The organism is Pectobacterium polaris, from assembly GCF_002307355.1.
In the GTDB taxonomy this organism is placed as follows: domain Bacteria; phylum Pseudomonadota; class Gammaproteobacteria; order Enterobacterales; family Enterobacteriaceae; genus Pectobacterium; species Pectobacterium polare.
The window spans coordinates 2,650,852-2,708,522 of record NZ_CP017481.1 but is presented as its reverse complement, the minus strand read 5'-3'; the positions used below and the strand labels follow the sequence as shown (position 1 = coordinate 2,708,522).

The 57,671-nt window shown below is 46.4% G+C and carries 42 protein-coding genes, 1 tRNA gene and 2 pseudogenes (2 of these 45 only partly in view); 9 read left to right on the top strand and 36 right to left on the bottom strand.

The window, feature by feature from the left end:
• The 28 genes and pseudogenes from BJJ97_RS12205 to wecA all read right to left on the bottom strand — a co-directional run.
• Positions 1 to 2,873 carry the 5' end (the start) of an Ig-like domain-containing protein gene (locus BJJ97_RS12205; protein ID WP_095994090.1) on the bottom strand. The gene continues 4,840 nt to the left of window position 1, outside the view, so only the first 2,873 of its 7,713 coding nucleotides appear in the window; the start codon lies at positions 2,871 to 2,873; its stop codon lies off the left edge, out of view.
• A 531-nt stretch (positions 2,874 to 3,404) separates the two neighbouring features.
• Entirely contained in the window at positions 3,405 to 4,466 is a 1,062-nt protein-coding gene (locus tag BJJ97_RS12200; protein ID WP_095994089.1) for a diguanylate cyclase, read from the bottom strand.
• Between the two features lie 233 nt (positions 4,467 to 4,699).
• Positions 4,700 to 5,536, bottom strand: coding sequence for a BglG family transcription antiterminator LicT (gene licT / locus BJJ97_RS12195; protein WP_095994088.1), 837 nt, complete (start codon positions 5,534 to 5,536; stop codon positions 4,700 to 4,702).
• Between the two features lie 94 nt (positions 5,537 to 5,630).
• Positions 5,631 to 7,055: a glycoside hydrolase family 1 protein gene (locus BJJ97_RS12190; protein ID WP_095994087.1), complete on the bottom strand. Its 1,425-nt coding sequence runs from the start codon at positions 7,053 to 7,055 to the stop codon at positions 5,631 to 5,633.
• A 280-nt stretch (positions 7,056 to 7,335) separates the two neighbouring features.
• Positions 7,336 to 8,963: pseudogene (locus BJJ97_RS12185) on the bottom strand (S53 family peptidase).
• 18 nt (positions 8,964 to 8,981) lie between these two features.
• Positions 8,982 to 9,539: a chorismate mutase gene (locus BJJ97_RS12180; protein WP_095994086.1), complete on the bottom strand. Its 558-nt coding sequence runs from the start codon at positions 9,537 to 9,539 to the stop codon at positions 8,982 to 8,984.
• Between the two features lie 389 nt (positions 9,540 to 9,928).
• The gene (locus tag BJJ97_RS12175) at positions 9,929 to 12,070 is read right to left on the bottom strand and encodes a YjbH domain-containing protein (protein WP_095994085.1); all 2,142 of its coding nucleotides are present in this window, start codon (positions 12,068 to 12,070) and stop codon (positions 9,929 to 9,931) included.
• Positions 12,067 to 12,849, bottom strand: a complete 783-nt coding sequence (locus BJJ97_RS12170) for a capsule biosynthesis GfcC family protein (RefSeq protein WP_095994084.1) — start codon at positions 12,847 to 12,849, stop codon at positions 12,067 to 12,069. The genes BJJ97_RS12175 and BJJ97_RS12170 overlap by 4 nt, the downstream gene beginning before the upstream one ends.
• Positions 12,850 to 12,858: 9 nt before the next feature.
• On the bottom strand, positions 12,859 to 13,536 hold the full coding sequence (locus BJJ97_RS12165) for a YjbF family lipoprotein (protein ID WP_095994083.1): 678 nt from the start codon (positions 13,534 to 13,536) through the stop codon (positions 12,859 to 12,861).
• Between the two features lie 75 nt (positions 13,537 to 13,611).
• A complete protein-coding gene (locus BJJ97_RS12160; RefSeq protein WP_095698942.1) occupies positions 13,612 to 13,920 on the bottom strand; it encodes a hypothetical protein in 309 nt (102 codons plus the stop codon).
• Positions 13,921 to 14,368: 448 nt separating this feature from the next.
• Positions 14,369 to 15,775, bottom strand: coding sequence for an NADP-dependent phosphogluconate dehydrogenase (gene gndA, locus BJJ97_RS12155; protein WP_039492568.1), 1,407 nt, complete (start codon positions 15,773 to 15,775; stop codon positions 14,369 to 14,371).
• 230 nt (positions 15,776 to 16,005) lie between these two features.
• Positions 16,006 to 16,902: a sugar phosphate nucleotidyltransferase gene (locus BJJ97_RS12150; protein ID WP_039558357.1), complete on the bottom strand. Its 897-nt coding sequence runs from the start codon at positions 16,900 to 16,902 to the stop codon at positions 16,006 to 16,008.
• 324 nt (positions 16,903 to 17,226) lie between these two features.
• Entirely contained in the window at positions 17,227 to 18,366 is a 1,140-nt protein-coding gene (locus BJJ97_RS12145) for an NAD-dependent epimerase/dehydratase family protein (RefSeq protein WP_095994082.1), read from the bottom strand.
• Positions 18,367 to 18,424: 58 nt separating this feature from the next.
• On the bottom strand, positions 18,425 to 19,444 hold the full coding sequence (locus BJJ97_RS12140) for a hypothetical protein (protein ID WP_095994081.1): 1,020 nt from the start codon (positions 19,442 to 19,444) through the stop codon (positions 18,425 to 18,427).
• Between the two features lie 18 nt (positions 19,445 to 19,462).
• The gene (locus BJJ97_RS12135; RefSeq protein ID WP_095994080.1) at positions 19,463 to 20,017 is read right to left on the bottom strand and encodes a DapH/DapD/GlmU-related protein; all 555 of its coding nucleotides are present in this window, start codon (positions 20,015 to 20,017) and stop codon (positions 19,463 to 19,465) included.
• A 1-nt stretch (position 20,018) separates the two neighbouring features.
• Positions 20,019 to 20,822, bottom strand: coding sequence for a glycosyltransferase family 2 protein (locus BJJ97_RS12130; protein ID WP_095994079.1), 804 nt, complete (start codon positions 20,820 to 20,822; stop codon positions 20,019 to 20,021).
• The gene (locus tag BJJ97_RS12125; protein WP_095994078.1) at positions 20,819 to 21,904 is read right to left on the bottom strand and encodes a glycosyltransferase; all 1,086 of its coding nucleotides are present in this window, start codon (positions 21,902 to 21,904) and stop codon (positions 20,819 to 20,821) included. The genes BJJ97_RS12130 and BJJ97_RS12125 overlap by 4 nt, the downstream gene beginning before the upstream one ends.
• A 662-nt stretch (positions 21,905 to 22,566) precedes the next feature.
• Positions 22,567 to 23,574, bottom strand: coding sequence for an EpsG family protein (locus BJJ97_RS12120; RefSeq protein ID WP_095994077.1), 1,008 nt, complete (start codon positions 23,572 to 23,574; stop codon positions 22,567 to 22,569).
• Positions 23,571 to 24,485, bottom strand: coding sequence for a glycosyltransferase family 2 protein (locus BJJ97_RS12115; protein ID WP_095994076.1), 915 nt, complete (start codon positions 24,483 to 24,485; stop codon positions 23,571 to 23,573). Before BJJ97_RS12115 ends, BJJ97_RS12120 begins: the two co-directional genes overlap by 4 nt.
• A 1-nt stretch (position 24,486) precedes the next feature.
• A complete protein-coding gene (locus BJJ97_RS12110; RefSeq protein ID WP_095994075.1) occupies positions 24,487 to 25,722 on the bottom strand; it encodes an oligosaccharide flippase family protein in 1,236 nt (411 codons plus the stop codon).
• A 321-nt stretch (positions 25,723 to 26,043) separates the two neighbouring features.
• Entirely contained in the window at positions 26,044 to 27,141 is a 1,098-nt protein-coding gene (locus tag BJJ97_RS12105) for a glycosyltransferase family 4 protein (protein ID WP_095994074.1), read from the bottom strand.
• Positions 27,142 to 27,147: 6 nt separating this feature from the next.
• A complete protein-coding gene (rfbC, locus tag BJJ97_RS12100; protein WP_095994073.1) occupies positions 27,148 to 27,708 on the bottom strand; it encodes a dTDP-4-dehydrorhamnose 3,5-epimerase in 561 nt (186 codons plus the stop codon).
• A gap of 9 nt (positions 27,709 to 27,717) precedes the next feature.
• The gene (rfbD, locus tag BJJ97_RS12095; RefSeq protein ID WP_095994072.1) at positions 27,718 to 28,590 is read right to left on the bottom strand and encodes a dTDP-4-dehydrorhamnose reductase; all 873 of its coding nucleotides are present in this window, start codon (positions 28,588 to 28,590) and stop codon (positions 27,718 to 27,720) included.
• Between the two features lie 12 nt (positions 28,591 to 28,602).
• Entirely contained in the window at positions 28,603 to 29,475 is an 873-nt protein-coding gene (gene rfbA / locus BJJ97_RS12090; protein ID WP_095994071.1) for a glucose-1-phosphate thymidylyltransferase RfbA, read from the bottom strand.
• Between the two features lie 109 nt (positions 29,476 to 29,584).
• Positions 29,585 to 31,750 (bottom strand): tyrosine-protein kinase Wzc, encoded by a 2,166-nt coding sequence (wzc, locus tag BJJ97_RS12085; RefSeq protein ID WP_095994070.1) that lies wholly within the window; start codon positions 31,748 to 31,750, stop codon positions 29,585 to 29,587.
• A gap of 16 nt (positions 31,751 to 31,766) precedes the next feature.
• Positions 31,767 to 32,201, bottom strand: coding sequence for an arsenate reductase/protein-tyrosine-phosphatase family protein (locus BJJ97_RS12080; protein WP_095995359.1), 435 nt, complete (start codon positions 32,199 to 32,201; stop codon positions 31,767 to 31,769).
• Positions 32,202 to 32,209: 8 nt separating this feature from the next.
• Positions 32,210 to 33,346, bottom strand: a complete 1,137-nt coding sequence (locus BJJ97_RS12075; protein WP_095994069.1) for a polysaccharide export protein — start codon at positions 33,344 to 33,346, stop codon at positions 32,210 to 32,212.
• Positions 33,347 to 33,471: 125 nt separating this feature from the next.
• A complete protein-coding gene (gene wecA / locus BJJ97_RS12070; RefSeq protein WP_095994068.1) occupies positions 33,472 to 34,551 on the bottom strand; it encodes a UDP-N-acetylglucosamine--undecaprenyl-phosphate N-acetylglucosaminephosphotransferase in 1,080 nt (359 codons plus the stop codon).
• 749 nt (positions 34,552 to 35,300) lie between these two features.
• Between wecA and BJJ97_RS12065 the strand changes: the two genes are divergently transcribed.
• Positions 35,301 to 36,887 (top strand): TerC family protein, encoded by a 1,587-nt coding sequence (locus BJJ97_RS12065; protein ID WP_095994067.1) that lies wholly within the window; start codon positions 35,301 to 35,303, stop codon positions 36,885 to 36,887.
• Between the two features lie 83 nt (positions 36,888 to 36,970).
• Here BJJ97_RS12065 and dcuC read toward each other — a convergent pair whose 3' ends face one another.
• From dcuC to apbC, 5 genes and pseudogenes are all read right to left on the bottom strand, one after another.
• Positions 36,971 to 38,323, bottom strand: a complete 1,353-nt coding sequence (gene dcuC / locus BJJ97_RS12060) for an anaerobic C4-dicarboxylate transporter DcuC (protein ID WP_095698919.1) — start codon at positions 38,321 to 38,323, stop codon at positions 36,971 to 36,973.
• Between the two features lie 456 nt (positions 38,324 to 38,779).
• Positions 38,780 to 40,614, bottom strand: a pseudogene (gene asmA, locus BJJ97_RS12055) (outer membrane assembly protein AsmA).
• Positions 40,615 to 40,677: 63 nt separating this feature from the next.
• Entirely contained in the window at positions 40,678 to 41,259 is a 582-nt protein-coding gene (gene dcd / locus BJJ97_RS12050; RefSeq protein WP_039482649.1) for a dCTP deaminase, read from the bottom strand.
• Positions 41,260 to 41,366: 107 nt separating this feature from the next.
• Entirely contained in the window at positions 41,367 to 42,008 is a 642-nt protein-coding gene (gene udk, locus BJJ97_RS12045; protein WP_010281304.1) for a uridine kinase, read from the bottom strand.
• 187 nt (positions 42,009 to 42,195) lie between these two features.
• Positions 42,196 to 43,305, bottom strand: coding sequence for an iron-sulfur cluster carrier protein ApbC (gene apbC, locus BJJ97_RS12040; protein ID WP_039482652.1), 1,110 nt, complete (start codon positions 43,303 to 43,305; stop codon positions 42,196 to 42,198).
• Positions 43,306 to 43,527: 222 nt separating this feature from the next.
• Between apbC and metG the strand changes: the two genes are divergently transcribed.
• The 6 genes from metG to BJJ97_RS12010 all read left to right on the top strand — a co-directional run bounded on the left by metG (position 43,528) and on the right by BJJ97_RS12010 (position 53,089).
• Positions 43,528 to 45,558, top strand: a complete 2,031-nt coding sequence (gene metG / locus BJJ97_RS12035) for a methionine--tRNA ligase (protein ID WP_095994066.1) — start codon at positions 43,528 to 43,530, stop codon at positions 45,556 to 45,558.
• 280 nt (positions 45,559 to 45,838) lie between these two features.
• The gene (gene fdnG, locus BJJ97_RS12030; protein ID WP_095994065.1) at positions 45,839 to 48,886 is read left to right on the top strand and encodes a formate dehydrogenase-N subunit alpha; all 3,048 of its coding nucleotides are present in this window, start codon (positions 45,839 to 45,841) and stop codon (positions 48,884 to 48,886) included.
• Positions 48,887 to 48,898: 12 nt separating this feature from the next.
• The gene (fdxH, locus tag BJJ97_RS12025; protein WP_095994064.1) at positions 48,899 to 49,807 is read left to right on the top strand and encodes a formate dehydrogenase subunit beta; all 909 of its coding nucleotides are present in this window, start codon (positions 48,899 to 48,901) and stop codon (positions 49,805 to 49,807) included.
• Positions 49,800 to 50,435 carry a formate dehydrogenase-N subunit gamma gene (gene fdnI, locus BJJ97_RS12020; RefSeq protein ID WP_095994063.1) on the top strand — a complete coding sequence of 212 codons (636 nt, stop codon included), beginning with the start codon at positions 49,800 to 49,802 and terminating at the stop codon, positions 50,433 to 50,435. The genes fdxH and fdnI overlap by 8 nt, the downstream gene beginning before the upstream one ends.
• A gap of 312 nt (positions 50,436 to 50,747) precedes the next feature.
• Positions 50,748 to 51,824 carry a sugar ABC transporter substrate-binding protein gene (locus BJJ97_RS12015; protein WP_095994062.1) on the top strand — a complete coding sequence of 359 codons (1,077 nt, stop codon included), beginning with the start codon at positions 50,748 to 50,750 and terminating at the stop codon, positions 51,822 to 51,824.
• A 14-nt stretch (positions 51,825 to 51,838) separates the two neighbouring features.
• Positions 51,839 to 53,089 carry an LVIVD repeat-containing protein gene (locus tag BJJ97_RS12010; RefSeq protein ID WP_095994061.1) on the top strand — a complete coding sequence of 417 codons (1,251 nt, stop codon included), beginning with the start codon at positions 51,839 to 51,841 and terminating at the stop codon, positions 53,087 to 53,089.
• A gap of 57 nt (positions 53,090 to 53,146) precedes the next feature.
• Here BJJ97_RS12010 and pgl read toward each other — a convergent pair whose 3' ends face one another.
• Both pgl and BJJ97_RS12000 read right to left on the bottom strand, forming a co-directional pair.
• The gene (gene pgl / locus BJJ97_RS12005) at positions 53,147 to 54,145 is read right to left on the bottom strand and encodes a 6-phosphogluconolactonase (protein WP_095994060.1); all 999 of its coding nucleotides are present in this window, start codon (positions 54,143 to 54,145) and stop codon (positions 53,147 to 53,149) included.
• A 302-nt stretch (positions 54,146 to 54,447) separates the two neighbouring features.
• Positions 54,448 to 54,535: transfer RNA gene (locus BJJ97_RS12000), tRNA-Ser, on the bottom strand.
• A gap of 273 nt (positions 54,536 to 54,808) precedes the next feature.
• On the opposite strand from BJJ97_RS12000, the gene BJJ97_RS11995 reads away from it, so the two are divergent.
• Positions 54,809 to 55,630, top strand: a complete 822-nt coding sequence (locus tag BJJ97_RS11995) for a pyridoxal phosphatase (protein WP_095994059.1) — start codon at positions 54,809 to 54,811, stop codon at positions 55,628 to 55,630.
• An 82-nt stretch (positions 55,631 to 55,712) separates the two neighbouring features.
• On the opposite strand, the gene glk is transcribed toward BJJ97_RS11995, so the two are convergent.
• Positions 55,713 to 56,678: a glucokinase gene (glk, locus tag BJJ97_RS11990; protein WP_095994058.1), complete on the bottom strand. Its 966-nt coding sequence runs from the start codon at positions 56,676 to 56,678 to the stop codon at positions 55,713 to 55,715.
• 187 nt (positions 56,679 to 56,865) lie between these two features.
• On the opposite strand from glk, the gene BJJ97_RS11985 reads away from it, so the two are divergent.
• Positions 56,866 to 57,671: the 5' portion of an MFS transporter gene (locus BJJ97_RS11985; RefSeq protein WP_095994057.1), read on the top strand. It continues 439 nt past the right edge of the window; only the first 806 of its 1,245 coding nucleotides appear in the window; the start codon lies at positions 56,866 to 56,868; its stop codon lies beyond the right edge, outside the window.

The following is a 57,671-nucleotide window of genomic DNA, read 5'->3' as shown; positions in this document are numbered from 1 at the left end:
ACACCACCATTACTCGTCCCGCCATTATCAGAAATACTCATCAACGTCACAGTACGGGTTGGCCCCGTAGGGTTTTCGCTGGTATTGCGATAGGTGATACCGTCGATCGCCGTGGCCGCCGCTGAGGCGCTGATGCCACCCGCTTTACTCAACGTTAGCGTGGCAGTGCCTGCAGCCACGCTAACGGAATAAGACAAGCCGTTTGCGGTCGTGGTGCCGCTATTACCGTTGATCAATGCAATGGTTGTTCCATCGATTTGCAGTTGTTCACTACTGCCATTCGACACATTGCTGATGACAAGAGAGAACTGGGTAATGCTCTGCCCGGCTTCAACCGTGCTGACTGAAACGTTACTGAAGAGATCGACCGCGCTACCGTTTTCGGTATAGGTCACATTATTACCGGTGGCAGATAGCGTTGGGGCGTCGTTCACGCCAGTCACGCCAACAGCCACCATTGCGGAAGCACTCCCGCCGTCGCCATCATTCACGGTAATGCTAACGAAACGCGTCGTGATAGCAGGATCGGCTGTATTGCTGTTTTGATAAGAAAGTGCGCGAACTAATGCCTGAACGGCGGCTGGAGTGGCACTGGCGTTTAAGGCCACCACCAGATCGTTCGTGCCAGAGCCACCGGTAAAGGTGCCAATCACGACGCCACCATAGGTGACATTCGCGCCAGACACGCCGATTTGCCCGACGCCCGTACCCAGATTCATGATACCTAACACATCTTCACTACTATTACGGTTAGTGGTGATCGCGACCCGCACGCTGCCACCGTTGAAATCGGCTGAATCCGCATCCGTAACCGTAGCGTTACCGCCCGCATCTAAACTAATCGGTGACGCGCCCTCGGTAAAGTTAACGCCATCACCGTTCAGGTTACCAATGACTGGCGCAGCATTGAATCCACTGACGGTTATACCGTTGCCAGTCAGATCGGCAATATTTCCGCCCGTAATTGGCCCGTTCCAGTCGTCTGCGGCAGCCAAATTATAGGTTGTACCGCCCAATGAAGACGTCCCGTTCTGGTTAATTATCCCGCTAAGCCCAGCTCTATCGGTTGCGCTTAATACCATGATAAAAGACGTGGCGTTGAGGATTTCAACATTGCTGGTTGCGCTGAGCGTATAAGAGCTACCGCCTTGACCAGTGAAGGTGAGCTTAGAGACATCAATATCGTTATTTAACCCACTCTGCTTAACCAGATTGGTACCCGTCACCGTTAATGTGCCGGTCGCGTTATCGTAGGTCGAAGAGGTAATGGTTGGGGTTTGCACATTGCTAACGGTGACGCCATTGCCTATCAAATCAGCAGGCGTTGAAGATTGTGTCGCATTCCACCCAGCGGCGGCAGACAAATTAAAGGTCGTCCCACTGGCCGCAGAGGTTGTCCCATTCTTGTTCAGCAGCCCTTCAACATTGATCTGATCAGTCGAATTTAGTGTGATACTGAATGTTGTGGCATTTACTGCGGTCACATTGCTGCTAGTTAACGTATAGGTATTGCCGTTTTCACCCGCCAGCGTCAGTTTGGAGACGTCAATGGTGTCACCCGTTGCCAGGTTGGCACCCGTTACGGTCAACACATTCGCACCTGCGTCATAGGCTACCGCAGTGATCCTTGGAATAGCCGCCGCCGTTCTGACATCGGTGATATTGATATCCTGTAATACCGCATATTTACTGGAGGTAATAATGACCTTGGTAGCACCCGCGATCGTGGAGAATGAATTGATAGCCTGAAGGTTGGTGTTGCTCGCATCGAAATTGAAGGATTCCGTTGAATTATCCGCGTAGGTCACCACGATATTCACCGTGCCGCTTTCAGCACGCGCACGGAATCCATTAAAATCAAACATATAACCATTATTGGGGGCGATCGTCAGTTTTATATCGCTCCCTCCAGTGGAGCTGTCTGCTCCCTCCAGCGCGTAGAGCCCACGATTACCGCCATCTCCATCGAGATATAGACCACCGGAATTTTCACCACCGGAAAAAGTAACAGGGTGCCCTCCGACGTCTCGCACTAGTTCGAAGTTAAATAAGTCGATGTCATTATCAGTGAACGTTATCGTCGCCAACGCGCCGCTATAAGCGTCAATAGCCATAGCTTGAGTTTCGATATCGCCCGTATGCTTTTCTAACACCCAATCCCCACCGATCAGGCTACTGCCCGTGACATCAACGGATGCGGCAACATCCGCTCCGGTAGCCAGCGCCAGATTTACTAAGAATGCATCCCCTTTTGCGTCACCGGCAATATCACACCCATAGAGCAGTAAATCACCTTCTGTGGTTAATGCTGCGCCTAAGGCCGCAAGCTGTGCCTGCACGTCGCTCGATTTCAGCGATGAATCCGTCAGCACCTGCGTACCCAGATTCACCTTGCCTTCAGAGCCATGGGAAAAGACATGAATAGCGTCATAACCGGTATGCGTCGCCGCCCAGTCGGCCATTTGCTGCAAGCCATCCTTCGAGCCGTCGATCAGTACAACCTCAACGCCGGGCTTGATTCCCGCCACCAGCGTTTGGTAATCCTTCACTGACGTATCGACAAAAGCGACTTCCTTACGTGAAGAAACCGAGCCGTCAGCTACAGCAGCAATATCAATATCCTGCGTTGCGGCAGATTGTGAGTCATGGGCGGTTTGATCTGCCGTGGAGGCATGGGTGCCAGATGCGGCAATCGGTTCCGATGTGTTTGCCGCCGTGTCATTCACCGTTGCAGCTATCGCACCATCAAAAAGTATACGCGGCTCCAAAACATAAGCCGGTAGTGAAGAAGCCTGCATCGGATTTGTCGCCGCCGGCTTAATGACCGCATTTGCTGACTGAGGATGCCGAGTAAACCAATTACGCCATGCCATAGCGGGACTCCTTTAAGCGGCGCTGTTCCTTGCCCGATGTTTAATTTAAATGATGTTTTTTGGTGACCTGACATCACGCATTCACGCCATTCCCGCCGATAGAGGGTATCGGATAAGAAAGGAAAAGACTGGAGAGATAAGACCTTGCTGACATATTTTCATAAAAACACATCCATTAACAATAGCTTTTAAAAAGAAATATACTCCCAAAAATCTTAACAAAGACTAATGATAGAAATATGTTATAAATATCAAAAAAATAGCGTTTCTTTGCAGTATTTCTCCACTTAAACGTAAATTTTCACGGCATGAGTCCCTACCTGTTTTATGTAAAGATAAAACAGGAATTACGCGTATTATTTCCCCCTATTTCTAAAAAATTAGCAGGGACAGTTCGGTATCGTTTGAGAGTGGTATGGGATTACTGAAAGTATAAAGAAGGCGAAACCCCAATCACCACCTCGATAGCGATAAGGGCTTATTGGTCATTATCAGACAGGATAAAAGAAATCAGGCTGTAGTTTAGTGTATTCAGGCAACTTCGGTTCGGCGGCGGCCTTTGTTTTTTGCCCGGTAAAGCGCCATATCTGCGGCCTTTAACCAGTCAATATGTTGACCCATTTCCGGTGCAATTTCCGCAATGCCGACGCTGACAAATACCGCCAGCTGCGGTGTTTGGTTCAGGAATTTCAGCGACAAACTCTCCCGAATACGATTCACGGCATCCAGCGCCTCTCCCGCACGGGTCTGCGGTAAAATAACGGCAAATTCATCTCCGCCGAATCGCCCAATCACATCCGTTTCCCGAAAGCCGGATGTCAGTTCACGCGCCAGTAGCAATATCGCCTGATCGCCGACGTTATGCCCAAAGTTATCGTTAAAGGCTTTAAAATGGTCAATATCAAACAGGACTAACGTCGCCGTGCGCTTATAGCGTTGGCAACTGTCATACTCGTGTTTCAGCAGGCGTTCCCAGTGGTGGCGGTTATAGAGGCTGGTCATCCCGTCATGAATACTGACTTCCATCAGCATACGTTTGTGTTCCGCCAGTTTCAGTGCGGTGGTATAGGTGACATAACCGAGAAAAATCGGATAGATCAGCAACATCGGCAGACAGGCATAAAGCTGTAGCAGTGTCGTATCCAACGAGACAGGTACGGCAAACAGCACAAGAACCAGCGCACAGGCGACGCACTGTAATACGATGCCCTGAACAAGCAGCTTTACGCCACCGCCAGCCGTACAGTTCATCCCAACCATCGCCGCAATCAGGGCACTGGGTAGAAGATTCACGCCCATGAACCCAATCCAGATGCCGCCAAACGCCACATCAATCAATAAATTACGCTTCTCGCACTGCATCGGATCGCGCGACCGCCGGGACAGCGTGTAGGCAATATGAGGCCAGATAAAGGTGTTAAGAAAAAGCAGCACCCACAATAGCGTCGGGATAGGCCGAGTAATCAGCACCGAGGAAATAAAGAGAGCGCACAGTATCGTACCGACAATCCGTGGAATATAGACTCGCTGGGAAAAGCGTAGCCCTGAGCGACGTACATCTACCGTCAAAAACATCGGCGGCGAGGCTGACATAACGACCCCCATGCGGTTCACTAACAAATAGCGAGAAAAAAGAACATTATGGCTGAAAGCATGTCAGCAACAGTGAGCAATTTTTGAATTTATTTTGTTACATAACGAAACGAACTGGTGTCGTCAGGGTTGGAGAGAGTAGCACGGATATTAACGGTAGCTGGTCTTACCCGTGATTGTCGTTCCGTATCGATGATTGCCGCTGGATGTCCCCGTCATGATAGCCCATGTTATTAAGCGGGAGAGGGTTGTAACCGATTAATATGAATGGTCAAAAACATGATCTCATCGGTGGTTAGCTGGCAGGCGTAATTTTTTTCCACATAGTCATACACTTTCATCGCACAGGCATAAGCTCGTGGCATCAATTCGGTAATCCCTTGATAGATAGAATCGTCGCCGTGATTCACGGTTTCCCGATTTAGCAAACGCAGAGCGAAAAATTTCAGGTGCGTAATCAAGCGCTGATAATTAAGCGAATATTCATCAAACGTGATGTGCAGATCGTATTTCAGAATGGTCAGAATATCTTTAATGATACCCGCGCTTTGCATCGTGCTCTGCATATCGCTGTTATTCGTCGCATTCGCCAAATGCAGCGCAATAAACCCCGCCTCATCCTCCGGTAAATCGATATCCAGTCTGGTGCGAATCAGTTCCAGTGCCTCTAACCCAACGGCAAATTCACCGCGATAGAACTGACGAATATCCCACAGCATCAGGTTCTTGATCGTCTGCCCTTTTTTATGACGTTGAATAGCAAAGTTAATGTGGTCGCTTAAGGCCAGAAACAGCGTGTCCTGCACATCAAGTCGCAGTGTTTTTTGCGCCAGCGTAATTATCTGCTGCGTGACCGCCAGACAGTCGGGCGGAATGTCCGCCAGCAATTGTGACAGCACATCCGCTATGCCGTCGCTTTTCTTCACGAACTGGCTTTCAATGCGCTGCGGGTCGATAGGGTCACCCACTTTCTTGCCAAAGCCGACGCCTTTGCCAATCGCCACAATTTCCCGTTGGTCATCTGCCAGCACCAGAACGGCGTTATTGCTCAGTATTTTTTCAATGATCATCGCATCAGCCGTCCTGTCTGATGGGAAGGCGCGCTGCCTTCCCTACCGTTTAACACCCCAAACGTGGTATCGATGAGGCGTCTTATTTCATTACTTACGCTTCTGAGCTATCCAGCCCATTGTTTTTAATCACATCAGCATACCAGTATGCGCTTTTTTTACGGATACGCCGCAGATCTTTCAGATCGAACTCTTCACGGTTAACGTAAATAAAGCCATAGCGCTTCGAGCATCCCTGATGGGTGGAAATGAGATCCAGCGCCGACCATGGCGTATAACCGAAGACATCCACACCGTCAGTGATCGCAAGCTGAATTTGCTCAATGTGGCGTTGCAGGTAATCGATGCGGTAATCGTCGTGAATCTCACCGTTTTCATCCAGTGTATCAAACGCGCCCAGCCCATTTTCCGTAATGATCAGCGGTAAATGGTAGCGATCGTGCAGCTCACGAAGCGTATTGCGGAAGCCTATCGGATCGATCTCCCAGCCAAAGGCATTTTTCTGCAACCACGGATTGGTTGCGCCACGATGTACGCCTTCTTCACCTGATTTCAGGTGCTGGTCACCGCCGCGAGCAATTTCATCCAGGCCGTCATTTTTACTGGCTTCAACCGTTTGCGAGGTGTAGTAGTTAAACGCGATGAAATCGGGCTTGGCCGATGCCAGAATATCCATATCGCCGGGCAGAATCTCCGGCGTATAGCCTTTTTCTTCCATATAGCGCCAGGCCGCGGTGTTGTAACGCCCATATACCGCCATATCCAGATACAGCCAGTTGCGGATCGCGTTATAGTTGAACGCCGCCATCACATCCTCAGGCTTCGATGAGGCCGGATAAATCAGTGCAATGTTGGGTGCCGGCCCAATTTTCGCACCAGGCACTTTTTCATGCAGCGCCTTCATCGCTTTTGCCTGCGCCACCAGCATGTTGTGGTTCTGCTGATAGAGATTCTGTTTCGGATTTTCCAGCGTAGGATCCAGTGTCCCCAATGCGGAACCGTGCAAAATCATCATATTTTGTTCATTGATGGTCAGCCAGTACGTCACCTTGTCGCCGTATTCATCAAACAACACGTTGGCAAAGCGCTCAAATGCATCCACCGTTTCCCGGTTATACCAACCGCCTTTTTCCTGTAACGCCTGCGGCAGATCGAAATGGTACATCGTGACAATCGGCACAATACCGTAATGCAGCAATTCGTCGATAAGATTGTGGTAAAACGCAATGCCCGCGGGGTTTACCTCGCCACTACCGTCGGGAATAATACGGCTCCAAGCGATGGAAAAACGGTAGGTTTTAAAACCGATATCGGCAAACAGTGCGACATCTTCCTTGTAACGGTGATAATGGTCGCTGGCGACTTTAAAGTCCGTTGTGCCCTCAGGATAGGACGTTCTGGCATCAATCACCGACGGCCCTTTGCCGTCTTCATTCCACGCCCCTTCAACCTGATAAGCCGATGTCGCCGCGCCCCATAAAAACCCCTCAGGGAAACGCTTAAGATGACGGTATTTCACGGTTTTTCTCCTTTTCTCAACGAGATATCACTGATGTTATGGGTAGCGCGCGATCGGGCTGGATTCAGGCAAAAAAAAACCTGATACGAACATGTCTGAATAACATGCGTCGTATCAGGTTTCGCTCAGGCGTTAGCCCGATCACGTCCTTCTTATCGGGTTATATCTGCTAACCGCCCTAGACTCAAACCGAGGTCGGGCAATCTGTGATGGATATCACCGATAATGTCCTCGTCTGAGCAGGGGTGTCCCCTGCGCCAGCCCTCTCAGGCAGGCAGACTCACCGCTCGTGCCCACCATCGCGGTCGTGCGCGCCATTGCCATTGAGCCTCACGAGCCGTTTCAACAGCCTGAGCAGCTTCATTCCATCCGGCGACCCCAACCCCGTGCAGGCATCCCATCCTTCAGAGGCGACAAATGCCCCATTATTTCCCCGCACGATATCCTTGCAGCTATTGCGATTACGGTACAGCAGGGGAGGAATAAATAGCGATGCTGAGTGGGTCAACGCGAGCATACGCGCCAGCAATCCCGCCCACAGTGGTGCGACAGCGCTGGTTCCCCCAACAACCCCTTCCCGCCCGTTTACTTCAATCAGATAGCCGGTTTCGGGATCGGCATTGCCACTGACGTCAGGTACGCCACGGTGTTGCAAGGGATGATGACCGCCATATTTGTCGACCAGAGACATCCCTAACTGCCAACCGGGCAACGCAAAATGCTGGCTAACCCCACCGCCCGTCGCGCTGCCGTCTCGGCTATGCCAGGTGGTTTCTTCCATCGATTTTTGCAAGCGAGTGCCGCCACAGGCTAAAACGTAGGGGCTGGATGCCGGGAAATCGACGTGTAAACCATGAGGTTCACCATCCTGTGAGCCATGATCGCCAGACGCCACACACACCGTAATCCCTAGCGCCGCAGCGGTCTGAAAGGCCTGGTTGTACACCTGTAATGCTTGCGCGGTCCATTCTGACTCGCTGCCCCCCCAGCTAATCGAAATCACCGACGGCGCATTTTTCTCATCATGAATCGCCGCGTTAATCGCCTCTAAAAACCCGGCATCGGTATTCGGCGCAAAATACACCACCACTTTAGCGCCGGGTGCCAATGTACCCGCGATTTCGATATCCATCTGCACTTCGATATCAATCGGGTTCACCTCTTTGTCGTCATCTGACGAAGCAAGGGCATTCTTAGCGCCACCCACACAAACATCGACGATCTGCGGCGGATTGACGCCCATTCGTTTAAAATAGTGTTCCAACTGCGGTAAGCGATATCCACCCCCCAGTTCAATAATGCCGATACACTGCCCCGCTCCGTCATGCTCCGGGAAGTGGTACAGCTCTGCCAGCTCGAGCGGCGTATAGCCCGACAGACGCTTTGCCGTAGTAGAGAACGCGTCATTCATGCGTAGGTAACAGTTCGACGTAAGACGTTCATCAAGGCCTAATACGGCGATAACTACGCCCTGTAGGTATCCCGGCAGATAAATCCCCCCGATCTCCCACGAAATGCCCCGTGTTTGTGGTCATACCGGGCTAAGCTCACACGAAACGCCTGCTCCATTTGCTCCACCGTCCCCGTCAAGAAGACGGTGCGGCTGGCAGCATGTTCACGTTCGACAGATAGCCGATAATGCCGCGCAAACGCACGGACATGCTCTATATCGGCCTCATCAGCGCTGAATTTTCTGGCATAGCTGGCTCTCGATAGCGGTTTATTGGCGCTGATACCGCCAAATTGCGGATCGATGCTATCGTGCAGTTCGGTGTAATACTCATCATCTGGCGTCGTAAAACGCAACACCAGCATGACTCTGACCCTTTCGTTAACATCGCAGCGTTCTCGGTACACGGCGTCAGCGATATTTCCGCGTTCACTCCCTTTCAATAATTGGTAAGTCATCGTCTTCTCTCCACTCAGCTATTTGCCGTCTGGTTCAATTTGACTCAATGCCGCATAAATCTGGCGTTTGTCGTTCTGTGACAGATGCTCAACATTAATAGAAGAAAGAAATGTGTCCTCCTGCTGAGGCGCAAAATGCCCGCCACTCGCAAGATAACGTTTAATACTCACCAAGAGCTGGTCATCAATCGTGAGTAGCGTGGGTCTAACGGTGTCGTTCAGCGAAAGCGGCGTCCAGTCGCTCTCCGGTGTCGCAAGCCAGTCCGCCATGTAACGATACTGAATCGCTTTGCTGGCATTCATTAATGAGGTAAAAAACAGCTGTGTACTCTGAGGGGATAAACCAACGGCAGCAGATTGCTCCCGCCCCTTACTCAAAATACGTTCCTCTTGTTTTAGATCTTCAACGGGCAGGTGTTGACGGGCCTTATACCCCGCAACGTCTTTCATCAACACCATCCGCTCCTGAATCAGTTGATAAATACCAAGAGGATTGTCCTGCGCTGCGGCATAGAGAGGAACACACCAAACAGAGCTCATCATTAACGAGATAACAGCGGAAATAGGCAAATTCATCGGGTTGCACTCTCCTGTTAGCATTACCATGAAGATCTATGGCTATGTTTTATTTCGCCATTGCGGCAGGAGATAATAGGTTTCGCTATATGAATCTTCCATGACGAAACTATTTCAATCATTACCCTCAGGACACACTTCGTCTTAAAAATGCCCCGACTCGTCACGACAATCGTGATTAAGCTATTAAATTATCATCAATTTATCGCTAAAGACTCAGAAGCGTCATCCTCAGTGCGACATGATTAAGATACAAACGATAACCAAATGAAATAGTTCATTTTAGTTATCAAATGATTTTCCTCCGCAAAGTAAACGTGCACAAAAAAGCCCGTCACGGCACTCGGCGATGACGGGCTTGATTAACACCCTAAACGAACGGGGATCGATTAGTGTTCGGTGAGGCCATACAGTGAGCTGCGGCGCTGTAGCATCTGACCACCGTCACGCGTCAGCGGCACCCAACCAACGGCTCCACGTTTCACCGTCGGTTCGGTGAACAGCAGATCAAACGGTATCGAGACGTAGAAGCCTTTAGTAAAGCTTCCTTCACCATATTCAGCAGCGCTGACGTTGGTCTTGGTCGCAAAGGCACCCGCAATGATTCCGCTATCAAAGCGGCGAGACAGATCGAGGGTTACCCCTTTGTCCCCTGCCAGATAACGACCCACACTCACCTTCGCTACCGCACCTTCCACAAACGGCAGTTCCCAGTAGGCGGTCAGATGGCCTGTCACCACATCGTAATCGGCCATACGCATGATATCGTTCCAGTCACGCTGTTTGACATAGTTCACATCCATCCCCAGCGCCCAGCTTTTACCGAACGGACGATACAGCACTTCAGATCCGACACCCGCGTACATCATTTCCAGATAGCCGCCGTAGACCTGGGTATACCAGTCCTGCGCGGGATTATCCCTGCGAGTCAATTGCAGATTGGTCAATAACAGATCGGAAGAAGTAATGTATTCACGCACCCAGGTTCTGACACGCGGCAGCGCAGCACCATCCGCTGGTGGTGTTTTATAGTTGAACTTGTCGTAGTTATTCACCAGATTCAGCGTTGCCGTTCCGCCTACGCTCCAGTGATCGCTCAGACGGTAGTCCACATTACCTTTTAGCGCAATCTGGTACATGTAGAAGGATTCAGGGCCACCGAAAGACTGCGTCAGCGTCGGATCTAATGAATACGTCAGACGATCGGGCTCTGCAAGCAACACCTGCTGACCACGCACATCGGATACCGGCTCTTTGCGATGCGTGACAGGTTCCGGTTGCCCCAGTGGAATAGCCGCCTGTTTAACCTGATGGAAAGGCTTGGCATCGACTTCCGTGCTGGCAATCGGTAAACGCTGGCTGCGCTGAACAATGTGGTACTCATCAATACTGCCCGGTACATGGTTTGCCAATACCGTAGCCGCACGCTGCGTAGCCTGTTCGCTATCACGATACTTTGTCTGTTCGGCAACAATGGTGACCTGCTTTTGGTCCGCGTAGATATCGGCATCCTTAAAGCCGGCCTTATCGTTCAGCTCTTTCGAAACGAGCTGCCAGTTTGTGCCTTTGCCATCCTGTACCGGCGCATAGACGGGTGGCGCATCGTCTAAGTAGTTCGGCTTCAGGTCATTGAAATTAGTGCGTAGGGTAAAGCCCCACATCAGGGTATTGCCGCGCTGCCACGATAACGTGGTATCCAACACATTTCCCACCCGGTAGACCGCACCGATGTTGAAAGGAGAATCGTGTTTCAGCTTCTGTGGCACACCATTGGATGACGTTCTTTCTGCACTGTAATCGTTGCCGTCATATTCAAGCTTTAAGCGCAGGGGATCCCAGAGTGTCTGATACTCAACGCCACCAAACAACGCGGCAGGACCATGGAAGAAGTTGCCTACCTCAAATTCCCCGCCGCCACCTGAAAAACTGTCACTACGCTGGCAGAAACTGGCTTTGAATGAACACGCAGGGTTTTTAATATTGCCACTTTCAGCCATGTTACCCCACCCCATACCCAGGGTGAAATCAAATGGGCCCATACGCTTACTGGCTACAACATATTCGCTATCAAACAGACCTGTACCGGCAATATCACGCAACCCTACAGAAACATCCGGCATCCAGTAGCTTTCTTGCCACAAACGCGCTTTGACATCGAATGACTTATCTTTATAGGTTTGGCTACCGCTGAAACTAGGGTCAAGACTATAAGGACGAGTACGAATATCGGTATAACGCACCGTCGTTTCCAGCCAGTCAAAGAGCTGGAGCGATATGGAGTAACGTCGATATTCCTCATTGTCGCGGTAATTAAGGCTAAACTCGCCCGTTTCCGCCATACGCGCCGTAGGCATCTGCAACAGGCCTGTGCCACCGAAATCAGACTGTGATACCCCCACCGGCTGAAAGCGCAGATTCGGGTTTGTCGCAGTACGGCTGCTTTCGGTTTCAGCCGCCATCGCCTGTGCGCTCAAGATACTGCCAATCGCCAACGACAGACAGCCTAGTTTAACGTTTCTATTCTTTGTCATTCGAGTGGCGTCCGGTTAGCGAGGTAGTCAGCAAGCTGATCGTTGAGTGATGACATATCCTGTGGCAAAACTGAGGGATTAAAACCAATAAAGAGCGTTTCGCCCGCAGCGGGTTCAACATGCTGGCGGTTCCACAGCGCCAGCGGCACTTTGCGCCACTTGCCATTGCCCGCAATCAGATAGCCGTAACTGTTATCCGCTCCCGCAAGAAGCCGACGTCCAGAGAGATAATTTTCGACCGACCATCCGGCACGTAGCACCACTCTCCCCGATGTCTCCAGTTCTCCCACATCAGCGGAGGTATTCACCAGACCGATCAGCGACAGCTTGTCATCATGAGGCGCTACATACAGTGCATATTCCCCCACCAGAGGGCGATTATTTTCTACATAGACACGCACGCGGTCAGGATCCAGATCGGTGCGAATACGACCCGCAACATTAATCGGGTTAATGGTCTTTCTCAGTAGCCAGACGGAGATCGCCAGATCGCCATCGCCTGAATTACGCCAGCGCGTTTCCAGTTCAGCCAGCTTTTGCAGCAAGACATCCCCTTGCGCACGAACCTTCTGTGTCGTCGCAAAATCAGAAATAAACGCCGTTTGCCAGTTGATATTCTGTGGCCAGGGAACCTGTTCGTAAAATTTTTCAAGACGCGTGCCATCATCCAATTTGACGACGGCTATCGTCTGTTGAGGCGATTTCACAGTCAACTGCGCAGACGTCGCAACACCGGAAACCAGCAGCAACAAGGTAGCGATACGATTGAGTGCCAACATTGCAGCCCCTTATTGGACGTAGGGTTTTAATACGGTGAATTTGACCAGTGCCATATCTGGCCCCATATACTGCTGGCTTTGAATGACGTTTCCGTTAGTCGGATCGAGCCAGTAGCTATTGGTGTAAGATTCATTCAAGGTGGGGACGGTCACCTGCTCATCAAAACGCAGCAGCTCACGCGAGGTATCCAGAATTTTTACGGTTTCTTTGCCGCGGGCCTGAAAAACGGACCGGGTCTCGTAACCACCGCGGAAGACTTGCGCCCACTCAACCCGGCTTTGCCATGTCATTGGCGTTGATGCCTTCAACAGACCTAAGGTCAGGGGATCCTGCTGCAGGTTATCTACATAGGTGATGTCTTCGCCGAAACCCTGCGTTTTCACTAAACGGCCATGTTGGGTCGCGACCATATTTTTATCAGCCCCAATCCACTTCAACTGGTTCTGCTCGGCAAAAGCAAGCACGACAAACGCCTGGGGCGCTTTACCCACCTTCAGATAGGCCGATGCATACGGTGTATTGGTAACCTGCTTAGCGGTTACGTGGGTGTCATCTTGCCCAACGAAAGCTAACTTGAACGTTTTCCCTACCGAATTCATATTCTGGGAACAACCGACCAACAGAATGGATAAAAAAGGGATGGCAAGAAGCGAATTCACCTTTGCTATTCGTTTTATTTTTGTCATGGAATGCAGTTCTCGTTGAACAGCGTAGCCCGGAAAAAGAAAGGCCACCGAAGTGGCCTTAGAATTGAAACGGTATTAACCGGCAGTACCAGTCGTAGCCGTCGTTGTCCCCGCAGGAGAGCTGTCATCGTTGCTAGAAACAGCAACAGCGACACCAACAGCAACAGCGGCAGCAACACCCACAGCAATCAGTGCAGTGGTACCAGCGGCAACACCAGCACCAGCGGCACCAGCAGCACCAGCAACGCTTGCGCCGGTAACTGTGGTGGTAGTAGTACCAGTGGTCGTGGTGCCAGCAGCCGTAGCGCTGGAGACGCCATCAACAGCAAACGCGTTTGACGACATGGCCAGTACCGCGGCCAGCGTGATTAACGTTTTCTTCATTACGATTTCCTTTTTAACATGAAGTACTTCAGGGTGGGGTACCGTCGAAAAGACCATACCCCGTCCTTCATTTCAGCCAGCACAACGGCAAACCGATTTAGTTTTGCGTCGTTACCGACCGTTACTGGGATCCTCCCAGTAATGAGTTACAGTTCAATGGCGATAAAACCATCTATGAGATAAAACCACCTCTGACAAACAACACCAGAAAGCAAAACTACAACTCAATTTTTGCAACACCGTTAAAAATAGCAAGATCCCGATGTAATAAACAGCAATGATCTCGGTAAAAAAGCAGATTTCTTTAAGGAAATTTACAGTATTCCAGAAAAAAAGTCATAGATATCCTAACGATATCAATCCACTGATTCATCAATACAAAAAACGCCAGATATTTCCTAATCTGGCGTTTTATTAACAAACGGTGCTATCTAGTCATAAGAAACGACTATTCCAGCCACTCGGTATGGAATACGCCTTCTTTATCCGTACGCTTATAAGTATGAGCGCCGAAATAGTCACGCTGAGCCTGAATCAGGTTAGCAGGCAACACGGCTGAGCGGTAGCTGTCGTAATAAGCAATAGCCGCAGAGAAGGTTGGCGTCGGGATACCTTGCTGAACAGCGTAAGAGACGACGTCACGCAGAGCTTGCTGGTATTCATCAGCCACTTTCTTGAAGTAAGGGGCCAACAGCAGGTTAGCGATATCGGCTTTCTGCTCGTACGCATCGGTAATTTTCTGCAGGAACTGCGCACGAATGATGCAGCCAGCGCGGAAAATCTTGGCGATTTCACCGTAGTTCAGATCCCAGTTGTTCTCGTCTGATGCGGCTTTAAGCTGTGAGAAGCCTTGAGCATAAGAAACGATTTTACCCAGATACAGCGCACGGCGCACTTTCTCAACAAATTCGGCTTTATCACCACCGAATGGCTGAGCTGTCGGGCCGGTCAGCACTTTAGAGGCAGCAACACGCTGATCTTTCAGTGAAGACAAGTAACGGGCAAAAACGGATTCCGTAATCAGAGACAGCGGTTCACCCAGATCCAGAGAACTTTGGCTGGTCCATTTACCGGTGCCTTTGTTAGCCGCTTCATCCAGAATCACATCAACCAGATAGTTACCTTCTTCATCTTTCTTCCTGAAGATATCGGCAGTGATCTCAATCAAATAGCTGCTTAACTCACCTTTATTCCACTCAGAGAACGTCGCGGCAAGCTCGTCGTTGCCCAGATCCAGTGCCTGCTTGAGCAATGCATAGGCTTCAGCAATAAGCTGCATGTCGCCGTATTCAATGCCGTTATGCACCATCTTGACATAGTGACCTGCGCCATCAGCGCCAATGTAGGTCACACAAGCTTCGCCATCAGCACGTGCGGCAATCTGTTCCAGAATCGGAGCAACCAGCTCATACGCTTCTTTCTGGCCGCCAGGCATGATGGAAGGCCCTTTCAGCGCGCCCTCTTCCCCACCAGATACGCCTGTACCGATGAAGTTAAACCCTTCAGCGGACAGTTCGCGATTACGGCGAATCGTATCTTTATAGAAGGTGTTACCGCCATCGATCAGAATATCGCCCTTTTCCAGGTAAGGTTTCAGCGATTCAATCGTTTTATCGGTTGCTTCACCGGCCTTCACCATCAGCAGAATACGGCGTGGTTTTTCCAGGGATTCGACAAACTCTTCAACGGTGTAAGACGGCACCAGTTTTTTACCCGGATTTTCCGCGATAACTTCATCGGTTTTATCGGAAGAACGGTTAAAGATGGAAACGCTATAGCCACGGCTCTCAATGTTCAGCGCCAGATTGCGCCCCATCACCGCCATACCAACAACGCCAATTTGCTGTTTGGACATTAAAGCAACTCCTGTCTGAAGGATAACCTGCCTGCAACGGCGACAACGCCTCGCATTGCGACCTTGCAAGCAATTTAAAAACAGGCCGACATGGTAACTCAGCTTTGCGTGAGTGGGTAGTGATTGGTTTGATAGCGAAAGTTCACCCAATCGGAACGTATGGCGGGAAAAAGAAAAAACCGCAGAACGATTCAACGATCTGCGGTTTTACAGCGAGTTATCACGCAATATTACTTTTTCAGCAGCGCCTTAATACTTTCTTTAAATTCGGCACCAAACTCAGGATTGCGTAATCCATAGGACACAAATGCCTGCGCATAACCCAATTTACGGCCGCAGTTAAAGTTCTTGCCTGACATTTGCACAGCATCAACCTGCTGAGTCGCGATCATATCGGCAATCACATCCGTCAACTGAATACGTCCCCACGCACCAGGGACCGCTTTTTCCAGCAACGACCAGGCATCGGCAGTTAATACATAGCGCCCAACCGCAGAAAGGTCAGATCCCGTTTCAGATGGTGCCTCAGGTTTTTCAACCATAGACGTAATCGCTGCGGCATCGCCTGGGTTCACCAGCGGTTTGTCACAATCGACGACTGAGTACTCAGGCAACACCTCATAAGGACGATGTTTCACCAACACCTGACTACGCCCGGTTTCTTCAAAGCGGGAGATCAGCAGCGCCAGATTTTCCGTCGTCTGATCGGCCGTGCTTTCATCCAGCACCACATCAGGCAATACCACCACAAACGGACTATCGCCAATGATTGGGCGAGCACAGGAGACCGCATGCCCTAGCCCCAGCGTTTCTCCCTGCCGAACGTTCATGATCGTCACGCCTTTCGGGCAGATAGACTGTACTTCGGCCAGCAGTTGACGCTTGGCGCGTTCTTCCAGCAGAGATTCAAGCTCAAACGAGGTATCGAAGTGGTTTTCAATTGCGTTTTTCGACGCATGCGTCACCAGAACAATTTCTTTAATCCCCGCCCTCACACACTCGTTGACGATTTTCTCAATCACCGGGCGGTCAACCAGTGGCAACATTTCCTTAGGAATTGCCTTGGTCACAGGTAACAAATTCATCCCTAAACCTGCTACAGGGATAATAGCTTTCAATGATGTCATGGATTGACTCTCTTCAATCTGATGGTTTTTATCTGGTTGATTGCCTCTGTAGCGTAATGCCATAACGCTACTCATGACACTAAGATTACACCTAATCAGCCACAAAGCGACTTTGTATAAAATATTAGCTTTTCATACTTATGATACTTATCATATTCTAGGTGATATTTACGTAACGTTAGCTGAGTTTACTGACCTAAATAATCTCACCGTGATTTCATAACACATCACATTACCGAAGCCAGAATAACTTGTAGTATAAGTTATTCTAGAAAAGCTATATTTATAGAACATATAAAAACAACATAGTGGTATGAATTAACACTATTTATATAATCCCTTCTCTTTCATTTCGATCAAACTTTTCTCATAGTCATCAGCTTGTATTTTTTGATTATTAACCCAAGCGGTGAAAAGTGATATTCCCTCTTCAAAAGAGATTTTAGGTTCAAAACCGAGTAGCGATTTTATTTTTGTCAAATCAGCATAGTTGTGTCGGATATCTCCTAAGCGATAATTATTGGAAATACTTATATCGGTATTCGTACCATAAGATTTTTTAAGTGTATTAGCTACTTTCAGCACACTGACAGGCTCACCATAGCCAACATTAAACACTTCATAATTAGCTTGTTCTTTCTCAAGTCCAAGAATTGTAGCTTCAACAACGTCATCAACATACACAAAATCACGACTCTCAAGACCGTCCTCAAAGATTTTTATCGGATTATCATTCTTAATTCGTGTTGAAAAGATAGAAAGAATGCCAGTGTAAGGATTAGATAGTGACTGGCCTGCACCATAAACATTTTGATAACGGAAAGCTACAGCAGGAATACCGAGCGATTTACCTATCACCAGAAACATCTGTTCCTGTACTTGCTTAGTGATTCCATAAACAGAGGACGGATGAATCCGGCTATCTTCATGAGTTGGGAGTAATGTCACAGCCTTACCAGAAATGGGGCATTTAACCTCAAAATCACCTTTAGACATATCTTCATCTTTTCTCTCAATCGGGTAAACATCACCGTACTCCTGAGAAAAATAGCGTCCTTCACCATATATAGACCGAGAGGACGCTACGATGATTTTTTTAACACCGTGTTTTCCATTAGCCAGGATATCCAGAAAAATGGAGGTTCCTTTAATATTTACATCCGTATAACGTTCTATTTCGTACATCGACTGGCCCGTGCCAGTTTCAGCAGCCAGATGAACCACTGCGTCAACATCATTAAGAGCGGTAGCCCAGTCATTTTTGGAAAGCACTGTTCCATGAATAAACGTGACGCGGTTTTTTATTGAACGATAAAGAGGTGATTGAGTAGGATCTGTACCATGAATTTGTGGAGAAAGATTATCTAATACGGATACGTCATATCCCCTTTCAAGCAGTTTTAAGGCAAGATTTGAACCAATAAACCCTGCACCACCGGTAATTAGAACTCGTTTGAATTTCATTAAAACCTCTACAGATCATTTAGCTAAATAACTTAAAGTTAACATAAGAATAATAAAATTATTGAGCATTGACATCAGTCGATGAAAAAACACTCACCAACCAACTTCTTAAACTATATTTAGTGTAGATATCCAACGGTAATTGACGATAATCTTTTAAAAGAAAGTCGTGTAAACCATCCGTATTTTCATCATCCCAAATATAGATATTATCCTTTAAGAAAAAGTCATATTCTTCAATGTTTTTATTTGTAGTTATTATTTTTTTACCCGCGCCTAACATCTCAATAGTACGCATGGTAAGACCTCGTTGCGCACTATGGGGGATATCTACAACACAATGAGATTTCCCAATAATATCAAGCACATCTTTAGATGACATTGGTACAAATGAAACCTGTTTAATACTTACATCTTTTAATTCTTTAGAAAAATACTTTTTGTAAAAAAAGACAAAAACACTTGGGCAATAAAAGTAAATAAATGGATTAACTGCATTAGCAGCGTTTACTGCTTTATCAACTAATTTCATTCTTTGGCTATGAATCGTACCAATGAAGGATATGTCGTAAACTGGATTTACTTTGCTATTAGTTATTACTGTATAATCATTAGAATAAAAAAGAGGAAGGAAATCAAAATTCAGCGTAAGTGAATCTTGCTTATCAAAAGTGAAACAATGTTCAAAAAATTTTTGATATTGCAAAATACCTTTCTTGTTAGCAATAGAATCCCACATATAGAGAATAAAGGGCGTTTTATTAAATTTCAGTTTCATCCTTTGCAGAATACTTTTATTCGGTGTTTCAGGATTAACAAAAAAAATGTAATCAGGTCGAAATGACTCCATCTCTTTCATTATGAAGTTATAGTATTTATTAATTAAGAATTGAATTAAAAAATTGATCCTTAAGCGTATCAGGGATTTAACCATAACAGAATTTGATGGCCTATCATCATACAGGATTACATTAGCCCCCAAAGATTCTAATTCATCCCGAATTTTTACGTCATATGAGAAAAACTTTGGGCAGAATAGTACGACATTCTTCCCCTTCAGAAAATTTAAATTTTTCACTATAATACCTTCGACATACTAATGATCTTCCTTAACCCACCGTTTTTTATCATGATCGTATCTTTTAACAATCCTCGCGGGTGCACCTACAATAACAGAATAGGCAGGAAACTTTCCACGAACAACAGCGTTAGCCCCAACAATACAATGATCCCCAAGAATACTACCTGCTTGTATTGCAGCCCCTATACCAATAAAGCAATTGCTACCAATATAGGTATCTGAAACTTTGAAACCCTGGTCACTAACTGGCAAATTGATATCAGTGTAAACATGATCAATATTAGTGACAAATACATTTGCATTTATTATAGTTCCACTGCCGATAATAAGACTACCTGCAGAGGTAATATGTACATTCTGTGCAATACCTACATTATCCTGAATGGTCACAACCCCCTCATTATGAGTCTCAATTCTTAAACCGGGGAAAATACGAACCCGCTTGCCACAGGATATCCTCTTCCCCCCTTTGAAAAAAAGAGGAAAAGCAATATATGATGGAAATCCAATTCTCTTAAAAAAAGGTAAAAGAATAATAGCCGATATAAACCATTTAATTTTATAAATCATATCATGATCTCATTTTTATTATTAAGACCCTTCTGATATACTTTAAATTATAAAAAAATTTATAAATAAAGCATCTAAAAGAACTAATAACATTTCTTTCCCTACATTTGTCTAAAAGAAGTAAAGTCCCCTGATGCATCTTTGCAAGATTGGCAGAAAGACCTTTTTGACCAAAGTTTAACTTTCCATTACCTGTCACAACAAGTGAATCAGGATGATAAAAGAAATTGAATTCCTCACAAATTCTTACCCAAAGATCTGCATCTTCAGAGTGTGTCATTTCTTCATCATACATACCAACAGAAAGTAAAGCAGACCTTCTAATCAGTGCAGTGGAAGTCTGAGGGAACACTTTTAAAAGGAGATCATAAACAGATGCTTTATATAAATAATTTATAGCTTTTCCTCGCAGGAAAAGTTTTTCATTATTTCTCGCACATCCGAGAAAATCAATTTCGTGAAGACTACTTTTTAAGATATTTAGCTGTACTGAAAGCTTATCCTCAATCCATATATCATCAGAATCTAATAATGCGATCCAATCACCAGTTGCCTTTTTTATACCATAGTTTCTTGCTGAAGATACGCCACCATTTTCTTTATTATATAAAACAATATTGAATTCTTTATTCTCGTTCTTAATTCCCTCTAATACTTTAAGAGTATTATCCGTGGAACCATCGTTTACAACTATTATTTCATGTAAATCACCACAGGAAATATTTCTTTGATTACATACAGACTGTATGCAGTCTTTGATCGTCAATTCAGCATTATAAGCTGGAATAACAACAGAAACATTCATTCATTAATTACCTCAAGCCAGCCATTTATTATTCTTTCATCATTCCATGAAAGAGATGAAATGTAGGCAGCATTCCCCATATTTTGTAATAAGGACGAATTATTTAATAATAATTTTAATTTATCTTTATATTCTTCTTTATTATTCAATGGGATCAAAAAACCATTTTCCTTGTTAATTAATATATCTCTTGGTCCTGAATTACAGTCGTACGCAATGCATGGGAGACCAAAAGAGATCGCTTCTAGTAAAACCATACCGAACCCCTCACTTTTCGAAGACAACGCAAATAAAGATGCACCTTTATATTCATTATCAATGTCAGCACGAGGAAGTTTTAGTTCGATAGATGAAATTTTATTTTCAGAAATAAACTCTCTGATTTCATTTTCTAGCTCCCCACCTCCTAGGATTCTCAATATCCAACCATCAGGAATAGAATTTTCTTTTATTAAGTCGTGCCAAATTTTCATCAGCTGTAATTGTTGTTTATCTTCTGTGAATCTTCCAATATTGAGAACAACTCGTGAAGATAAATCACTACGACTATATTCCATATCAGGTTTGAAGTGTGGGATATATTTCACAGGAAAAAATTGTTTCTTATAGACAGCGGCATCTGTTTTCGTTGGAACTATAAGCTTATGACTTTTTTTATAAAAAAGAAATTTTATTGCCTTGTAGAAAAAATTATAGTTATCAGCAGCTCCATGCTCCGTAATTATTATTTTCTTGAGACTTACACCCGCTAACATTAACTCCAGAAGATTAATTGGAGCGGTAATACAAAAAAAATCACAAGTATTATTTTTAAAATAAGTCCTTATTTTATTCCTAGCATGAGCAACGCCAATCAAAACCTGAACAGCCCGAATCAGCCGTGATTTCATATTAAGAACTAAATTAATACCTAAACTTTGAAAAGGTATATCAGGATGGAGTTTATAAAATGATGTAGGTTTATCTTTTACCAAGATACTCACATCACTGACTTTATTTAATTTATTTACTAATGTGGAAACAACCCTTTCGATCCCACCAGCTGGTTGCATACTGTTCAAATAGAATATTATTTTTTTCATACCAACTCATTTAATTATTAATCAAGTCGTTAATAAATCACAACGCATTTTAGATTTATGCACAACAATCTGAAGATACTGGTTTGAGTTCCTGAAAGCGATCATGAACTCATGGGTGCCTGTGACATCTGTTAATTCTGGCAGAATAACTACAAAAGAGAGTATAACGTAATTCAAAAATCTCGGGAGCTTCCAAGATAGCGATGATTCTACATATGCTCATCCATTACGTTATACAATCGCTCAATTGCACTCAGATTCAGGCTTAAAATAATAAATAAATATATAAGCCCAACCCTTAATTAATTTGGGGTAGTAATGGCCGCACAGTCTAGTACTACATGGAGTATCTATAGCTAATCGGGGTAATATTTCATATATCAATGGAAGAAGATTATGCTACCTTCATTAATCTTGTTGACATCGTCAATAATCATACCGACAGTATCTCATATTTAGAACACTCAACATGTACAGACAAGTTAAAATTACCCTATTTTGACTTATTCTCACTTTCTCTTATGCCAAGGCGAGTGTCATGAAACCGTTGAGGTTCTGTATTCTTTTCGCCGGTAATAAATATCATCATGGTAGGTAGGCATAGTCTTAGTATCCCGTAAAATTAAGTACCTATGATGATCGCGGACAGATAGATTTATTATCTAAAAGATAAGGCTAAATCCACGCTCATGTATCGATAGCACAAGGAGATATGCAGGATATATATATACAATTAACAATAATAATATAAATACCATTTTTAACAACACGTAGGCTTCTGGTGTTTTTACTTTATACCAAAAGAACTTTAAGATATAAGGAAAAAAGAAAATCTCACCCCATAAGAAAAACCATTTCATTCGAAATGCAATATCACTAATTGATGAAAAAAGTGAAGATATAACACAACCAAATATATAAATAATACAACACGATCTCACATACTGTGGACATTCAACTCGCGTATATATAATGAACGCAACAATTGAAACTAAGATTTGCTTATAGGAATAACCACCTTCGTTATTATACGAAGAATAAACAGAAAGTTTCGATAAAACGAAGCCAGGTATAACATTTAAATTTTGCAAAAAATCTATGAATGAAAATATAGATGATGTGGTAATAATAAATATTAAAAACCCCAAACATATCATAAGGAATTTTTTACTAAACTCTCTTCCAAGAATAAAAACCATAGGAAGAAATATTAAAGATGCAATATGGAATAGAGAAGCAATAAAAACCCATAAAAGTGCTATTTTTTTATTACTAGCAGAATAACTGGCCGCAAGCATAAGAAATGAAATAGAGAGACCTTGCCTTATAGCAATAAGATCAAACATTATATAGATTGATGATATATATATAATTGCGCTTAGAAAAACATACTCTGAATATCTTATAATAACAGAGGATTTTATCATCAATGAAAAAATTGCTATTATTAGAACTAAGCCTTCAAAATTAACATTTATATTCTTTAAAAAAATATTTAACCATAAATATGCTGGCTCAATATCAATGTTTGATACGATACCTGAGTAATCATATATCTCTTTATAATTAAGATAATCAGGATCATGTCCTGCCCTTAATCCTGCAATAAGAGACAGTATTAAGAAAAATAACAAACATAATACTCTATAACTTACTATATTTTTTTTCATTTCAAATGCCGATTTTCAGAATATACTTTATTTTCAATTTTTTTTATAGCCTGCCAGTACTCTTTTTTCTCTTTAACAAGACTAAAAAGGATAATTCTTGAACTGGACTTTAAAACAGATAAAAATCTAATAATATGAATAATTAAAGAAGACTTATGTTTTGACATATAAATATTTTTACTAGCAAAGGACCGTTCTAATGTGCGCTCTTTATTTTTTTCAGAACCACCTTCTAAATGAATTATCTTGGCATTCGGAACATTTGCCACTAAATAATTATATCTAGTCAACCTATAAAAAAGATCGGTTTCTTCATAATAAAGAAAATAATCTTCATCAAATCCGTTAATCTCATCGAATTGTTTTTTTCTTATCATGCAATCTGCACCAGATACACTACCTCTGAATTGTATTGCTTTTCCAGAGAAGTTAAAAAAATAATTAAAGATTTTAATTTTATGCAAGAAATTAAAAAACAATTCATTTATTTCAAAAAGCACACCAGGGAAGAGTTTAGAATGTGATGTCATTGGTCTATGATTTATATCTACTAGATTCCCACCTACAGCAACAACATTTTTATTCTCAGGTAGATCTAAATAATCCGACAATATTTTTACAGCATTAGATATTAGTAAGGTATCTGTATTTAAGAGAAATAGATAGTCGCCACTCGCCCTCTTAGCACCGAGATTATTAGCTGAACCAAATCCTTTGTTTTCATTATTTTTTATACAAATAACTTTTGGAAATAACTTTTCCACTTGCACCAAAGTGTCGTCGATAGAATTATTATCAACTAGAATTACTTCAAATGTAATGCCCTGCGTTTTTTCATAGATGGATTTGATTGTCTGCAATGTTAATTCACAAGAATTATAACTTACTAATATTATAGATATTTTTTTCATATCAATACTTCTGATGTTTTTTATTGATTAACCTATGTGATAAAATCATTACTATCACCCCTGACATCTCGGCAAAAAACATACTAACTAAAGCACCTTTATAATTTAAAATAATTATCAATGGATAAAGTAACATTAGAAAAACAATTAATACCGCCATGTTAGATCTTGTTGTGATGAACTCTCTTCTTTGCGGGATGCTATACTGGGTATCTATAAAAACGGACACAGCAGTAACAGTAAAGCACAAAGAACACATCAAAACATCATTGAATGAAAAAGTATACTTTTCACCTGTTAGAATCGATAAAAACTCAAATCCCAAAAATAAAAATGCTACTGAAATAAATGATATTGAGATTAAAAAAAATCGATCATATTTTTTATGATATATTATTTCATTTCCTGAAACATAGCTATTAATAGCATCTGGTAACATGTATCTGCATAGGGTAGCAGGAAAGAGAGCAAGCATTGCAATTATTTGTTTTAATATATTTAATATGGCAAGATCTTTTCGATCAAGCAACATACTAAGTATCAACTGATCAATATATTGATAACCTAGTCCAATGAATGAATTGAAAAAGAAATGCCTCACACCGAAAAAGTGTTTTTTATATGATATAAAAGATGGTTTTTTGAAACAAATATCTTTAATTATATATAAAAAGCCAATAAGTATTGTGGCTGAGTAAGATACAGCAATGATGAATGAGTAAATCCCAATATCTTCATCTTTATTTATAAAGAAGAAAACAAAAAATAAAATCACAGATTTAACAACTAGCGTTCTATAAAAAATAGCTCTATATTTTTGTGTCGCATAATAATACCAGTCTACGTTAAGAAAAGAAAAAAAGAGAGGTATGTAAAACCACAAAGCTAGACTTAAATTTGCATTTGATATTTTGTAAAAAGTAAGAATCAATATAGAATATAAAACAACCCCCATAAAAGAAAAGAACAGTTGAATTAGTATATACTCACCACATTTATACCGAATTTCGTCAGGCTCATTTGCAAAAGAGAAAGTATACTCACGAATAAAATACTGAGTTAATACTGAACTTGAAATAGTGAATACTATTTGGTAAATAATATTAACCAACACATACTCACCATAATAATCTGGTGTAAAAGCTCTAAAAACGAATGGCAATGTCATTAACGGAAATAAAGCGTTTAAAATATTCAGGGAAAACGAATATCCTAGATTTCTTATGTTTATTTTCACAATATTTTCTCTAAATAACTCACAACACTATTGATTTACTTAAACTTTAGATAGGTTATTTAACGTATCAAATCGATTTCACCCCTTAGCATTCGCATAAAAAAACACCTATGGTTAATTACACCTCTATTTATATTAGACCAGTTGAGGGAATTTAATTACAATCAACACAAACCATAATCGCATTGAATACATTCAATTCTGTTAAAGGAAATAATAATTTCGGAGAGGTTGATTTGTAATATAGTACCAAGTAGTTTTATTCCCAGTGTAGTTTAAAATAAGTCATAAAAAAAACTTACTAATTCAGCTATAAAGATATTACTTCCAATTGATTTCCCTTAAGTTTTTCTCCAAATTATACTCTTGTTCTAAAAATTTTTTCCTTTCTTCCCGCTGACGCTCTGTATCAAGAGTTCCATCAATAATACACTGCATTACATGAGCCAGCTCATTATCGCAGCCTTTAATTATGGTTGAGAACTCGCCATTATTACTAACCTCTCTAACCCCGCCCACATCTGTAGCAACTATATAGCATCCCATATATGCAGCTTCTAGTAATGCTATAGAAAACCCTTCCCAACGAGAAGGTAAAAGAAAAACCCTTGAATTTTCATAAAGATTAAATAGATCTTCCCTACTCTTATTACCCAAAAACTCAAATCTATCTCGGTATGAATCATTTTCAAAAGAATCATCGATTGTTTGTAAAAATTTATTATCCACAGGTCCAACAAACTTTACCTTCCAATTTCTAAAATTTCTTATTTTTGAAATTGCATGGAGTATTATTTCATGATTTTTCTGAAATGCTCCAATTCTCCCAACGACTAAAAATACATTCTCTTTTTTAGAATTATTTTTAAAAAAAGACTCTGGAATTGTCTCCTTTGCAATACCATTTGGTAAATATATAATATTGCATCGCGGAAAAATATCATGTAGTTTTTTTCTAAGCTCTTCGCTCTCAACACTAACGATATTTGCAATCCGAAAAACCACCTCAATAAAAAAACGATATATGTATCTTGATATTTTTTTATCATGAAGTCTCTCAAGAGTTTCAATAGACATATCTAATTTAAGATAAGTTTTTATAAAAAAAACTCTCGAAAGAAAAATCAATATAAATGATTCATTTTTAAGATGATATACATTTAGATATTTAACATCATCTCTAAGCAAAACTATAATTAACTTTATTAAAAACCCCAAACGAGATGATGCAATTATTGGTGAAAGCTCAACAAAATTTTTATAATCATTGTTTATTATTTTATTTCTTTTTTTCGACCAGTAATATATTTTTGATGTTGAACCGAAAATTTTACTCATCGCTATAGGTATCATACCAACGTCTTTTGTTAAATGTACTGTCTCAAAATCTCTAAATACAGTTGCAAACTTCAGACTCATATAAGACTATCCTTTAACTTTAGCAACAATATTATCCAACGTTATTTCTGTGTTATTATCCTTATCCGATAAAATAGGAACATTTCCATTTAACGGCCATTGAATGTTTAGTTTTATATCATTCCACTTAAGGCAAACCTCATTCAAAGGACTATAATAATTCGTTGTTTTATAAACAAATTCAGCAGTATTAGATAGTACTAAAAACCCATGGGCAAACCCTTCAGGAATCCATAACTGACGTTTATTATCAGCAGAAAGAGTCACACCAACCCATTGACCAAAAGTTATTGAAGACTCACGAATATCAACAGCAACATCAAATACCTCACCATGGATACATCTAACTAATTTACCCTGCTCAACTGGTTTCTTTTGATAATGTAAACCACGCAATACATTTTTAACAGATTTAGAGTGATTATCTTGCAGAAAATCAACAGAGTAACCAATGGAATCTTCAAATTTTTTATTATTGAAACTTTCAAAGAAAAAACCACGTTCATCGCCAAATACCGTAGGTTCAATAATTTTCACATCAGATATTTTAGTATCAATAATTTTCATAGTAACTTCTCATTTGTACAGATTAATATTATTCAGAGACTCAATCCAATTGCTCGGTTGGATATCGAAAGTTTTATTTATTTTATTACAATCAAGCATTGAAAATTTGGGACGCTTCGCAGGTGTTGGATACTCTTCAGTACTCAATTGTTTAAGGACTGGTTTGTGTGGGAGTACATTATTTTCCACTGCTTTATCAAATATTTTTTCCGCGAAATCAAACCAAGTAACATAAGGCATACCACAGAAATGAAAAATGCCCCAATGTTCAAATTCTCCTTTATTAATCACTTTTGCAATAATAATCAATGCATCAGCGATATCCCCAGCATAAGTAGGACCACCATATTGGTCTGCTACAATGCCTAAAGAGCTGCGTTCCCTTCCTAAACGAAGCATCGTTTTAACAAAGTTGTTGCCATCCTCACAGAACACCCAAGCCGTTCTTAATATAATATGACGAGTACATGTTGTAGAAACAGCTAGTTCACCTGCATATTTACTTTTGCCATATATACTTTGTGGATCTACTACATCTGACTCAATATAAGGTTTAACGCTATTTCCGTTGAACACATAGTCCGTAGAGATATGTAATATCGCAGCCCCAGTTTCCTGTGCAGCTTCAGCTAAAAATTGTGGCCCATCACAATTAATTTTATTGGATAGATCAATTTGCTGCTCAGCTTTATCTACTGCTGTATGTGCTGCTGCATTAATAATAATATCTGGCTGAAATGAAGTCACAACATTAAAAACTGCGTTTCTATCGGTAATATCCAATCGATCACGATCTACAGCCAACAACTCCACTTGTCCATTTAATTTTTTAGTTAGACAAGTCCCAACTTGACCGTTTGCACCAGTAATCAGTATTTTCATTATTAAAACATCTCAACTAACGGGTTTAATCAGTGACATTAAATAGCGCCCATAATCATTTTTTAACATGGGTTCTGCATAATGAACCAGTTGCGAATCATCCAGCCAACCTTTATGCCAAGCAATCTCTTCAAGGCAAGCAACTTTTAATCCTTGAACATGTTCAATCGTTTCAACGAATGATGATGCTTCGTGTAAACTTTCGTGTGTTCCTGTATCTAACCATGCGAAACCACGGCCTAATAATTCGACATTCAAGCTATCATCATCGAGATACATTTGATTAAGTGCCGTTATTTCAAGCTCACCTCGTTCTGAAGGCTTTACTTGTTTAGCAAAATCAACCACACGATTGTCATAGAAATATAGGCCAGTCACAGCCCAACTTGATTTTGGCTGTAACGGTTTCTCTACAATAGACAAAACCTTATTATTTGAGTCAAAATCAACTACACCAAAACGCTCAGGATCCTTGACTCGATAACCAAAAACTGTAGCCCCGTATTCACGGCTAGCAGCTTGCTCTAATGTACGAGAAAAAGATTGACCATAGAAGATATTATCACCTAATACCAAACAGCATCGATCATTGCCAATAAATTCCTCACCAATAATGAACGCCTGAGCTAAACCATCTGGACTGGGCTGAATAGCATAACTTATATTAACTCCAAATTTCCCACCATCACCTAATAAACGTTGAAATGAAGAATTATCCTCTGGAGTTGTTATAATTAATATATCTCTTATTCCAGCAAGCATAAGTGTCGACAATGGATAGTAAACCATCGGTTTGTCATAAATAGGCAATAGTTGTTTAGAGACACCAAGTGTTATTGGATAAAGACGTGTTCCGGAACCACCGGCCAAGACGATACCTTTCATTATTAATCCTCATAGATAATAGGCTGAGTTTTCACTCAGCCTATTATTTCATCATTTAAATATAGCTCAATTTGAAAAATTTCTATTTTTATAATGTTATAAATATAAGTCAGGTGTCAGACTTATAGTCATATGTGTAATGATAGTTGCCATAACTGTAATAGCTAGTCGCACGTTTCATTATTGCGTTAAGAATGACTCCTTTAATTTCGGCACCGTTTTGTTCAAAACGACGTATACTAACCTCTATTTCTTTCAGAGTGTTCACTTCAAAACGCGCAACTAAGAGGGAAGTTCCAGCATTACGACTGATAATTGCAGCATCAGTTACTGCCAAAATTGGTGGAGTATCCAATAGAACAATATCATAATGCTTTGAAGCCCAGTCAATAAACAGAGAAAAACGGCTATGCATTAACAGCTCAGAAGGGTTTGGGGGGATTTGTCCACGAGCAATAAAATCCATGTTTTCTACTGCTGTTTTACGGACACTCTTTTCTGCTGCTATCTGCCCAGAAAGTATATCGGAAAGGCCATCTGTACCATGAGTGCCCATGAGTTCATGGGCATAACCTTTACGCATATCACAGTCGATAATTAATACGCGCTGCCCTGATTGGGCGATAACAGCACCAAGGTTCGCACTGATAAATGTTTTACCAATTGCAGGGCTAGCACCAGAAATCATCAGTACATTATTCTTAGCTTCCATCATTGCGAAATGTAGACTGGTACGCAGACTTCTAATCGCTTCAATGGCGAGATCCGCAGGATTACCCACAGCCAGAAGCTCAGTCGAGCGCGTATTACCTTTCTTGCCTTTTCCTAATAATGACCTATCTTTCTTCTGTTGCCATTCTGATAAAGGAACACTGGCATACACATTAATTCCTAACTCTTCAAGTTGCTCTGGGCTTTCAATTCCTTTATGCAACATGGTCTTTAATATAACAAATGCTGTTGAAATTACTGAACCGGCGATTATAGCCAATAATACAATAATTAATTTTTTCGGTTTTACAGGCTTAAGCTGGAGTGCTGCAGTATCAATAATACGAACATTACCGACCGTACTCGCTTTGTTAATGCTCAGTTCCTGCTGTTTATTTAGCAACTGCATGTAAACTTCTTGCCCTACGTTCACATCACGCGTTAAGCGTAAAATTTCCTGCTGAGTTTTTGGCATCCCGCCTACCCGTTTGTTGATTTTTTCTCGCTCTTCTTCCAGCGTTTTTCGTTTTTCCATCAACGCACGATAAGCAGGATGTTCTTTAGTATACAGCTTAGATATTTCCGCTTCTTTAAACGTTAGTTCATTAAGTTGAGACTCGACGGACACCATCGTATCCAAAACCGCTTTAGCTTCTAAAGACAAATCAACCGATTCATTCTTTTGCCGATAGTTGTTTAATTTATTATCCGCTTCATCAAGCGTCAGCCGTACGTTTGGAAGTTGCTCTTTAAGGAACTCCAGACTTTTCCCTGCTTCTTCTGATTTACGCTCGACATTTTGCTGTAGATAATTTTGGCTGATACTATTTAATACCTTATTAGTTAGCTCTGGATCTTCACCCTCATAACTGAGAGATAGGACCCCAGTATCTTTACCTTTATCTGCCACAACTAAATTATTCAATACATTATTAATCGCGGCAATAGTTTTTAATTTTCTAATATAAAAAACTGTACCTTTTTCAGCTTTAATATCGCTAACTAATAAAGAAAGGCCATTATGCTTTTCTATCTGTCCTACCTTCCCGTTAAATTTTACGACATCACCCGCTTCTATTGAGTAATTACTATCATCTATAACATAAAGATTAATGGCTTCATCCTGCCATGATTGAGGCACTTCTAACCTTGATACTGCGATTTTTCCAGATTCTTCGCCTATAAAACGAGAAAAACCCTTACCAAAAACGGGAAAATATTTTTGCTGCGCGATAATATCCAAAGAAAGATCGTTAACCGTCTTGCCAACTACCATGCGTGATTTAATCAACTCAATTTCAGCAGCCGATTCTGGTTTCGCATCAGGTAACACGCTGGAAATATCTTTCAGCAAAGAATTACCGGAACTTTGTTCCACCTGAATGAGTGCGTCTGCTTTATAAATCGGCGTAGCAAAGCTTGCATAAAGAATACCAAGAATGGTGAAAACTGCAGTAACACCAATAATTAACCAACGATTATCCAGCAATGTTCCCAACAAACGTCCTAAATCAATCTCATCCGTATTCGTTTCGGATGCTTTTACTGAAATTTTCTCTGCCATGGGGTTCCCTGACTTATTAACGGCTTAATACCTGCGCCCATTTCTGCGCTGACTGTTCAAGTTGTAAATAGACGAATTCAAAGGCTTCACGGCTTTTACGATATGGATCAGCAATTTCTTGCTGGTTTATCCAATGCCCATAAAGCATGGTTTTACCACGAACCTCAGGCACAATACGGCACACTCCATCAATATGCTCCTTCTCCATAACCAGAATGAGATCATATTGGCGGCATAGCGCTGAATTCAGTTGCTGCGCCTCATGCCCATCCAGAGAAAGATTATGCTGCTTTGCGACATTAGTGGCTGTCTCATCCGCAGGTTTTCCTACCAGAGCCCCCAACCCTGCTGATGCTATTTTCTTTGTAGGCAATACCTGTTTCAACAAACGCTCCCCTGTTGGGGAGCGGCAGATATTTCCTACGCAAACTACAAGTATTGAATCAAACATAATTATCTCTATGGCCAAGTGCGAACACGCAAGCTACCTTCACTAAGATCATTAAAGGCTGAGATAGTTGGTGCAAGCTGTGAAATCAAACGGTTCCAACGAGCAATCGGCGCAGTGGTAACATAAACGACATCATAAGGCTGTAATTGGAACTCAGCACCCATGACGAGGGAAGTTGCATCGGCGGCATTAAGTTGATAAATATTCGCTAACTTTGGTCCCTGAGTTCCTCGAAGAGGACGAATAACAAACACGCCTGTTGCATCAGCCAACGTTTGATCTATCCCTTCAGCATTACCAAGCGCTTCGGTTAGTGTCATACCGCTTCGGTCCATTTTAAGCGTGGTTTGCTTTTTAACCTCGCCCATAACAAACACTTTCAAGTCGTCATTACGTGGAATATAGAGAATGTCACCAGGGTAGAGCAGAGTATTCTGAGATAGGTCACCGTTTTGCATCAGCGCCTGAAGAGAAATGCGTTTTTCCTGACCGTTATGGGTTAAAATAATATTGCGCCAGTCTGCATTTTCGCTTAACCCACCCGCCTTGTTAATTGCGTCTAGGATAGTTAACGGCACGTTAGTAATAGATTGTTCACCAGAGGTTTTCACCTCCCCCGTAACATAAGCTTTCTGGGAACGGAAAGCCGCTATACTGACATCAACCTGCGGAGATTCGATATAGGTAGCCAAGCGGGATGTAACTTCTTCACGAACCTCAGTTACCGTTTTACCCGCAACTTTTACCTTACCAATATAGGGGTAGAAGATTGTGCCGTCGGAGTGCACCCAGTTACCTGTATCAGCCGCAGTACGATATGTACCCGCAGGTGTTGTCAACTCAGGGTGATCCCACACGGTAACCATGATGACATCGCCAATACCAATGCGGTATTCATACTGCTGTAGTTCACGTTCCAACGCAGGGTTGGTTTGCGCAATCAATGGCTTCGGCCGCATTTTATCCACTAAATAAGGTGTTAGTGGATAAACATTAACTAATTTATCAATATTAAAATCAGCATCTTGCTGCTCGACTACCTCTTTACCACTCGTAGAAAGATGGCTACCGGGAATTAGGGTACAGCCGCTCAGAAAAGCTACAGACACCACCATTGCCATCAATTTCAATTTGTGCTTTATCATCCTGTTTATGCCATCGCTTATGATTAAATGTCGCGCAAATCCCTACAAAATAACTCGTTATTATAGAGGATTTTTATTCGAATAAACCCGCAGAGTGGGACGTAAAAAACAGCTAATTCATTGCATTAGCGCCGTTGCTCCATTTTCTCCGCAACAGCAACATGTCTATGGCTACTACGCCGAAACCACGTCAGTAGACGCCATATTCGGGTAATTGACCAAAAATAGCCAACAAAAATCACCAGAAATGCGCTCAGCATTATGGGTTCCATCACACCGCTAAGCTCACCAATAATACCCACTGCGGCAAGAAACAAAGCCGCCAAAACAATTGCGAGCAAAGATTGTCGAGAGCTCAATCCTGCACGCATCAAAATATGATGTAAATGCTCACGATCGGGTTTGAAGGGGCTATCACCTCTGCGAATACGGCGCACCATGATCGTCACCATATCCATTAAAGGAACAGCGATCAGCCACAATGCCGTTACTGGGCGGATTATCGCCTCTTTGCCTTGCGTTGCGAGCACTAGCAGCCAGATAACGGTAAAGCCGATGAGCGTGCTTCCGGCATCTCCCATGAATACTTTAAACTTCAGTCCCCACGGAACACCAAGATTCAATAGGATATAAGGCAGTGTCGCAGCTAGCAGGCAGAGACTCCATTGTGCTAATTCATGGCGCCCACCAAGGTAAAAAACAACAGCTAGCGCACCAAACGTAACGCAAGAAAGCGCCCCGAGTAAGCCATCAATACCATCAACCATGTTGAAAGCATTAATCGCGCCCCATACCGCAAATAGAGTAACGGTGTAACCAAAGATCCCCAGAAACAGCTCATAGCCGAACAACACATGACCAAGGCTGATAAGGTATAAACCAGAATACATCATCAAACCTGCGACAAGTGCTTGTAAGCCAACACGCGGAAGCACAGGAAGATCAAAACGATCATCTAAAACACCTACTACGAGCAATGCCGTCGCACAAACCATGTAAAGAGAGAAGTCGGGGAGCCATGCAGGATCAAAAATATACATAACCCACAGGGCCATATAGATAGAAACACCGCCAACAAGTGGAATATGACCACGGTGTCTCTTGCGCTCATTAGGTTTGTCCACCAGCCCGACTTTTATTGCTACTTTTCTTGCCAGAAACAACGCAATAAACGCACTCAGGAAAACCACCATGAATTCTTGCATTTTTGCACCATCATCAACCCGTTATGTGAATGTTTTGCATCAGACACGCTACCGCCCTTGGCTTATAGCAACCAATGCGCTGTCAAACAACGTACGGAACACCATCCTGTGGCTACATACCCAGATCCGTAAGCCTTCTGCTTTTGTGTAAATACTTCATAGATTCGCTAGCCAACTGACATTGCTAACAAAATATTACTCATCAATATGTTTATTTATAAAAATATAACCAAGTCGACAAAGCCAATTTTTCACCCCAATAGTATTGACGACGAAGCGAAGAGCACAAGGAGAAGATCTTCCAAGACGAGCTTTTCAGAATAAGACTACGCACTTCGCTTTACCCAATACGCCAGCAGCCTGAAAGCCATCTTTGCTGGAAGTGGTAAGCTGCGAATAAAAAATCATAGCAAAAATTTAAGCCTCCCTGTCGTAAAAATCCTGTTAAATCGGCACGCTATTCTATGCGTTGTCTACCAACACTATCAAATACTAACGCGCGCTATCCCGCTCATAATTCTGAAAATCTTGCCTATCGATGCTTTTTCACGCGGTTTTCAGCAACGCATCAACAACATTCGGGAATGACCGACTGCCGCGTAAAATCGGGATAAACTATGGGTAAACAGGCTATCTACAGACGTATTAGCCTAGTCAAAAACAAAGAATATCCCTGCAAATTCTGGTTCATCTGTGCCTGCCCTGATACGCTATCGAGGTTATGTTCATTTAAAGGTGAAAAAAGAGATATGGAGTGGATCGCTGATCCAACGATATGGGCCGGGTTGACCACGCTGGTTGTCCTGGAACTGGTTCTGGGCATTGATAATCTTATCTTCATTGCCATTCTGGCTGAGAAACTACCAAAAGAACAACGCGATAAAGCCAGAGTCGTCGGTCTGTTACTTGCCCTGATTATGCGCCTGGGCCTGTTGGCGTCTATTTCGTGGCTGGTGTCTTTGACTACCCCCCTCTTCACGTTCCTTGGGCACACATTCAGCGCTCGCGATGTCATCATGCTGGTTGGAGGGCTGTTTCTACTCTTTAAAGCCACCATGGAACTCAACGAACGTCTCGAAGGAAAAGATGAGGAGCAGCAAGCCCAACGTAAAGGTGCCCGTTTCTGGCCGGTAGTGGCACAAATTGTGGTACTGGACGCCATATTCTCATTGGACTCCGTGATTACCGCCGTCGGCATGACCGATCACCTGCTGGTCATGATGTCCGCCGTGACCATCGCTATTTTCCTGATGCTGCTGGCCAGCAAGCCACTGACCCGTTTTGTCGCTGAACACCCGACCATCGTTATCCTGTGTCTCAGCTTCCTGCTGATGATTGGTTTCAGTTTGGTCGCAGACGCCTTTGGTTATCACATCCCTAAAGGCTACCTTTACGCCGCGATAGGTTTCTCGGTGATGATTGAGATGTTGAATCAGGTCTCCCTATTCAACCGTCGGCGCTTTCTTTCTTCCTCGGTTCCACTACGCCAGCGCACCGCGGAAGTGGTTTTGCGTATCTTGCGCGGTAACCATGAAGAAGCAGAACTGGACAATCAAACCTCATCGATGATTGCAGACAACACCCGGGCAGGTCAGGAAGTCTTCAATATTCAGGAACGCCGGATGATAAAGCGGGTATTGGGGCTGGCACAGCGAACCATCAGCAGTATTATGACGTCGCGGCATGACATCGACTCGGTTGAGCTGGATATTACACAGGATGCGCTCGCTAAACTGTTAACGACCAACCAGCATTCCAGACTGGTGGTAACCGACAGTAATACCTCCGATGAACCGTTGGGTATCGTACATGTTGCCGATTTACTCCAGCAGCAGCTAAACCGCGAGCCATTCAATCCACGTATTCTGATTCGTCAGCCGCTGGTCTTTCCCGAACAGCTTTCACTTTTACAGGCTTTGGAACAGTTTAGAGAAGCGCGAACGCACTTTGCGTTTGTCGTTGATGAATTCGGTTCGATGGAAGGAATAGTTACATTAAGCGACGTGATGGAAACCATTGCCGGCAACCTGCCGCGCGAAGGGGAAGATCGTGATGCGCGCCACAGCATTCAGCAGAATGACGACGGCAGTTGGACCGTAAATGGCTATATTCCGCTGGAAGACTTAACGATGTATGTTCCGCTGACGCTGGATGAAAAGCGCGAATACTACACGTTGGCAGGGTTGTTGATGGAGCACGCGCAGCGGGTTCCACAGGTGGGCGATACATTATCAATTGATAGCTATCAGTTCACTATCCTGGCGGTGGAGAGCCATCGTATCGTGGAAGTCCGCATCACACCGAACAACGAGCCACAGACTGATTTTGAAGTGTGATAGCGGTGCCTTAGGCTATGCTCAGCACCGCATTCATCTCTACAGCCCCTTTCCGTTCAATAGGGGCTGTTTTCTGTGATCTATCAGGCAGGCACCATAATTTCTGTAGCAACCACCACCACAATCAGCCCAACCAAAACCGGAACTGATGTGCGCTTAACCACCTCAAACGGCGATATTTTCGCCATCCCGGCGACCGCAACGACTACACCGGATACTGGAGAAATGGTACGGCCCAAGTTGGAAGCCTGAAGCATAGGAATAGCCAGATAGGCAGGGTTGATACCCATTTGCGACGCCAGCTTTGGAATCAGCTCAACAAACGCATAGAACGGCGCATTACCCGAGCCTGTTGTCATCGCAGCCAACATCGTGATCGCGACCAGTACCAGCATAATCACCAACCCGCCGCTGCCGAATGACTGCGCAAGACCAATCAGGCCGCTGATAAAGCCAATAGTGCCAAGACCCTGAGCAAAGACACCGGCTGCAACCAACAGGATGACGACGCTAGAGAAGGCATCGGCCATCCCACGGTAAGCCACATCCAACCCATCAAACACTTTTTTCGCACTGAACGAACGGACAAATTCCAGCACTGCGGCCAGCACCATACAGATAACCAGTACGGTGATAATGTGGAGTTCCGGCCCCCATTTACCATCAAACACGAGTACACCCATGATCGGCGTAAACGGCAGAATGGCATAAAAACGCGGAGCATCCGTCGTGATCTCGCTGACGTCCAGAATCTCATGGCTGACATTCGCTTTGTTATCCAGATAGCGCTGCCAGAAGAAATGCGCGACGGCCATGCACACGATCGCCATGATAGAAATAGGCAGCGTGGCTTTAAAGGCAAAATCCACTAATTTCATCTGCGATGCCTGTGCAGCAAGCACCACATCACCCGAGGTCGGCGACAGGATCAGCGCCACAGGGGAGGCACAAATTGCAGCAGCGGCACCGCGGCTAATACCGACGTTCACCATGACGGGGAACAGCGTTGCCATCAACAGCACACCTAATCCCGTGGCCGATGACACCGCCAACGACATCAGACAGGCGACAAAATAGGCCGCAATCATCAGTAAGTAAGGCGAGTTAATCATTTTCAGCGGACGAGAAACCAGCTTCACGACGACATCATTAGCACCGATATGCGTCATATAAGCCGCAAATCCACACAGCACCATAATCATCATGCCGAGATCGCCACCGCGGCTCATCAGCAAAATTTTTACGTATTCAACAATATCCGTTGCGCTCCAGCCCGTCGCCTTCGCGCTGGCTGGTAATACGTTTTTCCCCAGCATGGCACTGACTGCCAAAAGTAAGAGGCCCCCTACCAGCAACACGCCCGTTGCGGAGTAACCTTTTATAATGTAACGACCAACCAGAATCGTTACAGCAACACCAATCAAAAGTTCGAGCATAGTGGGTTTCGATACCTGAGTAATAAATTATCTGACAGAAATTCCCCGGCAGCGGAATAGTCCCGCACCGAAAACAGGGAGCGAAGTTTACTGCTTTAGAAAATAAAAAAAGAGAAAAATATTAACATTCGGCGTTAAAAAAGAGACACCGAGCACATAGCCAGTCTGGAGGAGGATGACAAACAGAGGAAAATGTTAGCGAGAAGCTGCCGGTTTGCTGACAGGAATCAGCAAACCGACTATACCCGTCATACTTCAAGTTGCATGTGCGTTGGCTGCGTTACTCACCCGAATCACTTACCTGAGTAAGCTCATCGGGATGAAATGAGAGACATCCTGTCTCTCACAGGAGGCCAGCCGTTGGCTAGTCAAATTCGTTCCCGACGAATTTGTCCTTACCTTGCCGCCTTCCTGAAACTCGAATTCTTTAGGGTATAAATCGGCGTATTTAGAAAATTAAAGGCGATCGAGGAGTTGCTTCAGGTCCTTACCCTTCTGACTTTGCTGATTTTGGCTGGACCAGTCATTCAGGCGTTTCTTCAGCTCGTCCTGCAGGCGTTTACGCAGCAGCTGATCTACCTGTAATTGGTAATTCAATTTATCCCACTCACCATAGACGCGTAAGGGGATTGCCGTGTTTTTCAATACGCTGACCAGTTGCTCATCTCCCTGCCACCCTTGCGTGATAGAGACATTCAAATTGACGTCACACGTCTGGGCTGGCAAATCGAATTGTCCAACACCACTAAGCGACAGAAGCTCTGAGCGGCCAGTGAGATCGGTAAGACGTAACTTACCCGCATTCAGTTGTACTTTCCCGGTCAGCTGTTGCAGCTCAGTGTAACGCTCGTAGCGCTCTTGTCCTCGCACATTTCCGTTGCTACGCGCCACGGCCATCTGCACCATTTGCTGGATATTCAAACCCTGCACGCGGACATTATCGGCTTGCAGTGTCGCCGTTCCCTGCCACTGCTGGAGCAACGCAGGTAGCGCAAAGCTATTGCCGCTGAACTGTCCTGCCATCGACAATTTCCCACTGACCGTCTCGGCAGGCAGCGCAAATGCGGACATCAACTGAGATAACTCAACATCCTTGAGGTCTGGCCGTAATGTGATGTTGGTTGATGACTTCGTCACAACTTTACCGGGCAATGAGAAATGTCCACCACCCAGTTCACCACTCAAGGTCGCCACATCCAGCAGCCCTGGCTGATTGTCTGCCCGTAGCATAAATTGGCGGACATCAAGTCCACGGTAGATCAGCGTCGCGGCCTGTAGCGACAGACGCGCAGTGAATGTCTGTAAGCTGTCTTCTGGCTTGGCTAACCCGCTTTCATTTGAAATCACAGGGGCTGATGATTTAGCTGGCACGACAGCGGCATTGTTCTCTTTTACCGACGCGATCCCCAGTAGGGAATCCAAATCCAACTTCTCAGACAACAGATCCAATTCGTAATGGGGGATATCCCCAGCGTGACACTACCGGCACCCGACAGTTGGCTGTTATTGGTATTGAGTGAAAGCTGGCTAAACGTGATTTTTTCAGGCTGCTGTTGATAACTTGCCTGGACACTCCCCGTTCCACTGATACCGTTTGCCGGTATTCCTGCCCCCTGAAGCTGGTAATCCAGTTTGGTAATATTGGCATTGACCTGCTGTGGGAAATGCAGCAAATCGACATCTGCAGCAAGAGAGAAGGCAATATCGCGCTGATCGCGATTGATGCGGCTTGATAATTCGATGCTAACCTGACGGTCGCCGTTCTGCTCCATCGCAAGATTAATATCGCGCACGTTAATCTGTTCATTATTGCTGCGTTGCAGAATCAACAGGCTATCGGCGACTTTTATCTTATCAATATCCAGCCGCCAGTGCCGTTCTTCGGATGGGGCCTGCGATCCCGTCGGGGCGATGGGCGCATTGTTGGCCTGTTTGGCTTCACTTTCCGGCGTCAGGCGAATAATGGCACCTTTCAGCATCACCTGTTTGACCGCCAGTTTGTGAGACAGCAGCGGCCACAGTTGCACATCAAGACGCATGTTCTCAGCGCTGACGATAGGCGCGCTGGAACCCGGTGCGCTTAACGACATCCCACCGGATAATATGCTCAGCTGCGGCCACACATGCCAGCGCAGATCGCCATCCAATTGAAGGCGATAGCCGCTGCGTTCCTCAACCTGCTTCACCATGTAGGCGCGGAAGTCATTGGGATTAACCAGGACGACCAAGGCCGTCATTCCTGCCACAACCACCACAAGCAGAATTGCCAGCGTCGTCAGAAATCTTCTCATGCCATCCTCATTGCGAAACGCACGGCCACCTGCTTTTTACCTTACAGGCCTGTCGCCAGACGCTTAGTCTTTATCGATCCGGCTCGCGACCGCACCCTGTTGGTCTTTATATTTGGCATCCTGACGGCGGTTGTAAGGACGAGCAGCCGGCCCGGAAAGCGGTTCAAAACTCAGAGCGCCAATCATCATGCCGGGGCGTAACGCCAACGGCAACTTACCTGAATTATAGAACTCCAGCACAATTCTTCCTTGCCAACCTGGATCGATGCGGTGTGCGGTGACATGAACCATCAATCCTAGACGCGCTAGCGAAGAACGGCCATCCAACCAGCCAACTAAATTATCAGGTAGCGTGACTGACTCCAGCGTCACTGCCAACGCTAATTCTCCCGGATGCAGGAAAAATGCCTCGCCTTCCGGCAAATTGATTTCATCACTCATGACGCGATCCAACGCCGCGCTGACTTCATCTTTCGGGCCGCTTAAGTCAATGAAAGCCGCAGTGTGTCCGCGGAAGACGCGAAACTGATTTCCCAAACGAACATCAACAGTCGCACCACTGATTCTCTCAGTAGGCGGACGGGGCGTAATCACCAGTCGGCCATCATCCAGCCAGGCTTCAATGTCACGGTCACACAGTCTCATCTTATTCTCCATTCGACGCCGGTATCTATCAGATAAACCTCATCTACCCATCATGCTGCACGTTGCCTCCGCGTTAGCTCTGCAACGCGAATTATTTAGGGTATCGACTACTCAAAAAACTGGCTTATCTTGGCTTTCAAAATATCAATCGCAATACGGTTTTTCCCGCCGCGCGGCACAATAATGTCGGCATACTGCTTAGAGGGCTCGATAAATTGCAGGAACATCGGGCGCACGGTCTTCTGATACTGTTCCATCACGGAATCCATTGAACGCCCGCGCTCATTAACGTCGCGACGCATACGGCGCAGCAGGCAAATATCCAGCGGTGTATCGACAAAAATAGAGAAATTCATCTCACTGCGCAGGCGCGCATCCGTCAGCAGCAGGATGCCTTCCAGGATAATGACCTTTTTCAGCTCGATATGCACGGTTTCCTGCTTGCGGGTGTGCTCGACATAGCTGTACTGCGGGACTTCGATCGCCTGACCCGCTTTCAGCATCTGCAAATGCTTGAGTAGCAGACTATGATCCATCGAGCTCGGGTGGTCATAGTTAGTTTTTACCCGCTCTTCCATCGTCAGGTGGCTTTGATCTTTATAATAACTGTCTTCAGATATCACCCCGATATGCTGATCACCAACCTGATCGCGCAATTCTCGATACAAGGTGCTGGAAATAAGACTTTTACCCGAAGCGGATGCTCCTGAGATCCCGATGATGACGCACTGATGAGACTGATCAGTCATGGTATTAACGACCTGATTAACATAAATAAAAGAGAGGGGAATGCGCCAACGGGCGCTTTGACGCGGCAATTATAGGGAGTTACCCCCTTCACGCCACCCTTATCCGCGTATTGCGCACGAGGGAAATCGCATGCTGGCGCAGGATCAAGCCGGGACAGAGCCCGGCTTATTACTCTCTGGTGGAGCGTTACAGCGCCCGGAAAGAAATTTCGCTGGGAATCGTGTCACCCTGCCAGTAGAGCTGAGCGGCAACCTGCCCCGCCAGTTCGCGGTACAGAGAAGTGAATTCGCTGTCCGGCTGGCTGACTACCGTCGGTTCGCCACGGTCAAGGTCTTCACGCAGGGAGATATGCAATGGAAGCTGACCTAACAGGGAACAGTGGTACTTTTCCGCCAGCTTCTGCGCACCACCCGTGCCGAAGATCGGCTCCAGATGACCACAGTTACTACAGATGTGTACGCTCATATTCTCTACGATGCCCAGTACTGGCACGCTGACTTTTTCAAACATCGCAATGCCCTTCATGGCATCCATTAGCGCGATATCCTGTGGCGTCGTCACGACGACTGCACCAGTGACAGGAATGCTCTGCGCCAGCGTCAGTTGAATATCACCCGTACCCGGCGGCATATCTAATACCAGATAGTCCAGGTCCGGCCAGAGTGTATCCTGCAGCAGTTGCAATAACGCTTTGCTGGCCATCGGCCCACGCCATACCATGGCGTTATCGTCCGTCACCAGATAACCAATCGAGTTGGTTGCCAGGCCGTGCGCGATAATCGGTGCCATATGTTGACCGTCCGGCGAGGTTGGGCGCTCACTGGCCGACCCCAGCATGGTCGGAATGGAAGGACCGTAGATATCAGCATCCAGAATGCCCACATTCGCACCTTCAGCCGCCAGTGCCAGCGCCATATTGACTGCCGTACTCGATTTGCCGACTCCGCCTTTGCCGGAACTGACGGCAATGATGTTTTTCACGCCCTTCACGCCAGCCTGATCGTTAACCCGACGCAGCGTCGCGATATCGTGCGTTAAACGCCACTCGACCGCCTTTGCGCCTGATAAACGTAATAACTCATCGCTAACCGTTTCCTTTAAGACAGCCAAACCGCTCAGCCAGACAAACGGCATCGTCAGATCGATATGCAACACGTTGTCCAGCAGCGCACAGTGGCGCAGCGCATTCAATGTCGTCAGGTTATTTTTCAGTGTCGGGTGCTGAAAAGTAGATAAAACCCCGGTGACCATCGCACGCAGTGCTTCAGGACGTTGTTCGGGGACTGTCGCGTTCATTCCGGCTCCTTGAAATTCTCATATTTGACCGTTGAGACCGTGTACAGCATACCAGAGCCATAACCGTCTGACGCCCTTCGGCGTCAAAAACGTGGAAACGCCACGCAAATTAAAATCTGCCATGTGGTTTCCTGCCGTTTTACTCACGCCAGCGGTTTACGCAGCAAGGCGCTATCGGTTAACATCGATCTCCCTCTATTCACAAAAGAAAGCAAGTTCCTCATGACTCAAGTCGCAAAGAAAATCCTGGTAACGTGCGCGCTGCCTTACGCTAATGGTTCAATCCACCTCGGTCATATGCTTGAACACGTTCAGGCCGATATTTGGGTTCGTTACCAGCGAATGCGCGGCAACCAGGTTCACTTTATCTGTGCGGACGACGCCCACGGCACGCCAATCATGCTGAAAGCACAGCAGATGGGGATTGCGCCAGAACAGATGATTGCGGCAATGAGTCAGGAACATCAGCAGGACTTTGCCGGTTTCAATATCAGCTATGACAACTACCACTCCACGCATAGCGAAGAGAACCGTGAGCTGTCAGGCCTGATTTATGGTCGGCTGAAAGAGAACGGTTTTATTAAAAATCGCACCATTTCTCAGCTGTACGACCCAGAGAAAGGCATGTTCCTGCCGGACCGTTTCGTCAAAGGCACCTGCCCGAAATGTAAGGCTGCCGATCAATACGGCGATAACTGCGAAGTCTGTGGCGCGACCTACAGCCCAACAGAGCTGATCGAACCCAAATCAGTGGTGTCAGGTGCCACGCCAGAAATGCGTGAAACAGAACACTTCTTCTTCGATCTGCCTGCGTTCAGCGAGATGCTGCAAGCCTGGACGCGTTCCGGCGCATTGCAGGAGCAAGTCGCTAACAAGATGCAGGAGTGGTTCGATTCTGGCCTGCAACAGTGGGACATTACCCGCGACGCACCGTATTTCGGTTTTGAAATCCCCGATGCGCCGGGCAAATATTTTTACGTCTGGCTGGATGCGCCAATCGGCTACATGGGTTCGTTTAAGAACCTGTGCGACAAGCGTGGCGATCTGAATTTTGATGATTTCTGGAAGAAAGACTCCGACGCGGATTTGTACCACTTCATCGGTAAAGACATCGTTTATTTCCACAGCCTGTTCTGGCCAGCCATGCTGGAAGGCAGCGGTTTCCGTAAACCGACAAACCTGTTCGTGCACGGTTATGTCACGGTCAACGGCGCCAAGATGTCTAAATCACGCGGCACCTTCATTAAAGCGGGCACGTACCTGCAACATCTGGATGCCGATTGCCTGCGTTATTACTACGCGGCAAAACTGTCTTCTCGCATTGACGACATCGACCTCAATCTGGAAGATTTCGTTCAGCGCGTGAATGCTGACATCGTTAACAAAGTCGTGAATCTGGCATCACGTAACGCCGGTTTCATTAACAAGCGCTTTGACGGCAAGCTGGCGGACAAGCTGGCCGACGCCGAGCTGTACAAAACCTTCACCGATGCCGCCACCAGCATTGCCGAAGCCTATAGCAGCCGTGAATCCGGGCGTGCCATTCGTGAGATCATGGCGCTGGCAGATATCGCCAACCGCTATGTTGACGAACAAGCACCGTGGGTTGTGGCGAAAGCAGAAGGTCGGGATGAAGACCTGCAAGCCATTTGCTCAATGGGCATCAACCTGTTCCGCATACTGATGACATACCTGAAGCCGGTTCTGCCTTCGCTGTCCCAGCGGACAGAAGCATTTTTGAACACGGAACTCAGTTGGGATGCTATCGCTACCCCGCTGCTGAGCCATCAGGTTAGTCCATTCAAAGCGCTGTTTAACCGCATCGATCTGGATAAAGTTAATGCGATGGTTGACGCGTCTAAAGAAGATATGGTCGCCGCGCAGAAAGTCGTGTCTGGTCCGTTGGCAGACAACCCGGTGCAGGACACGATTAACTTTGACGATTTTGCCAAAGTTGATATGCGTATCGCACTGATTAAGCAGGCTGAACTGGTTGACGGTTCTGACAAGCTCTTACGTCTGACGTTGGATTTGGGCGGCGAAACCCGTCAGGTCTTCTCCGGCATTCGTGAAGCTTATCCCGATCCGGCTAAGCTGGAAGGCCGTTTAACCGTGATGGTCGCCAATCTGGCACCGCGTAAAATGCGCTTCGGTATATCAGAAGGTATGGTGATGGCAGCCGGTCCCGGCGGGAAAGATATCTTCCTGCTGAGCCCAGACAGCGGCGCTCAGCCGGGCATGCAAGTCAAATAACCACCACATCAAGCCGGATTCTTATCCGGCTTTTTTTTGCAACAATTCCTCCACAAACTCCCGCTTATTCCCCTTTGACTGACTCGTCACGTCACATTATTTGTAACCATGAAATAACAAAATCGTTATGTATTACAATATATAACGAATAAAAAATATACCTCTTTATAGGTGTTATGGGGGTTTAAATACTTAAATTTTGATTTTGCGCAAAGCCCACAATTTGTGTGTTGTTAAATTGCTCGCAACAAAAATGACACATAATTACACAGGGAAACTAATGCAACTGAATAGAAGAGGTTTCTTTAAAGTTTGCGCGGGGGGGATGGCTGGAACCACTCTCGCGGTATTGGGCTTTACACCCACGGAAGCAATGGCATCAGTACGTCAATATAAGCTGTTACGGGCAAAAGAGACGCGTAACAACTGCACCTACTGTTCAGTTGGTTGTGGTGTGCTCATGTATAGCCTGGGCGATGGCGCCAAAAATGCGAAGCCTTCTGTTTTTCATATCGAAGGTGATGCGGATCACCCAGTCAGCCGCGGCTCCCTTTGCCCGAAAGGTGCGGGCTTAGTTGACTACATCCACAGCGAAAACCGCCTGCTCTACCCTGAATACCGCGCACCGGGTTCAGACAAATGGCAACGAATCAGCTGGGACGACGCGATTGAACGCATCGCGCGCCTGATGAAAGCTGACCGTGATGCCAACTTCGAACGCACCAACGCCAAAGGCGAAACCGTCAACCGCTGGCTGACTACCGGTATGCTGTGCTCTTCTGCCGCCAGCAACGAAACCGGTATTCTCGATCAGAAATTTGCCCGCGCACTCGGCATGGTTGCTATCGACTGTCAGGCACGCTTGTGTCACGGGCCAACCGTTGCCGCACTGGCACCGACATTCGGCCGTGGCGCGATGACTAACAACTGGGTTGATATCAAAAACGCCAACGTCATCATCGTGATGGGCGGAAACCCGGCGGAAGCGCACCCGGTCGGTTTCAAATGGGCCGTTGAAGCGAAAACGCACAACAAGGCGAAGCTGATTGTTGTCGATCCGCGTTTTAACCGCTCCGCGGCCGTTGCCGATCTCTATGCGCCGATCCGCGCAGGCTCAGATGCCGCCTTCCTGTTAGGTATTGTTAACTACCTTATTACGAACGAGAAAATTCATCGCGAGTACGTGGTGTCTTACACCAACGCCAGCCTGATCGTACGTGATGATTTCAGCTTCGACGAAGGCTTGTTCAGCGGCTACGACGAGCAAAAACGTCAATATGACAAATCCAGCTGGCAGTATGAGTTAGATGAGTCCGGTTTCGCTAAACGCGACAACACGCTGTCCCACCCGCGCTGCGTCTGGAACCTGCTGAAAAAACACGTCTCCCGCTATACGCTGGAAATGGTGACATCCCTGTGCGGCACCTCAGCCAAAGATTATGAAGAAATTTGCCGTACGCTGGCTGAAACCTGTGTACCGAATAAAACCGCAACCTTCATGTATGCACTGGGTTGGACGCACCACACCAACGGCGCGCAAATTATCCGCTCCGCAGGCATGATCCAGCTTCTGCTGGGGAATATTGGGATGGCAGGCGGCGGTATCAACGCCCTGCGCGGTCACTCCAACATTCAGGGGTATACCGACCTGGGCCTGCTGTCGTTAAATCTGCCGGGCTATATGCCACTGCCGTCAGAAAAACAGCCGGATCTGAATACCTATCTGGGCCAAATCACACCAACCGCCGTGTTGCCCGATCAGGTTAACTATTGGAAAAATACGCCAAAATTCTTTATCAGCATGATGAAGAGCTTCTACGGCGATCACGCACAGGCCGCGAATAACTGGGGTTATGACTGGTTGCCGAAGTGGGATCGTAGCTACGACGTTATGGTGCAAACCGAGCTGATGGTGGAAGGCAAAATGAACGGTTACATCGTTCAGGGCTTTAACCCCGTTGCGGCATTCTCCAACAAGAATAAAGCGACCGAAGCACTCTCCAAACTCAAGTACATGGTCATCATCGATCCGCTGGTCACGGAAACCTCCACGTTCTGGCAGAACTACGGTGAATTCAACGACGTGGATACGAAGTCCATTCAGACTGAAGTCTTCCGTCTGCCGTCTTCCTGCTTTGCCGAAGAGAATGGTTCTATCGCCAACTCTGGTCGCTGGTTGCAATGGCACTGGGCGGCGGCTGAGCCACCAGGAGAAGCCCGCCACGACGGTAAAATCCTCGGTAAGCTGCTGATGCGTCTGCGTGAGTTGTATAACGAAGAAGGCGGTACTTATCCTGATCCAGTGATGAATATCAACTGGAACTATAAAGACCCGGAAGATCCGCATCCAGAAGAGATCGCGCGCGAAGCCAACGGTATGGCGCTAGCTGATATCTACGATGACAGCGGCAAACTGATTCTGAAGAAAGGCCAGCAGCTCGCCGATTTCTCACAGCTGCGTGATGACGGTACCACGTCCAGTTTTTGCTGGATTTACGCCGGGAGCTGGACAGAAGCCGGTAACCAGATGGATAAACGCGACAACGCCGATGCTGGTCTGGGCTGTACGCCGAACTGGTCATGGTGCTGGCCGCAAAACCGCCGCATTCTCTACAACCGCGCCTCCGCCGACCTGCAAGGGAAACCGTGGGACAGCAAGCGTAAATTGCTGGAATGGACCGGTCAGAAATGGCAAGGCATTGATGTGCCAGACTTCGCCGCAACCGTACCGCCAGGCAAAGACACCGGGCCGTTCATCATGCTGCCGGAAGGTCTGGCACGTCTGTTCTCCGTAGACAAACTGGTAGACGGGCCGTTCCCTGAACACTACGAACCGATCGAATCGCCTATCGGCACCAACCCACTGCACCCGTCGGTGATTTCCAGCCCGGTCGTGCGTTTGTTTGCGCGAGATGCGAAAACCATGGGCACCGCGAAGGATTTCCCTTACGTGGCAACGACATACTCAATTACCGAATTGTTCCGTCACTGGACAAAACACGCGCGTCTGAACGCGATTGTGCAACCAGAACAATTTGTTGAGATCGGTGAAAATCTGGCGAAGAGCAAAGGCATTAAGGCGGGCGATGAAGTCAAAGTCTCCTGCCAGCGTGGCTACATCAAAGCCAAAGCGGTGGTCACCAAACGTATCAAAACGCTGGAGATTGCCGGACGCAGCGTGGAAACCATTGGTATTCCCTGCCACTGGGGCTTTGAGGGAACCACGCGTAAAGGGTTCCTGGCTAACACACTCACCCCGAGCGTCGGCGACGCTAATTCACAAACGCCTGAGTACAAAGCGTTTTTGGTTAATGTAGAGAAGGTGTAAGGGTAGCCAACTATGTCAATGCAATCACAAGATATTATTAAACGTTCGGCCACTAACGGCTTTACACCGCCTCCGCATGTGCGTAACGACAAAAGCGAAGTGGCAAAACTGATCGATGTCACCACCTGTATCGGCTGTAAAGGCTGTCAGGTGGCCTGTTCAGAGTGGAACGACATTCGTGACGACGTCGGCCATAACCTCGGGGTTTATGATAACCCGGCGGATCTGAGCGCCAAATCCTGGACGCTGATGCGCTTTTCCGAAGTGGAAGAGAACGATCGTCTGGAATGGCTGATCCGTAAAGATGGCTGCATGCACTGTAGCGATCCGGGCTGTCTGAAAGCCTGTCCTTCCGCTGGTGCGGTTATTCAGTATGCCAACGGCATCGTCGATTTTCAGTCTGAACATTGTATCGGCTGCGGCTATTGCATCGCCGGCTGCCCGTTCAATATTCCACGACTGAATAAAGAAGATAACCGCGTCTATAAATGTACGCTGTGCGTCGACAGAGTCAGCGTTGGGCAAGAACCTGCCTGCGTGAAAACCTGTCCGACGGGTGCCATTCGTTTCGGTACGAAAGAAGAGATGAAGCATCTGGCAGAAGAACGCATCGCCGATCTGAAAAGCCGTGGTTATGAGAACGCAGGCCTCTACGATCCACAGGGCGTGGGCGGCACACACGTGATGTATGTTCTGCACCACGCAGACAGACCATCGCTCTATAACAATCTGCCGAATGACCCGCAGATTTCCACACCGGTCAATCTGTGGAAAGGCATTCTGAAGCCACTATCTGCGTTAGGGTTTGTCGCCACGTTCGCCGGGTTAATGTTCCACTACATCGGTGTGGGTCCAAACACAGAAGAAATGGAGCATGAACACGAGGGAGAAGACAAAGAAGGGGGAGACAAACATGAGTAAACCAAAAATGATTTTGCGCACTAAGTTTATCGATCGCATCTGTCACTGGATTGTGGTGATTAGCTTTTTCCTGGTCGCGCTCTCAGGTATTGCTTTGTTCTTCCCGACCCTGCAATGGCTGACGCAGACGTTTGGTACGCCACAGATGGGACGTATTCTGCACCCATTTTTTGGCGTGCTGATTGTCATCTGCCTGATCCCGATGTTCTTCCGCTTTGTTGGCCATAACATTCCGAAGAAGCGCGATCTGCCGTGGTTCCTCAACATTATTGAAGTGTTGAAAGGCAATGAGCATGAAGTTTCTGAGGTAGGTAAATACAACCCAGGCCAGAAAATGATGTTCTGGAGCATCATGGGGCTGACGCTGGTACTGCTGATCACCGGGATAATCATGTGGCGTCCTTATTTTGCCCACCTGTTCCCGATTGATGTCGTGCGCTACGCCATTCTGATTCATGCCGTTGCAGCTATCGTCCTCATCCATGCCATCCTGATCCATATGTACATGGCGTTCTGGGTTAAAGGCTCGATCAAGGGCATGATTGAAGGCAAAGTCTCCAAGCGCTGGGCACGTAAACACCACCCACGCTGGGCGCGTGAAATGGAAGAGAAAGAAACGAAGAAATAATTCGCTCTCTTTTCATCTCACCGCCTTCATTCGACAAATAAGTTTGTCAACGGCCTTAAATGCCCGCCTTGCGGGCATTTTTCTTTTTATCCGCAGTCAGCACGAATCGTTATAACTTAAACCCAAAAGTCATAATGTTCCCCTCTTCCTCGTCTATCACTCAACGGCTATGATGCAGTATCATTTTTAAATAGACATCCAGACATAAAGACAGCTATAAAGTAGTGACGCAGAAAACATAACAATACTGCCATCGACACGACACACTTTCATCAACACAAGATCCCTTTATAAAACGCCATGGAGCTGATAATGAAGAAATTTACGCCCGCCCTGCTTGCACTGAGCTTACTGACTGCATTACCGGCACTGGCTAATCAGAATGCCACCATTGCTCCCGTTCCGGCCGCTATCGCCAATCATGACGGTCCGGTTCGCATCGCGGTTATCCGCAACTTGGGTTCGGACGACAACACCACGCAGTTTGTTTCCGGCGTGCTTGAAGAAGGTAAAAAGCTGGGCTTTAAGGTCAGCACCTTTCTGAGCAACGGCGATGATGCCCGTTTTCAGGACTTTGTGAATCAGGCGATTAGCCAGAAATATGATGGCATCATCCTGTCGCAGGGCCGCGATCCCTACTCTACCGATTTGATTAAACGCATTGTCGACAGCGGCATTGCCGTTTCCGTATTTGATACCGCCGTGAACGGCGAAATTCCGGGCGTGACCGTCACCCAGCAGGATGACGCCTCCCTGACTAACGAATCACTCGGCCAACTGGTGAAGGATTTCAACGGTAAAGCCAATATCATCAAACTGTGGGTCGCTGGCTTCCCGCCAATGGAACGCCGTCAGCTCGCTTATCAACAAATCCTGAAAGCCAACCCCGGCATCAAGGAACTCGAGTCGATTGGTGCCGTGTCCTCTGACGTTCAGGGTGATACCGCTAATAAAGTCGGCGCGGTGCTGGCGAAATACCCGAAAGGCAAAATCGATGCGATCTGGGGATCGTGGGATGCCTTCAGTCAGGGCGCTTATAAAGCGTTGAAAGAAAACGGCCGGACCGAAATCAAACTGTACAGCATCGACATCTCCAATCAGGATTTACAACTGATGCGCGAAGCGAGCAGCCCGTGGAAAGTCAGCGTAGCTGTTGATCCTAAACTAATCGGTAAAGTGAACCTGCGTCTGGTTGCCAACAAGATTGCCGGTGAACCAACGCCTGCAACCTATGAGTTCCGCGCTGCCGCGATTCCACAGGCGCTGTTAGCCAGCCAGCCGGGTGCCGTCAACGTCGCCGGATTGGCGAAAATCATCCCAGGCTGGGGCCACACAGATGATTTTATCGCACCGTGGTTTGCTACACTGGAAGCCAAACAGGCGAAATAACACGGAGATAACTCATGGCATCGACTCCTCTGCCCACCCCCGATTACAGCCGTAATATGCGGCTGATTGGACACAGCGATCAGGGTGGCAGACCCGACGGCGTGCAAGTGATGGTTCATCGCGGCTACGCTTATATCGGGCATATGGTTTCACAAGGCGTGTCGATTGTGGATGTGCGCGATGCCAAGAATCCCAAGCCGGCGGGGTTTATTGCTGCCCCGCCCGGCACCTGGAATATCCACCTGCAAACGCACGATGACCTGCTGCTTGTCGTCAACGCGCGCGATTTGTTTGCCGACGCCAGCTTCGCCGAGGAAAAGGTCTATTACACCCGCTCCGTCGCCGACACGGTCAGTACCAAGCAGCAGGGTAAAAGCTGGAGCGCTGGATTACGGATTTTCGATATCTCAACGCCGGATAGACCGCGCGAAATCAGCTTCCTTCCGCTGGACGGCATTGGTATTCACCGCATCTGGTACGTGGGCGGGCGTTGGGCTTATGTCTCCGCGCTGCTCGATGGCTACAGCGACTACATCTTTCTGACTATCGATCTGGCCGATCCACAGCGCCCCGAAGTTGCTGGCCGCTACTGGCTACCCGGCATGCATACCGCCGGTGGGGAAAGCGCAAGCTGGCCGGAAGGCAAGCGTTACGCCCTGCACCATGCCATCATCAGCGGTGACACAGCCTACGGTAGCTGGCGCGATGGCGGATTGACGCTGCTGGACGTGAGCGATCGCACCAATCCACAGCTCATCAGCCACCGTAACTGGAGCCCACCGTTTGGCGGTGGCACACACACGGCGCTGCCGCTGCCGGATCGCGATCTGCTGATCGTGTTGGATGAAGCAGTATTGGATAATCAGGAAGATGGCGAGAAATTGATTTGGGTGTTCGATATTCGTGAGCCGAGTAATCCGGTGAGCATCGCCACCTTTCCGCAGCCGAAAGAGGCGGATTATGTGAAGAAAGGCGCACACTTTGGCCCACATAACCTGCATGAAAACCGGCCCGGCAGCTTCATCAGTTCGTCACTGATTTTCGCCACGTATCAAAACGCAGGGGTACGAGCTTACGACATCAGTAACCCGTATCAGCCTAAGGAAACCGGTGCGCTGGTGCCTGCTGCGCCAGCCCGAATGGTCGACAAACGTCCCGGCAGACCGCAGATTATTCAGTCTTGCGATGTGTTTGTTGATGCCGACGGCATCATCTACAGCACGGATTACAACGCGGGTTTATCGATCATCGAATACCGGGGTTAATCGAAAAAAAAGCCCTGCGGATAATAAACGCAGGGCTTAATGTTGTGCTTAGCTAACTTAGTCCAGTGCCAGCACCGACACCCACATTGGCCCCTGACCGACGGCGTAACGCGCCAGCGGTTGCAGATCGCCCGTGTTCTGGTCGATGTGATACACCTCAATGTGCTGCGATTTCTGCCCTGCTGAAATCAGGAACTCACCTGTGTGATCAATATTGAAACCGCGCGGCTGCGTTTCGGTTGGCTGATGTCCGGTCAGCGTTAACGTGCTGCCGTCTTCAGACACCTGGAAAACACTCAGCAGGCTGGCAGTACGATCGCTGATGTACAGGAAGCGGCCATTTGGCGTAATGTGAATATCTGCCGCCCAGCACGTGTCGCTGAAGCCAGCTGGCATAGCGCCCAACGTTTGCACTTTCTGCAATTCCCCGCTGGCGGCATCCAACTGATACACATCCACCGAGCTGTCCAGTTCATTCACGCAATAGGCAAAACGTTGATTCGGGTGGAAAGCCATATGGCGTGGACCCGCACCCGCTACCGTCGTCATTTCGGCCTGACGGTGTACGCTCAATTCGCCAGCCGCACCCAGATCGTACAGGCGGATGCGGTCTTCTTTCAGGCACGGTGCCCACACGACAGAATTGGTTGGATCGATATTGGTAGAGTGGCACCCTTCCAGTCCATCCAGTTGCTGGATCGGCTCGCCGACGATGCCATCAGCACCAATCGGGCTAACGCTAACGCAGGCACCGCTGTAAGACGCGCTGAACAGGAAACGTCCGTCGTTATCGGTCGACAGGTGCGTCGGGCTGCCCGGTAAAGATGCGACACCCGCTTCCATCAATTTACCCTGTTCATCAATACGATAGCTCAGAACCCTGAAATCAGGACGAACCCCAACATACAGGTGACGCTTGTTCGGTGCGATCACCATCGGCTGAACCTGTCCTGGAACGTCAACGGTTTGCAATAATGTCAGATTTCCCTGAGCACCGAGTTGCCAAACATGAATCTGCTGGCTTTCTGGGCTGGCGACATAAACCACTTGCTGCATCGTATTCTCCTTATTTTTCACGCGAATGTGGCGGCACAGGAAGGCTCAAAAGAAGTTCATCAGAAGGATAACGAACCTGCTCAACCTGACGCACGGCATACCATAAATGACCAATCACTCTATTCTACAGAGACATCGCAAGGCTACTATTGATTTAAGTATGATTGATTAAAGTAATGATTGATGTAGCTAACGGGTGCTGATGGGGGGAATAACGAATAGGCGATGAAAAGTGATGGTTCAGACTATCAGGGGGAAGATAAGAGAGTAATAACAAGATATACAGGGGGAAATACTTGAAGTGGCGGAGGAGTAGAGATTCGAACTCTAGAACGCTTTCGCGTCGCCGGTTTTCAAGACCGGTGCCTTCAACCACTCGGCCACTCCTCCGCAATGACGCGCACTATAAACAGTACGCCGCACATTGTAAAGCAGCGTTGTGGTCAACTGCTTAAAAAATAGATGATAAGCCGTTGAAAGCATAGAAAATCAACAATGGTGCTGTAAAATCGTCCGTTTGGCCTTATTTCCCACCGCCGCGCTGAATCCTTCGTCATCAAATGAACCCCAGACAATTTTATCTCGCTGTTGTCTGTCTATTTTTCGCCGCGTCCTTTATCGTAAGACTCATTGGATACCCACATTTTTATTTGCGAGATAACGATGACCTACCGAGTAATTGCACTTGATCTTGATGGTACGCTACTGAATCAACAGAAAAAAATCCTGCCCGAATCACTTAGCGCACTCGCGCTGGCCCGTCAGCAAGGCATCAAAGTGATGATCGTCACCGGACGTCACCACTCGGCAATCCACCCTTTTTATCAGGGGTTGCAGTTGGATACGCCTGCCATCTGCTGTAACGGCACCTACGTTTATGATTACCAGCAGGGCCAAGCGTCGCACACCAATCCGCTCTCTGTCGAACAGGCAAAAAACGTCATCACGCTGCTAGAGGAATTTGATATTCATGGGCTGATGTATGCCGATGACGACATGTATTACCAGTATCCTACCGGGCACGTAGTCCGCACGCTGGCATGGGCTGCTAACCTGCCGGAACAGCAGCGTCCTCGTTTCGCTCAGGTGGAAAATCTGGTGCGTCAGACCGAAGCGTCCCACGCCATCTGGAAATTCGCGACCACGCACGCCGATGTTCCCACGCTGAACCATTTCGCCGCAGAAGTGGAAAAGCAACTCGGACTGGCCTGCGAGTGGTCATGGCAGGATCAGGTTGATATCGCCCAAACTGGCAACAGCAAAGGCAAGTTGCTCCAGCAATGGCTTGGCGAACAGGGCATCAGCATGAAAGACGTCGTGGCATTCGGCGATAATTTTAACGATATCAGTATGCTGGAAGGCGTAGGATTGGGTGTCGCGATGGGCAACAGCGCCGATGAGATCAAGGCAAGAGCCGATTTGGTGATTGGCAGCAATGAAGAACCTAGCATCGCCGATGTCATCCACACCCGCATTCTGGCATAACCAATCATCACGCAATCAGGTAAGCGAGTCATATTCAGCAATGGCCTCGCTTTTCCTGATTGCGTTCGACGAGCAAACAGACTTATAGCGCGCTGCCCAACACCTGCCGCAGGTACGCCCCCGCCCCCATTAATCCCGGCTGCTCATGGGTAATCAGGTACACGGGGATATCCTGCATATAGCCTTTGAACCGCCCTTTGTCTTCAAAAGCCGCCCGAAAACCGGAGGCTTTAAAGAACTCAAGAAAGCGCGGAACGATGCCGCCAGCAATATACACACCACCAAATGTGCCTAAATTTAACGCCAGATTGCCGCCGAAGCGTCCCATGATGACGCAGAAGAGCGACAGCGCGCGGCGACAGTCCACATCCGTATTGTTGACAGCACGTTCGGTAATATCTTTCGGCTCCAGCGCCTCCGGCGTGCGGTCATCAGACAGCACTACGGCACGGTAAATGTTCACCAACCCCTGCCCAGAGAGTATGCGTTCAGCGGAAACATGCCCGAGCGACTGGCGCAAAACAGAGAGAATTTTGTCTTCTTCATCGCTATTCGGCGCGAAATCAACATGACCACCCTCACCCGGCAGGCTAATCCATTGATTGGCGACATGCACCAGATGAGCGACACCTAACCCCGTGCCTGCACCATACACCGCTATCGGTTTATCTGGCACAGGCTCCCCGCCGCCAAATTGGAGTAAATCCGAGTTAGTCATCACCGGCACAGCCATGGAAACGGCGGTAAAATCGTTGATGACCTCAAAATGGCGTAGACCCAGACTCGTTTTCATTTCTGCGATGGAAAACGCCCAGGTGTGGTTCGTCATTGCCACCCAGTCACCGGTAATCGGGCAAGCGATCGCGATACAGGCATCCTGCACCGTGACCTGTCGCGAATCGAGATAATCACGAATGGCCGCTTCCAGAGAAGGGAAATCCAGCCCGGAATAGGTTTCGATTTGCGACAATTCGCCCGTTGTAGCATCACATAGCGCCAAACGCGTATTGGTGCCGCCGACATCGCCCACTAAAACAAAGTGCGTCATTCTTCTTTTCCCCTCAAGCAAAGCAGATACCCGATCATTGCGCGAAAATAGCCAGCTACGCTATGGCTATATAACTTTCTAGTGATAAGGATCTCATTTATGGCTAAAAGCTGCGGTTAAGTTAAAAGTAATCGATTACATTTAGAAAACACAAATTGTAATCGATTACTTTTAAGAGGGATACCACATGGTTTCTTCATCTGAAAACACAGCTACCAAATCGTTACAGCCGGCCTTCGTGGTTCCCAGACTGTCACTCATGATGTTTTTAGAGTTCTTCATCTGGGGTTCATGGTCTGTCACTCTGGGCCTGGTTATGACACAGCACAACTTGGCCGCCATGATTGGCGACGCCTTCTCTGCTGGGCCAATCGCTTCGATCCTGTCGCCGTTTGTACTGGGCATGGTGGTTGACCGCTTCTTCCCATCACAAAAAGTCATGGCGCTGCTGCACCTGATCGGCGCGGTCATCCTGTGGTTTGTGCCTGCCGCGTTAATCAACGAAGACGGCTCACAGCTGCTGATCCTGCTGTTCGCCTACACGCTGTGCTTTATGCCAACGCTGGCGTTAACCAACAACATCGCGTTCCATAACCTGAGCAACAGCGAGAAGAGCTTCCCGGTTGTGCGCGTCTTCGGCACCATCGGTTGGATCGTTGCCGGTGTCTGCATCGGGACGGCGGGCATCTCCGCAAGCGTCAATATCTTCTACGTCGCGGCCGCTTGCTCTGCCATTCTGGCTGCCTACAGCCTGACGCTGCCGCATACTCCAGCGCCGGCAAAAGGCTTGCCGCTGGCAGTGCGCGATCTGTTCTGTGCTGATGCGTTTGCGCTGCTGAAGAAAGGCCACTTTCTGGTGTTTGCCATCTGCGCCATGCTGATCTCTATTCCACTGGGCACCTACTACGCTTACACCGCATCCTTCCTGAGCAATGCGGGTATCAGCGACGTCAGCACCGCTATGTCGTTTGGTCAGATGTCCGAAATCGTCTT

Coding starts and splice junctions, on each gene's coding strand:
- BJJ97_RS12200 (WP_095994089.1), bottom strand. CDS start 4,466: ATGTCAGCCTCGCCGCCGATGTTTTTGACGGTAGATGTACGTCGCTCA.
- licT (WP_095994088.1), bottom strand. CDS start 5,536: ATGATCATTGAAAAAATACTGAGCAATAACGCCGTTCTGGTGCTGGCA.
- BJJ97_RS12180 (WP_095994086.1), bottom strand. CDS start 9,539: ATGAATTTGCCTATTTCCGCTGTTATCTCGTTAATGATGAGCTCTGTT.
- BJJ97_RS12175 (WP_095994085.1), bottom strand. CDS start 12,070: ATGACAAAGAATAGAAACGTTAAACTAGGCTGTCTGTCGTTGGCGATT.
- BJJ97_RS12170 (WP_095994084.1), bottom strand. CDS start 12,849: ATGTTGGCACTCAATCGTATCGCTACCTTGTTGCTGCTGGTTTCCGGT.
- BJJ97_RS12165 (WP_095994083.1), bottom strand. CDS start 13,536: ATGACAAAAATAAAACGAATAGCAAAGGTGAATTCGCTTCTTGCCATC.
- BJJ97_RS12160 (WP_095698942.1), bottom strand. CDS start 13,920: ATGAAGAAAACGTTAATCACGCTGGCCGCGGTACTGGCCATGTCGTCA.
- gndA (WP_039492568.1), bottom strand. CDS start 15,775: ATGTCCAAACAGCAAATTGGCGTTGTTGGTATGGCGGTGATGGGGCGC.
- BJJ97_RS12150 (WP_039558357.1), bottom strand. CDS start 16,902: ATGACATCATTGAAAGCTATTATCCCTGTAGCAGGTTTAGGGATGAAT.
- BJJ97_RS12145 (WP_095994082.1), bottom strand. CDS start 18,366: ATGAAATTCAAACGAGTTCTAATTACCGGTGGTGCAGGGTTTATTGGT.
- BJJ97_RS12135 (WP_095994080.1), bottom strand. CDS start 20,017: ATGATTTATAAAATTAAATGGTTTATATCGGCTATTATTCTTTTACCT.
- BJJ97_RS12130 (WP_095994079.1), bottom strand. CDS start 20,822: ATGAATGTTTCTGTTGTTATTCCAGCTTATAATGCTGAATTGACGATC.
- BJJ97_RS12125 (WP_095994078.1), bottom strand. CDS start 21,904: ATGAAAAAAATAATATTCTATTTGAACAGTATGCAACCAGCTGGTGGG.
- BJJ97_RS12120 (WP_095994077.1), bottom strand. CDS start 23,574: ATGAAAAAAAATATAGTAAGTTATAGAGTATTATGTTTGTTATTTTTC.
- BJJ97_RS12115 (WP_095994076.1), bottom strand. CDS start 24,485: ATGAAAAAAATATCTATAATATTAGTAAGTTATAATTCTTGTGAATTA.
- BJJ97_RS12105 (WP_095994074.1), bottom strand. CDS start 27,141: ATGAGTCTGAAGTTTGCAACTGTATTTAGAGATTTTGAGACAGTACAT.
- rfbC (WP_095994073.1), bottom strand. CDS start 27,708: ATGAAAATTATTGATACTAAAATATCTGATGTGAAAATTATTGAACCT.
- rfbD (WP_095994072.1), bottom strand. CDS start 28,590: ATGAAAATACTGATTACTGGTGCAAACGGTCAAGTTGGGACTTGTCTA.
- rfbA (WP_095994071.1), bottom strand. CDS start 29,475: ATGAAAGGTATCGTCTTGGCCGGTGGTTCCGGAACACGTCTTTATCCA.
- wzc (WP_095994070.1), bottom strand. CDS start 31,750: ATGGCAGAGAAAATTTCAGTAAAAGCATCCGAAACGAATACGGATGAG.
- BJJ97_RS12080 (WP_095995359.1), bottom strand. CDS start 32,201: ATGTTTGATTCAATACTTGTAGTTTGCGTAGGAAATATCTGCCGCTCC.
- BJJ97_RS12075 (WP_095994069.1), bottom strand. CDS start 33,346: ATGATAAAGCACAAATTGAAATTGATGGCAATGGTGGTGTCTGTAGCT.
- wecA (WP_095994068.1), bottom strand. CDS start 34,551: ATGCAAGAATTCATGGTGGTTTTCCTGAGTGCGTTTATTGCGTTGTTT.
- BJJ97_RS12065 (WP_095994067.1), top strand. CDS start 35,301: ATGGAGTGGATCGCTGATCCAACGATATGGGCCGGGTTGACCACGCTG.
- dcuC (WP_095698919.1), bottom strand. CDS start 38,323: ATGCTCGAACTTTTGATTGGTGTTGCTGTAACGATTCTGGTTGGTCGT.
- dcd (WP_039482649.1), bottom strand. CDS start 41,259: ATGAGACTGTGTGACCGTGACATTGAAGCCTGGCTGGATGATGGCCGA.
- udk (WP_010281304.1), bottom strand. CDS start 42,008: ATGACTGATCAGTCTCATCAGTGCGTCATCATCGGGATCTCAGGAGCA.
- apbC (WP_039482652.1), bottom strand. CDS start 43,305: ATGAACGCGACAGTCCCCGAACAACGTCCTGAAGCACTGCGTGCGATG.
- metG (WP_095994066.1), top strand. CDS start 43,528: ATGACTCAAGTCGCAAAGAAAATCCTGGTAACGTGCGCGCTGCCTTAC.
- fdnG (WP_095994065.1), top strand. CDS start 45,839: ATGCAACTGAATAGAAGAGGTTTCTTTAAAGTTTGCGCGGGGGGGATG.
- fdxH (WP_095994064.1), top strand. CDS start 48,899: ATGTCAATGCAATCACAAGATATTATTAAACGTTCGGCCACTAACGGC.
- fdnI (WP_095994063.1), top strand. CDS start 49,800: ATGAGTAAACCAAAAATGATTTTGCGCACTAAGTTTATCGATCGCATC.
- BJJ97_RS12015 (WP_095994062.1), top strand. CDS start 50,748: ATGAAGAAATTTACGCCCGCCCTGCTTGCACTGAGCTTACTGACTGCA.
- BJJ97_RS12010 (WP_095994061.1), top strand. CDS start 51,839: ATGGCATCGACTCCTCTGCCCACCCCCGATTACAGCCGTAATATGCGG.
- pgl (WP_095994060.1), bottom strand. CDS start 54,145: ATGCAGCAAGTGGTTTATGTCGCCAGCCCAGAAAGCCAGCAGATTCAT.
- BJJ97_RS11995 (WP_095994059.1), top strand. CDS start 54,809: ATGACCTACCGAGTAATTGCACTTGATCTTGATGGTACGCTACTGAAT.
- glk (WP_095994058.1), bottom strand. CDS start 56,678: ATGACGCACTTTGTTTTAGTGGGCGATGTCGGCGGCACCAATACGCGT.